Origin of the sequence: Bacillus sp. AFS029533, assembly GCF_002585125.1 — a bacterium.
Lineage (GTDB): Bacteria > Bacillota > Bacilli > Bacillales > Bacillaceae_G > Gottfriedia > Gottfriedia luciferensis_B.
In genome coordinates, this window is record NZ_NUQC01000003.1 from 1 (window position 1) to 57671 (window position 57671).

Genomic DNA, 57671 nt, shown 5'->3' on the forward strand with positions numbered 1-57671 from the left:
GTGCTCGACTCCTATGGGATAAGCGGGAAGGCTGAGACCCCGCAGGCTTGCCGAGGAGGCTAAAGAACCTCGCCCCATGGAAAGCGAGCATCCCGTAGTGGAAATCAATCGCATTAAACTCCTTTACGGATATTTGGTAATTTAATTGACAAGGTTGAATTTCAACAGCGCGAGAAACCTCAAGTTTAATTTAAACTGAGGTTTCTTTTTTAAATGAAAAGGTTTAAGAAGATAACTTTTTAATATACAGTTTATAAATTAAAATAATTACATAAATGTAAAGCGAAATTAATGTTATAAATGAACCTGCTGAAATCAATGTTTCGAAGTTTAACTGTTTCTCTGTAAAAATCTTTATAACAGGTAAAGTATTATTAATAGCATTAGAAGTTAACCGATTAACATATAGTGGCTTCCAAAAAATAATTGCTAAAATAGGTGCAATTCCAGATTGTAATAAACGACCGATTAAATAAGGCTTAATACTTAATTTCACTTCAGAAATAATACTTGCTACTTGGGCTTGTATTGAAAAACCGCCAAAACCTAAAATAAAGCTAGTTAATGCCACTTGCTGCAATAATGTACTATTGCCTAGCTCACTGACTAATTTAGATCCTAACGTAATTTCAAATAACCCAGATAAAAAAGGCGTAGATAAATTGCCATTAACCTTTAAATTTGAAAAGCAATATGCAATTATCTTACCAACATTCGATATAAATCCAATTTCAATTAAAAGCATATTAAGAACAGAAAAAACGATAATAAATCCACCAATCATTAATAATGTCTGTACGGAAGAAGCTATTGCATCCCCTAGTATTTTTCCAATCGGTCTTCTTTCACTTAATCTTTTTTCATGCATAACTTTAAAAGCGTATTTAAAGCGGTTAGAATGAATTCTTTCTTTACGAGAGTAGTTAGGTTGGTTTCTTCCATAAAACCTCATAATGAGGCCTACAATAGCGTTAGATAAATAATGACTGAGTGCAAGTACGAGCCCAACTTTTGGATTGTGAAAAAAACCAACAGATACTGCAACAAAAATAAACAAAGGATTAGATGAATTTGTAAATGAATTAAGTCGTTCGGCTTCTAATTTTGTTAATTCCCCATCTTTATATAATTTTGCAGAAAGTTTTGCACCTGAAGGAAATCCTGATGCCATCCCCATAGCCCAAACGAACGCCCCAACACCCGGAACTCTAAATAAAGGTCTCATAATTGGCTCTAAAAATACACCAATAAATTGAACAATTCCAAAGCATATTAGAAGTTCACTTAAAATGAAAAAAGGAAGGAGCGAAGGAAATACGATTCCCCACCACATATTTAACCCTCTAATTGATCCTTTAAATGCTACCTCTGGATGCAAAATAATTGTTGATGTCAGAAATATGAGTAATAAAAAAATTAGTAAGGTAATGAAATAATTTTTTTTCACATATAAACCTCCAAAGATAAACTTAAAAAACATATAGATATTTGTCTAATTGTAGTAAGACCAATGAGTAGGAAATAAGATAGTAATATATGTATAAAAAAAACTTGTACAATTAAATATACGTAGCTGGAATTCAATTTTAGACCAAAGAGTTTAATTGGAGGGGAAACAACTTGGAACCGAAAATTGGTTTAGCATTAGGTTCAGGAGGTGCACGAGGATTTGCACATGTTGGTGTAATTTCCGTTTTAAAAAAGCATAATATTCCTATAGATCTGATTGCAGGCAGTAGTATAGGTGCTTTAGTTGCTGTTTTATACGGTGCTGGTGCGGATGTAGATCGACTATATAAAATTGCAAAAGTATTTCAATCTAAATACTATATTGACTATGTCGTTCCAAAAATGGGTTTGATTTCTGGGAACAGAGTGAAAGAGTTGATAAAAGTACTATCATTTGGAAGAAAGCTTGAAGAATTAGATTTACCAGTGTCAGTAATCGCTACAGATTTGTTAACAGGAGAAAAAATTGTATTTCAAGAGGGAGATATTGCTACTGCAGTCCGAGCGAGTATTTCAATACCGGGAATTTTTGTACCAGAAACGTGGAATGGAAGACTGTTAGTTGATGGTGGAGTCATCGATCGTATCCCCGTTTCAGTTGTAAAAGAGATGGGAGCGGATTTTATTATTGGAGTAGATGCTTCACCGATTCAAGTTAGTGGAGAAGTTTCGACGATCTATGACGTGATTATGCAAAGTATTGAAATAATGCAGCATGAGCTCGTTAGAAATAGAGAAATTGCTTCTAATGTTATGATTAGACCTAAATTAGACCATGTTAATTCTAGAAACTTTACTAACCTTGAAAATGTTATCAAAATAGGTGAAGAAGCTACAGAAAAATTAATACCAGAGATTCTTGAAAAGATTGAGCAATGGAAGGAGAAAAATAGTGATAAAAAGGATCAGAATTCTTAATGTACTATTAGTACTTGGTATAACGCTAATTCTTTTATATTTCATTCCATTACCATACTATGTTACAAAACCAGGCTTAGCAGAGCCTTTAAGGCCATATGTAAAAGTTGATGGTGCAAAAAAAGATAAAGGTGAATTTATGCTAACAACCGTAGCAATGGGTAAGGCAAATGTCTATTCATATATCGGTACGAAAATTAATGACAGTTACCATTTATACAAGATAGATGAAATAAAAGTAAAAGGTGAAAGTGATGAAGATTATCAGTTCCGCCAATTAAGGTATATGGAAGAATCAAAGCAAGCTGCGATTTTAAATGCATATAAGCAGGCTAAAAAATCTTATAAAGTGACGGAAAACGGAATAGTAGTCGTATCTGTTTTAAAGGATATGCCAGCCCATAACGTATTAATGCTAGGTGACATTATCACAAAAATTGATGGGAAAGAAATTAGTACGATCAATGACTTTACCAATACTGTAAAAAGTAGAAAACCTGGTACAAATTTTAATTTAGAAGTAAGTAGAAAAGGAAAAATTAAATACTTTAATATTAAAACAAAAGCTTTTAAAGACGAACCGAATCGTGCTGGAATTGGTGTTTCTATAGCAGAAAATTTAAATTTAACTACAAATCCAAAAGTTAAAATAAATTCAGAAGAGATCGGTGGACCTTCAGCGGGACTAATGTTTGCTCTGGAAATTTATGATCAATTAAAAGACGAAAGTTTAGCAAAAGGTCATGAAATAGCTGGAACTGGAACAATTGATAAAAATGGAGTCGTTGGCCCGATTGGTGGTATATCTCAAAAAATAATCGCAGCATCTGATTCGGGGGCAGAGATTTTCTTTGCACCAAATGAGAACGGTAAAAAGAATTCTAATTATAATGAAGCTGTAAAAAGTGCGAAAAAACATGACTTGAAAATGAAAATAATACCAATTGATACATATGACCAAGCAATCAATTATCTTGAAAAGCTAAAGACAAAAAAATAATTTGAATTGAAATAAGTGCATAAAAAAATGGCAGGATTTAAGGGGGATATCCCTAAACCTGCCATTTTTGAGCTTATAATATGTAGTTGTAACTACTTAAGATCTACTAAATTGATTACTTTTTTCATCATAAATAATTGGATACAGTGAATATTCGGTTTTTATTAATTTTTGTTGATTGTCTAATGAAAGCATCGAAGCATAAGTATGGGTTGCTTTCAAATCCGTACTTAGTTCTTTTTGATTTTGCTGATTAATCGTCGTGTAAATAGGTAAGTCGATTAATTTTTTTTTGGTATTTAAATAAGTTTTTCCCATTGAACTCATACCAAGTAAACGAATATAAGGAACTCGATCTTTCTCTAATATTGATGCCATTTCCTTTTTTGATGTATTTGTTAAGATATGTGTTAACAACCTTTGAATTCGAGTCCAAGTATATCGCTTTGTTTTTATTGAGGTCATTAACTCTTCAAAATTAAGACAGTTTAATACAGAATGTAATACTCTTCTTTCTAAACCTTCGACAGCTTCGTAAATTTCTTCAAGTTCTTCTTTAGTTGAAGTCATTAATTTATATTTCAAAAATGGTAAATATTCATTCCAAGAATGAAGCGCACCATACTCATTTATATATTCTTCAATGGAATCTTTAGTAAAGCATGGAACAAAGTCAGAAATCGATTGATTGTCACCTTTTAGAATTTTTCTAATTGCAGTAGCGCTAGCGATGCTATGATGATTGGTTTCTTCATCATGATAATTTGCAGCTATTCGCTGAATCGTTCTACCTTCCATTCGACTATCAAAGTGTTCAATAGCTTCTAAATAATGAATTCCTAAAATATTATTTGGAAGTGAAACATCTAGCTTTGATGATTCAAGATTTTTTTGTAATGCTGTACTATATGCAGCAGGATAACTTAGTCCTTCATCAAGAAAAGTACGTATACTTGTATTGATTGAAGAAGTAAGCTGCTTCTTTTGTTTAATTAACTCATAAAATGTCTCAATTTTACCCTCTTCACTTCCAAAGCAAACATAATCACATTTTAAAGAATCAAGAATTGAAATAGCTCCTTTGGCAAAGATGCTAGCGTGTTGAGTCGAATAGCTATAAGGTAATTCAATAACAAGATCTGCACCTGCTTGTAAAGCCAACTTTGTTCGTACATGCTTTGGAACGACTGCTGGCTCGCCCCTTTGTAAAAATTGACCACTCATTACCGCAATAACAACATCAGCATTTGTACTTTTTTTAGAACTAGTTAAGTGAAAAACATGCCCATTATGTAATGGGTTATACTCTACTACTACACCAACCGAACGCAGAGAAATGCACCTCCAATATTTACTAATTTCACGAATTTATACATTAAGAATACCAGTTTTGAGAAATAATTCGCAACCTAGTGTGAATTGTATTGAATTTTATTGTGGAAAATAATATATTAGATAGGTTACATATAAGAAGCAAGGTCAAGGATTAAAGGGGAAAGCTAGTAACCAAGTCTAAAACTTTTAGTGAATTTTTCGTCTTAAGCTTGTCGGGAATTCAGTCAAGAAGTAGAAAAGATGTCTAGTTCCACAAGCTAGCTCATTGGAAATATTCCATTAATCTTTGAAGTGGAAAGAATGCCACTTCTTTTGGATGGAGATATTCAAAAAAGAAGTAAAAAAGATGTCTAGCTCCGGCTCCTAACTCCTCGAGTCATAAGCCAATTTTCATCTAAGATTAAAGAGCAAATCTTAGCTAAAAACCGTCTTATGCTTGTCGGGAATTCAGTCAAAGAAGTGAAAAGATGTCTAGCTCCGGCTCCTAGCTCCTCGAGGTCATAAGTCAATTTCCGTCTAAGATTAAAGTTCAAATCTTAGCCAAAAACCGTCTTATGCTTGTCGGAGCTGAACAGTCGCCTCCGCTTTTCTGAAGTGTAAAGAAAAAATATTGACAAGTGATTATAAAGAATATATAATTTTCATTGTTGCCTTGAGGTGGTTTATTTATGAAATGGTCAGTGCACCAGTTGCAGAAATTAAGACATAAAGGTTTAAATTTAGATGAGACAATTGATGTAAGTCAAATAAAGGAACGTAATACTGATATTCGAGAGGTTTCTCCAATTCGAGTTACTGGACGAGTTGATTTTGGAACGAACCGTTATACGTTTCATTTAACAATAACTGGATATTTAATTTTACCTTGTGTAAGAACATTAGTTGATGTAAAATATCCTTTGTCGATTACCACAACAGAAACATTTTTTACAACATCTGAATGGAAAAGTGAAGATGAGAATTTTCACATCCTAGAGGGTGACGTGTTAGACTTAACCCCAGTGATTGAGGAATGTATCTTAGCCGAGATTCCAATGCAGGTTTATGCAGAGGATGTTGAGGGGAAAGAAACAGCTCCAACGTCAGGAACAGATTGGGAAGTTAGGGAACATGTCGAAGTAGAGCAAAAAATTGACCCTCGACTTGCTGGTTTAGCAAAATTTTTTGACAAACAAGATAATTGAGAAGTACCGGATAACCGGCTTCATAACAAACACTGACTTTAAGGAGGTGGGATCAATGGCAGTACCTGCAAGAAGAACGTCCAAAACTGTAAAAAGAAAGCGTCGTACGCATTTTAAATTAGCGGTACCTGGAATGGTTGAATGCCCAAACTGTAGTGAATTAACATTAGCACACCGCGTATGTAAATCATGCGGACACTACAAAGGAAAACAAGTACTTAGCAAATAAGCTAGTCTTTGAATGAGCACATAGGAAACTATGTGCTTTTCCTTTTGCCTTTAAACGTAGGTTGTCCAAGGTTGATTCCTCTAAAATCATGCTTCCTCTTACCTCTGCCCATTTCAATTTCTGTATAGTATAATAAAAACTAATAGGAAACTAGGAAAAGAGAGAGGGATTCCAATGTCTGAAGTAATTACTTATCAAAGAGATGAAATAGATTATATATTTTTAAATAGGCCTAATTACGGGAATTGCATTGATGAAAATACTGCAGAAAAACTTTCTGAAATTATCCGAGAAATCCGAATGAAATCCCAAAGTAAACTAGTTGTATTAACTGGGGAAGGTATGAAATATTTTTGTACCGGTGGAGATTTAAACACAATTTTAAAGTTTAAAAATAATTTAAGTGGATTGGAATCTTTTAATCTAAAAATGTGTGATGTAATCTATCAAATAGCTATGTTACCTCAAATTACAATTTGTTTTATTAATGGTTATGCTTTAGGTGGCGGCTGCGAACTGGCAAGTGCATTCGATTTTAGATACGCGAGTCACAATGCGAAAATAGGGTTTATTCAAGGAAGAATGGGAATTCCAACCTCTTGGGGTGGAGGTACTGTACTTCAAGAAAAAATGAGTCATCAAGACTGGATTACATTACTATCATCCTCAAATATTTACACCGCATTTCAAGCTAAGAAAATCGGCTTTATACATGAACTATCAAAAGATTTAACAAGTTTACATAATGAAAGCTTTATTAGTTTAGCTAAAAGTATTCCTGCACAAATTCATCATCAAAATAAAAAAATACTTATTCGTAAATGGACCGAGCAAAATCTTAAGAGAAGAATGGAAGAAGAAGTTATTTCTGCTATGCCACTTTGGTTTTCAGATGAACATATAAAAAATATCGAACAATTTACAAAAAAATTGGAAAAGTAATCTTCTACCTTCATTTTTTTGTGCATATGAATTAGTAAAATCTGCTTATTGCATAAGAAATTGGAGGGGATTGCAAATGGTTGCAAATCGCCAGGATGCATGGACTAAAGATGAAGATAACTACTTAGCTGAAGTAGTTTTAAAAACGATAAATGAAGGGTCAACTCAATTAATGGCTTTTAAAGTTGTAGCAAAGAGCTTATCAAGGACAGCTGCTGCTTGCGGTTACCGATGGAATTCTTTTGTTAGAAAGTTCTACAAAGAAGAGATTGAAAAAGCAAAAAATAGTAGTAAAAAACAAGCTGTTCCCACAAATGAGGTAGAACCAACGCACGATTCGGAAATAATTACGAATGAGATTCACGAAGACGCTACAACAGAAAAAGGCCATCCAGAAATAACCTTTGAGTCAGTCTATAAATTCCTTGAATATTTGAGATTAAAAGTTGATGCCAGTGGACGAATTAAAGATATACAATCTTTAGAAAAAAAGCTATTAAAATATAAACAAGAAAATGAACAATTGAAAATTGAAAAGCAACAATTAGTTGAAAAACTAAATGAGCTTCAAAGTGAGTATGAACATTTATTTGATTTTTTAGATCAAAAACGAAAAATAGTAAATATTAGTTCTAAAAATGACACGAAGGTAAAATAAAATGAAAAAACTCAACATCTTCTAAAGAAGTGTTGAGTTTTTTTTGTCTTTATTTATTTTCAGGTTTCCAAATGACAAATTCAGAATCTGCCTCAATGAAACCTTGTTTTTTCCAAAATTCATTTGAATTTGCTCTTGGTATCGTTTTAATTGTTTTCTTAAAGGATTTAGCGAAATTTACTAATTCTTTTCCGTACCCATTCTTTTGATAATAAGGTAGAACTTCCATTTTATTAATTTCAATTAATTCTTCATTATTTTCACTATGGGTATATAAACTCATTCGGGCAATAAGTGCCTTGCCTAAGTAAATACCATAGAAAGGAGATTGAAATTCGTTATCAATTAAATTTGATTCAAGATCTTCAAGCATTGATAGCTCTTGTAAACCGTAACCGGAAAATTGCTGAAATTGTTCAAGTGTTTTAAAATTTATTTGTAAACGTTCTATCTTGATGTTCAAAAAAGCTCCCCCTTAAAAAGAATGTAAATTTTTAATATTTTAAATATAATTATATCGTACAATTAAATTTAAAAAAAGATAGATTCGGTGTAAATTTATTATCAAGAAGATAATAGTGGAAAAATAATTTTTCGAATGGAGAAATCAATGAAAATAGGCATAATTGGTGGTGGTGCAGTCGGTCTTCTTACAGCATCGTATTTGTATCAAAATAAACATAATGTTACATTGTTTACGAGAACAGAAGAGCAGGCAAATCTTATAAATAACTTAGGTGTTATACTTTCAGTAGATGAAAAAACGAAACAAATGTGTATAACAGCAGATAAATTATTACCTAAAATAAATACGTTCGATCTATTAATTGTTTGTGTAAAGCAATATCATTTAAATCAAATCGTTAGCACGTTAAGTCAATATGAGGGTGAGAATATATTATTTCTCCAGAATGGAATGTCTCATATTGAAATCGTTAAAAATTTACCTATCCCAAATTGCTTTATAGGTATAGTTGAACACGGTGCATTAAAAACTTCTCCGAATGAAATCACGCATACTGGTAAAGGTATAATTCGAATTGGACAAATAAAAGGGAAAATAGATGCTTTAAATCGATTATCAAGTTTACATACAGCTGAGTTTCCATTTAAAAGCCAAGATGATTGGGAATATATACTTAAACAAAAGTGTTTAATAAATTGTGTTATTAACCCTTTAACGTCTATATTGAACGTTCGAAATGGTGAATTAATCACTAATGAGTATTTTAAACCAATTTGTAATTTATTATTTAATGAGGTTGCAACGATCCTAGATTTAAATAACCAAAAAGAGTGGAATAAATTAGTAGAAATATGTGAGAAAACGAAAGAAAACTACTCATCAATGAATCGCGATTTATTTCACGGTAGACAAACAGAAATTGAAAGTATGCTAGGATTTGTTAAAAAATTGGCAATTAATAAAAAAATAAATGTACCAACAATTGAACTTGTGTACAATAGTATAAAAGGACTTGAGAAGAAAAAGGGGTAATTCTTTTTGGAAAAATTTTTCATTTTCTTTATTTCACTATTAATTGAATTTCCGATTTTTTCAACAATATTTATCTATATGTTTTTAAAATTATTTTTTAAAAATAACAAGCGTAAACTTTTGCTTTTTACGTTAGATTTATCTACAATTCTATATATTAGTTCATCTTATTTTGTTTTAAATATGATTTTTCCGACTGCAACAGGTTGGATATTAATTAATTTATTATTGGTTATCTTATTTATTAGTATTATTCTTCAATGGAAAGCAAAAAGAGATATTCGGTTTACTAAGCTACTAAAAGGTTTTTGGAGAATGTCATGTATTCTATTTATAATTCTTCACTGTATAACCGTGTTGACTGGTTTAGTTTTAAAAATAGCTGAGTATAATGCTTAATTGAAGATCGAGAGAGGAAGTTCGTAATGCAAATTAGTAAAGTCCATTTAGACGGGCAAAATAAATTGCTGAATGATTTTGTAAATGGAAATGAAGTAATTTCTTCTTTCTTTGGTGAAAATCCATTAGTAAAGGAAGAAATGGAATATAGAATTAAAAATGTAATGGAGCGTTCTTATAATCGCACAGGATTAGTTAATGCACTAGAGAAGTTTCATCATAAGCATCATGCAAGTAATGAATCATTAGAAAATGTGAAAAAATTATTGAATAATAATTCATTTGTTGTAATTGGTGGACAACAAGCTGGCTTATTAACTGGCCCTTTGTATTCTATACATAAAATTATTTCAATTATTCAATTGGCCAAGAAATATGAAAAAGAACATGGGCTAACAGTCGTCCCAGTATTTTGGATTGCTGGTGAAGACCATGATATAGATGAAATTAACCATATTCATACAATTGAGAACAATACAGTAAAAAAACAAACCTTTTATCAAAAAACGACTTATTCCCATGCTGCTTCTAGAACAGAATTAGATCAACAGGAAATGAAAAAGTGGATTGATAAAATCGTTAAAACTTTTGATGAAACAAATTATTCGAAAGCTTTACTTGAAGAACTATATTCGATGATTGAGCAATCTACTACTTACGTAGATTTTTTTGCGAAAATTATTTTTAAATTGTTCAAAAAAGAGGGACTTGTCTTAATTGATGCTGACGATCCTAATGTCCGTGAGTTGGAGTCATCTTTATTTAATGAAATGATTCAAAAGCAAGAGAACGTAAGAGGCGTTTTAAAGGATACGAAAAGCAGATTAATAAAATCTGGATACCACGAAACACTTCAAATTTCTGAACAGAGTATTCACCTCTTTTACCATAGTAATGAAGGTAGACAGTTGCTTGAAGTGTCTGAAGATGAAGATGTTTTTCAAACAAAAAATAAAAATTATCAATTCTCTAAACTTGAGTTGATCAAAATCGCAAATGAACAGCCAGCCTTATTAAGTAATAATGTGGTTACTAGACCAGTCATGCAGGAGTATTTATTTCCTACATTAGCATTTGTTGGTGGCCCTGGTGAAATTGCTTATTGGGCTGAGTTAAAGGACATTTTTGGTCTATTTAACCTTCAAATGCCACCTGTATTTTTAAGACATATGTTTACTATTTTTGAACGAAATATCGTATCAGCATTAGAAGATTTTTCATTAGATACTAATGAGGTGCTGAAAACATCATTAGAAGAGAAGAAAGCCGAATGGATTAAAGATCAAGTGAAACTAGACTATAAAGAAGTGTTTAGTCATGCTAAAAAATCTTTAGAAGAATTGCATAAACCTCTTCAAGATGTAACGAAAAAAGTAACACCTAACTTAAAGGATTTTTCTATAAAGAATTTTTTAAAGATTGAAGAACAAATTCTTCTTTTAGAACGAAAAATAGAAGAATCAATTTTAAAGCAAAATGAAGAGCAAATTGAAAAGTGGAATCGGATCATCTGTTCAATTTCTCCAAATGGGAGACCTCAAGAGAGAACACTAAATATTCTCTACTATATTAATAAATATGGTTTTGATTTTGTTCATGAACTTTGTGATTTAGAACTATCATGGGATTACGCTCATCAAATCGTAAAAATTTAAGCCTTTAATCAAAAATATCGCTTTTATTAATATGAATAGTTGTTTTTTATAGGAAACAAACATTGGAATAAGCTGAATTTTATAATAAAAATGAAATCCTGCTGCACTGCTAGCAGGATTTTTTCGTTTTTTAAAGAATTTTTTAGAAAAGGTGGTAAGAAGTGGGGGAATGTGGTAAGTTTGTGTTAGAAAGTGGGGGAATAGGATGTTTATCGGTGAATATCAACATAATATCGATGTAAAAGGACGTCTTATTATACCTTCTAAATTTCGAGACAAGCTTGGTGAAAACTTCATTGTTACAAGAGGTTTGGATCAATGCTTATTTGGTTATTCATTGGCCGAATGGAGTGTAATTGAAGATAAACTGCGCACACTACCACTAACTAAAAAAGATGCGAGAGCATTTACCCGTTTTTTCTTCTCAGGAGCAATGGAATGTGAGATGGATAAGATGGGGAGAATTAATATAACACCTAATTTACGCAGTTATGCAAAATTAGAAAAAGAATGTGTAGTAGTTGGTGTTACAAATCGTATTGAGATTTGGGATTTATCAACTTGGAATACATATATGAATGAATCAGAAGAGTCATTTGGTGAGTTAGCAGAAAACTTAATCGGTTTTGACTTGTAAAAAATTAACAAATTGAAAGTAGTGAAAGCATCATGTTTGAACATATTACGGTTTTATTAAAAGAAACTGTGGATTCTTTAGATATTAAGGAAGACGGCATTTATGTAGATTGTACTCTTGGCGGTGGAGGTCATAGTGAATACTTACTATCTCAGCTTTCATCAAAGGGTAGATTAATCGCTTTTGACCAAGATGAAACAGCAATTAGACATGCAAAAGAGCGATTGAATAAATATGAAAATCAATTAACAATTGTAAAAAGTAATTTTAAACATATAAAAGAAGAACTCCATAATTTAGGTATTTATGAAGTAGATGGAATCTTATTTGACTTAGGTGTTTCTTCGCCACAACTAGATGTTGCTGAACGTGGATTTAGTTTTCATCAAGACGCACCACTAGATATGCGTATGAATCAAGAACAAACATTATCAGCATATGAAGTTGTAAACGACTGGCCTTATGAGCAGCTTGTGAAAATATTTTTCCGATACGGAGAAGAGAAATTCTCTAAACAAGTTGCAAGAAGGATCGAAGAATTAAGAGCTAAGAAGCCGATTGAAACAACTTTTGAGTTAGTTGAAATCATTAAAGATGCAATACCTGCACCTGCAAGAAGAACAGGTGGACATCCTGCTAAAAGGATTTTTCAAGCAATTCGTATAGCAGTAAATGATGAATTAGGAGTATTTGAAGAAGCTTTAAAGGATGCAATTACCCTAATAAAACCAAAAGGCAGAATAAGTGTCATAACATTCCATTCATTAGAGGATCGTATTTGTAAAACGATTTTTAAAGAAGCTAGTTCACTTCCGCCGTTACCACCAGGTTTACCAATTATTCCAGATGAGTTTAAGCCGAAGTTAAAATTAGTGACAAGAAAGCCACTTTTACCAACAGATGAAGAAGTCGAATTTAATAAGCGAGCAAGATCTGCAAAGTTAAGGGTTGCAGAAAAATTATAAGGAGGGAAAATAATGAGTAATTTGGCTAGAAAGCTACAACAAAAACAAGTTACTGATTTACAACAAAGACCTTCTAACAAGAAAAAACAAAAGAAAGTATCAAAAATTACACCTTTTGAGAAAATACTTTATTTAGTATTTATTTTTGCGTGCTTCTTTATGGGTACAAAAATTATTAAAACTCAAGCGGCAATATATGATACAAATTTAAAAATTCAACATGTGAAAAATGAAATAGCGAATGGAAAACAGCATAACTCTGAGCTTAAAATGAAGATTGATGAATTAAGCACATATGAGCGCATATGGCAAAAAGCAAAAGAGTTAGGTTTAAATATTGATAGTAACAATGTAAAGTTTACCGACACTAGCAAGTAGGAGATTGAGATATGAGTAAGAAAAAGAATAAATACACAAATTATGGTATTCGTTGGTTTTTTATTGGTACTTTAATCCTTTTTTTCTCCCTTGTTGCTAGACTTTCTTATATTCAATTATCAAGCACAGTAGAAGGTAAAAATTTAAAAGTTTATGCGGATGAGAATTACAATACATCCCAAAAAATTCCTGCTAAAAGAGGAACAATATATGACTCAAATGGTGTTCCACTAGCGGAAGAAGTGACAGCTTACACTGTATCGGCCGTTCTAGATCCAAGTGCATCAAAAAACTCTAAAGTGAAAAGACATGTCGTGGACAAAGAAAAAACCGCAAGTGAATTAGCACCAATTTTAGGTATTGATGAATCGGATCTTTTAGCGAAATTAGGTAAACCAAAATATCAAGTTGAATTAGGACCAGGTGGAAGAAATATTTCTCAAAGCACAAAAGAACAAATTGAGAAATTAAAGCTACCTGGTATTGTTTTTACCCCATCTCAGCAGCGATATTATCCAAATGGTGTATTTGCTTCTCATACGTTAGGATATACGAATGTAAATGATAATGGAGACCTAATTGGAGAAATGGGATTAGAAAAATCATTGAATAATGAATTAACTGAAAAAGATGGAAAAAGAAGCTTTTTACGTGATCGAAAAGGAAATATTCTACCATATGAAAATGAGAAGGTTACGCCTCCACATAATGGTGATGATGTGTATTTAACAATAGATACAAAGATTCAGAGTTTACTAGAAGACGCAATGACTAGCGTTGAAAAAAAATATGAGCCAGAAAAGATTATGGCAATCGTTTCTGATCCAAAAACCGGTAAAATTGTTGCAATGAGTAACCGTCCTAGCTTCAATCCGAATCTTCATGACATTACAAACTATACTAATGACCCGATTTCATATGCAATTGAAGCAGGTTCTACAATGAAAATATTCACTTTAGGTGCTGCAATGAATGAAGGCGTTTATAATGGAAATGAATATTTCCAATCAGGTCGATATAAAGTACCAGGTGGAGGAACTGTCCATGACGTAAATCGAAATGGATGGGGTTCAATTACTTTTGACGAAGGGATTCAAAGGTCTTCAAACGTAGGTATTTCGATTCTTCTTAATGAAAAATTAGGTGCAGATCGCTTTTTACAATACTATAAAAACTTTGGATTTACACAAAAAACGAATATTAATCTTCCAGGGGAATCAAGTGGTAAATTAGTATTTAATTATCCACTTGAAAAAACAACAACTGCTTTTGGACAAGGATCTACAGTAACAGGAATTCAAATTATCCAAGCTGCAAGTGCTATTGCTAACAATGGAAAAATGATGAAGCCTTATATTGTCGATAAAATTGTCGATCATGATACGAATAAAGTTATTAAAGACTATAAATCTCAAGTTGTTGGTAATCCAATTTCAGAAGAAACAGCAAAAAGAGAGAGAGCGTTATTAGAAACGGTTATTACTGCGCCGCATGGTACTGGGCATAACTATGCGATTGAAGGTTATACTGTTGCTGGTAAAACTGGTACTGCCCAAGTTGTTGACGATCATGGGAAATATCTTAAAGGACGCGGTCAAAACCTGTTTTCATTTATCGGTATGGCACCTGCAGATAATCCAAAATTAGTCGTTTATGTAGCGATGCTTCGTCCAAAACTTGAAGCAACTGAAATCGGTTCAGATGGTGTTTCTGAAATATTTAGAACAGTTACAAAGGGCGCTTTAGAGTATATGAAGGTTGAGCCTGTTAAAAATGCCAAAGTAGACAAATTAATTGATAAAGAAAGTATAGAAATTCCGAATTTGAAAGGTTTAACTTTAGATGAAGCTAAATCTTTAGCTACATCTGAAGGATTGAAACCTGTATTATTAGGAAATGGTTTAGAAGTTACTGGTCAATCAATTAAGTCAAAAACTCAAGTTGTCAGAGGTACTACTATTTATCTTAAGACAAATGGAACAAATACAATGCCATCTATTATTGGATGGTCAAAATCGGATGTTAACCGTTTAGGTAAATTATTTAAGCTAAATATCTCATCAAAGGGATCTGGATTTGTTACAAGTCAGAGTATTAAAGAAGATTCAGAGCTACGGGATCACGACTATTTAACGATTGAATTAAATAAACCAAATGGAGCGACAGACGAAGAAAAAGATGTAAAAGTAGATGTACAAGAGTAATATGACAGGAAATATGTTTAATTAAATAAAAATGACAATAGACCATTCTAGGACAATAAAAAGCTAGAAGGTCTATTGTATTTGGTACAAGCATATATTGAAACGAACATAATGTAGAGGAGTGTTCGTTTCGATGCGAGTATCTAATGTAACAGTTCGAAAACGATTATTTTTTGTATTCATTGGTGGTTTATTGATTTTTTCTATTATTGCAACAAGGCTTGGTTATGTACAATTTGCTATGGGTGATCTTTTAACTGAACGAGCGAAAAATTCGTGGAGTCGAGATATTCCTTTTGAACCAAAGCGCGGTGAAATTTTAGATCGTAATGGTGTTGCTCTTGCTACTAATAAAAGTGCTCCATCTGTATTAGTCGTTCCTAGGCAAATAAAAGATCCTAAGGAGGCGACTGAAAAACTTGCCCCAATTTTAAAAATCTCCGAAGTAAAACTTTATAGAATATTAACGAAAAGATCTAGTATGGAGCACATTCGAACAGAAGGTATAAAAATTACAAATGAGAAAGCTAAACAAATCCGAGATCTGAACATAGCTGGAGTATACATTGCAGAGGATTCGAAAAGATATTATCCATTTGGTAACTATCTTTCTCATGTTTTAGGTTTTGCAGGAATCGATAATCAGGGCTTAAACGGATTAGAACTATATTACGATAAGCAATTAAGTGGTGAAAAAGGTAGTGTTCAATTTTATTCTGATGCTAAAGGTCAAAGAATGCCTAATATTGCAGACGACTATATTCCGCCAATTAATGGTTTAAATTTAAAATTAACTGTAGATTCGCGAATACAAACAATTCTTGAACGAGAAATGAATAATGCAACTGCTCAATATAATCCTGATTCAATGATTGGAATTGCGATGAATCCAAATACGGGAGAAATACTAGCAATGAGCAGTCGTCCAAGCTTTGATCCTACTAATTTTAAAAATGTTCCGCCTGAAGTATATAATCGAAATTTACCTGTTTGGTCAAATTATGAGCCAGGTTCAACGTTTAAGATTATTACACTAGCAGCCGCATTAAATGAAGGCTTAGTAGATTTGAATAAAGATCATTTTTATGATGATGGGGCTGCTGAAGTAGCTGGAGCTCGTTTGCGTTGTCATAAAAGAGGTGGACATGGCTCTCAGACTTTCTTAGAGGTAGTTCAAAATTCATGTAACCCAGGCTTTGTAGAATTAGGTAATCGCTTAGGAGAAGATCGTTTATTTAACTATATTCGTAATTTTGGTTTCGGCAAAAAAACAGGAATTGATTTACAAGGTGAAGCATCTGGGATTTTATTCAGCATGGATCGAGTCGGTCCAGTTGAAGCAGCAACAACTGCTTTTGGTCAAGGTGTATCAGTTACACCAATTCAGCAAGTTGCAGCAGTATCAGCTGCTATTAATGGAGGAATTCTTTACCAACCTTATATAGCTAAAGAGTTTGTAGATCCGGTTACAAACGAAGTAGTTAGTCGAAAAACGCCAATTTCAAAAAGACGAGTTATTTCTCCTGATACATCTAAAAAGGTACGATTAGCTCTAGAGAGTGTTGTTGCACAAGGTACTGGTAAAGGTGCTTTTGTGGAAGGGTATCGAGTTGGCGGTAAAACTGGAACAGCGCAAAAAGTAAAAGATGGACGATACGATGATAGTAGTTTTATCGTTTCATTCGTAGGCTTTGCACCGGCTGACGATCCACAAATAGTGGTTTATATTGCAGTTGATAATCCAAAAGGGACTGTTCAATTTGGGGGAGTTGTAGCTGCTCCGATCGTAGGGAATATTATTCGTGATAGTATGCAAGTTTTAGGCGTACCACCTAGAAAAAATCAAATCCCCAAAAAATTCGTATACGGTGATACACCAACATATGAAGTGCCAAATTTAATAGGTTTGGAGAAAAAAGATTTGCAACCTTTGCTAGATACTTTTACTATTGAATATAGTGGCAGTGGAAATATTGTCGTTGACCAAGCACCAAAAGCAGGTGTTAAACTAAAAGAAGGTTCTAAAATAAGAATTTATTTAGGAACGAAAGAAGAAACTAAATCTAAAACTAAAGATAAAAAATGATTTAGTGAATACGAAAGGAATTACTATGAAACTTCATACTTTACTATCAAGATTAAAGCCTTTAGTGAATCTTCCATCTGAAAATCCGGAAATCACTGGGGTTGAAATGGATTCAAGAAATGTTAAACCAGGTTATTTATTCATCTGTATAGAAGGGTATACAGTAGATGGCCACAAGTACGTAGATCAAGCGATTGAAAAAGGTGCAGTAGCGATACTTGCACAAAAACCAATTGAATCGAATGTACCAGTAGCTTATGTGAAAGACACTAATCGTTCGATGGCTGTTGTTGGTAATACCTTTTATGAAAACCCAACACAAAAACTAAATCTAGTTGGTATTACTGGTACGAATGGTAAGACCACTACTTCATATATTATTGAAGAGATTGTTAAACACAATAAGAAAAAAACAGGTGTCATCGGCACAATTGGTATGAAAATAGGAGAAGAGATTTTTGAAACAAAAAATACAACTCCTGATAGCTTAACATTACAATCAATGTTTGCAAAAATGGTTGACGCAAATGTGGATACTGCAGTGATGGAAGTTTCTTCACACGCATTACATTTAGGGCGTGTTCATGGCTGTGAATATGATATAGCTGTTTTTACAAATCTTTCCCAAGATCACTTAGACTATCATGGAACGATGGAAGAATATAAAAAAGCTAAAGGTTTATTATTCTCTCAATTAGGTAATAGCTTCTCTACTCAAAAACCTAAATTTGCAATCCTAAACATTGATGATTCTGCTTCTGAAGAATATATGAAGTTTACACAAGCAAATCTAATAACTTATGGTTTAAGTAAAGATGCTGACTTGTTTGCTGATGCAATTGAATTAACGAATGCTGGTACTAGATTCACATTACACTTTTTAAATAAACAATATGTTGTAGAAATGAATCTTATTGGAACATTTAATGTATATAATGTATTAGCGGCAATTGGAGCAGGAATCGCATTAAATATAGAAATGGAGACAATCCTAGACGCAGTCGCAACGATCGAAGGAGTACCGGGACGTTTCCAAGCCGTTAATGCTGGGCAAGATTTTACGGTTATTGTAGACTATGCACATACACCAGATAGTCTAGAAAATGTATTAAATACTGTTAAGCAATTTGCAAAAAATGATATTTTTACTGTTGTTGGCTGTGGTGGAGATCGTGACCGAACAAAACGACCACTAATGGGTAAGATTGCAGCGGATCTTTCAACAAATGCAATCTTTACATCTGATAACCCAAGAACAGAAGACCCAACTTTAATTTTAGAAGACATGAAACGCGGATTAGTGCATAATAATATTACGGTAATAGAAGATCGTAAAAAAGCTATAACATTTGCGATTCAAAATGCAAAAAAACATGATATTATTGTTATTGCAGGTAAAGGTCATGAGACATATCAGATTGTAGGAACAAATGTTTCACATTTTGATGATGTTGAAGAAGCTAAAGAAGCTATTTTGCAAAGAAGAGGATAGTATCCTCTTCTTTGTAATGTGAAAAATTGATTTCATAATTCTTTATAAAAGAATTAAACTATGAAGTAAACAACAACAAAGAAGAGAACTTAGAAAGGAGGGCGTATAATGCTAGAACCGTCAATTTTAGTTGCTATGATTTCAGCATTTATCATTGCAGTCATTTTATCGCCTATTTTTATACCGTACTTAAGAAAACTTAAATTTGGACAGAGTATTCGAGACGAAGGTCCACAATCTCATAAAAAGAAATCAGGAACCCCAACTATGGGTGGGATTATCATATTAATTGCTTTAAGTTTATCTGCACTTTTAATTTCTATGTATTTTGATGTTTTATCAACACGTACATATGTATTATTATTTGTCACAATTTGTTTTGGAGTAATTGGATTTTTAGATGACTATATTAAGGTTGTTAAAAAGAGAAACCTAGGACTAACATCTAAACAAAAATTCATTTGCCAAGTTATTGTGTCAATCATAGTCTTTTTCGCAATCCGTGCTATGGGTATCTCTACATCTATTTCGATACCAGGGACACATTATTCATTTGATTTAGGCTTTATCTATGTATTATTAATTATCTTTATGCTAGTTGGTACTTCAAACGCTGTAAATTTAACAGATGGATTAGATGGACTTGTGTCAGGTACAGCAGCAATCGCATTTGGTGCATATGCAGTACTTGCTTATAACCAACACCAACTTGATGTGGCAATATTTTCAATAGCAGTTGTAGGAGCTGTATTAGGTTTCTTAGTATTTAATGCACACCCTGCAAAGGTCTTTATGGGAGATACAGGCTCATTAGCATTAGGTGGGGCGCTGGCTGCAATTGCAATCGTTACACACTTAGAAATTTTACTTGTCATTATTGGTGGTATTTTTGTTATTGAAACTCTTTCAGTAATGATTCAAGTTGCATCTTTTAAAGCAACAGGTAAAAGGGTATTTAAAATGAGTCCTCTGCACCATCATTATGAATTATCTGGATGGTCAGAATGGCGTGTAGTAGTAACATTTTGGTTTGTAGGATTACTTTTTGCATTATTAGGAATCTATATTGAGGTGTGGATGTAATTGAATAACATATCGAACTTTCAAAATAAAAATGTATTAGTATTAGGAATGGCAAAGAGCGGTTATGCAGCTAGTAGATTATTAAAAAAATTAGGTGCGACTGTAACTGTTAATGACCGAACACCTTTTGAACAAAATGAAATCGCACAAAAGCTAAAAAGTGAAGGCTTTAACGTAATTTGTGGTGAGCATCCACTATCATTAATAGATGATCAACCATTTTGTATTGTCAAAAATCCTGGGATTCCCTATACGAATCCATTATTAATAGAAGCTGTAAAGCGTAATATTCCGATTTATACGGAAATAGAGCTTGCATATTTAATAAGTGAAGCACCATTTATCGGAATTACAGGCTCAAATGGGAAAACGACAACGACAACTTTAGCATTAAATATGTTACAAGAAGGCAATAAAAACCCACTTGTTGCAGGAAATATCGGTACTGTTGCATGTGAAGTTGCTGAAAATGCAAAAGAAGATAATATTATTGTAACTGAACTTTCTTCATTTCAATTGATGGGAATCGAAAGTTTCCGACCAAAAATTTCATTAATCACAAATATTTTCGAAGCTCATTTAGACTATCATGGTACTAAAGATGAGTATATTAAGGCAAAAGCCAATATATTTAAAAATCAAACAGAAAATGATTTTGCTGTCGTTAATTTTGATGATGAGAATGTAATGGCAATGGCTTCTCAAATTAGAGCGAAAATTATTCCATTCTCTACAACTAAAATTATGCAAGATGGTGCATATGTTCAAAATGGCTTTGTATTTTTTAAAGAGAAAAAAGTGATTGAAGTTGAAAAAATTGTCTTACCAGGTAAACATAATTTAGAAAATATATTAGCAGCAGTAGCAATTTCTAAACTTCTAGGTGTTGAAAATGACGCGATTGAAAAGGTATTAACAACTTTCACTGGTGTAGAGCACCGACTACAGTTTGTTACAGAAATAAATAAGAGAAAGTTTTATAATGATTCAAAAGCTACTAATATTTTAGCAACACAAAAAGCAATTTCTTCTTTTCAAAAACCAGTCATTTTAATAGCTGGTGGTTTAGATCGAGGAAATGGTTTTGACGATTTAATTCCTTATTTCAAAAATGTGAAAAAAATGGTCACTTATGGTCAAACAGCAGAAAAATTAATTGAATCAGCAGAAAAAGCAGGAATGAAAGCAGTAAAATCGGTAGATAATGTTGAAGATGCTGTAAATGAAGCATTCGCTCATTCAGAAGTTGGAGATATTATTTTATTGTCACCTGCTTGTGCAAGCTGGGATCAATTTAAGACTTTTGAAGAACGTGGTAATAAATTTATACAAGCAGTGCATAAGTTAATGTAAGGCTTGTTTAATTCAAAAGTTGAGGTGTATTTAAGTGCCAACAAAGAAAAATAGTCCTGACATGATTCTTGTTCTCGTTACGCTATCATTATTAACAGTAGGTATGATTATGGTTTACAGTGCTAGTGCAATATGGGCATCTTATAAGTTTCATGATTCGTTCTTTTTTGCTAAACGGCAATTATTATTTGCTGGGGTTGGAGTAGTTGGAATGTTTGTAGTTTCAAATATTGACTACTGGCTTTTCAAAACACATGCAAAAAAAATATTAATCGCTTGTTTTATCTTGTTGGTACTTGTACTTGTACCAGGAGTTGGTCTAGTACGAGGTGGTGCACGAAGTTGGATTGGTATCGGTGCATTCTCGATCCAGCCCTCTGAGTTTATGAAACTTGGAATGATGGTATTTCTATCAAAATACTTAGCAGATAATCAGAAAAATATTACGTCTTTTAAAAAGGGTCTTGTACCAACATTAGGTCTTGTGTTTTTGGCATTTGGATTAATTATGCTTCAACCAGATTTAGGAACAGGTACAGTAATGGTAGGTACTTGTGTAATCATCATATTCGTAGCTGGAGCAAGAATTTCTCATTTTATGGGATTGGGTATTGTTGGGGTTGCAGGATTTGTTGCCCTAATAGCATCTGCTCCATATCGAATAAAAAGGATTACATCATTTCTAGATCCATGGTCTGATCCATTAGGAACTGGATTCCAAATTATTCAATCACTATATGCAATTGGACCTGGTGGATTATTTGGTTTAGGATTGGGACAAAGTAGACAAAAGTTTATGTATTTGCCTGAACCACAAACTGATTTCATCTTTGCGATTCTCACAGAAGAATTAGGATTTATTGGCGGAACATTCGTCATCTTATTATTCTCTTTATTACTTTGGAGAGGAATCCGAATTGCTTTAAGTGCTCCTGATTTATTTGGTACTTTTTTAGCAGTAGGAATTGTCTCAATGATTGCAATACAAGTAATGATTAATATAGGCGTTGTAATAGGTTTAATGCCTGTTACAGGGATTACATTACCATTCTTAAGCTATGGTGGTTCATCTCTAACATTAATGCTTTTAGCCGTAGGTGTATTATTAAATATTAGTAGACATGCGCGTACATAAAAGGACCGACTCAGGATTGAAGCAAGTACATGTTGTACTTGAATCTTTCAAAAATGAGTCGGTCCTTTTTATGTAGTAACGCAATGGGTCCTTACCGATTTACTTTCCAATTGGTGCGTTTTCTTTATTTTTATAGAAAAAACAATTAGAATGATAGTGATAAAATTGGTATAATAACTACTTAAACTGTTTAAAGTTATTTATGTATTGTAATTTAGGAGGATCTTTATGAAAATTTTAGTTAGTGGTGGGGGTACTGGTGGTCATATTTATCCAGCACTTGCGCTAATTAAAGAGTTAAAAAAACAAGATTCCAATGTAGAATGTTTATATGTTGGTACAGAAAATGGATTAGAAAAAGGGATTGTATCTAAAGCAAACATACCTTTTAAATCTATTGTTATTACAGGGTTCAAGAGAAGTATATCATTAGAGAATTTTAAAACAGTCTATCGATTCTTAAAGGGTGTATCAGATAGTAAGAAAATAATTCGTGAATTTAAGCCAGATGTAGTCATTGGTACAGGTGGATATGTTTGTGGCCCTGTTGTTTACGCAGCGGCAAAACTAGGGATTCCGACAGTTATACATGAACAAAATAGTATACCTGGACTAACAAATAAGTTCTTAAATCGTTATGTCACAAAAGTTGCAATTTGTTTTGAAGAGGTTGCTGACTATTTTAATAAAGAGAAAGTAGTGTTTACTGGAAACCCAAGGGCTTCTGAAGTACTTGGCGAATCAAATCCATCAATATTAGAATCATTAGGATTAAAATCAGGTAAACGCACAGTACTAATTGTTGGTGGTTCGAGGGGAGCAAGACCAATTCATCAAGCATTTTTAAAAAGTGTTAATCAATTAGGTGAAAAAGATTACCAAATGATTTATGTAACTGGCGAAGTACATTACGATTCTGTCATTGAGGAAATAAATAAAGTAGGTAACCCAGAAAATGTAGTGGTTAAGCCATTTTTACATAATATGCCTGAAATCTTAAGAGAAGTGGATTTAGTCGTATCAAGAGCAGGGGCAACTACATTAGCAGAATTAACTGCATTAGGAAAACCTAGTATTCTTATACCAAGCCCATATGTAACAAATAATCACCAAGAAGTTAATGCTAGATCACTCGAGAAAAATGGTGCGGCAATTGTTATATTGGAAAAAAACTTCAATAGTGAATATTTAGTAACTGAAATTGAAAAAGTATTACTAAATCCTATTAAACTTGAAGAGATGAAAAATGCATCATTAAAAATGGGTGTACCAGATGCTGCAAAAAAACTAGTAAATGTATTAGAAAAAATACGTAAATGAACTTGCACGAACGAGTTTGAAATAAAATAAAGATATAATAGAGGATACTATAAGCTAAAGGGGGAAAATATCGAATGTTTGAATCAAAATTAAAGGAACTATTAAATGACTCGAGTCTTCTAATAAATGAGCCTTTAGCAAATCATACGACAATGAAAATTGGAGGACCAGCTGAGTATTTGGTCATTCCTAAAACTGTGAATGAAATTAAAGAGATTATTAACCTTGCAAATGAATATGGTGTAAATGTGACAGTAATTGGTAGAGGATCAAATTTACTTGTATCTGATCAAGGTATTGAAGGTGTCGTAATTAAAATTAGTGATTGCTTAGACCATATTGAAGTAGAAGGTACAAAAGTAGTTGTAGGTGCAGGCTATTCAGTTATTCGTTTAGCTACTCAACTAAGTAGAAAAGGATTATCTGGTCTAGAGTTTGCAAGTGGAATTCCTGGTAGTGTTGGCGGTGGTGTATATATGAATGCAGGGGCTCATCAATCCGATTTTTCAAATATTACTTCCAGAGCACATATTCTATTTCCTGATGGAACAATGGAATGGCTATCAAATGAAGAATTAGACTTTTCTTATCGAACTTCAGTTTTACAACATAAACGTAAAGGATTTGTACTAGAAGCAGAACTTCAGCTCCAAGAGGGATCAAAAGAAGCTTCAACTGCTTTAATGCAAAAAAACAAAGATTATCGAAGAGAAACACAACCATGGAACTATCCATGTGCTGGAAGTATTTTCCGTAATCCATTACCACAGTATGCTGGTAATTTAATTGAACGTGCTGATTTAAAAGGATATCAAATTGGTGGTGCGAAGGTTTCTGAAATGCATGGTAACTTTATTGTAAATGCTGGAAATGCCACTTCAAAAGATGTATTAGACTTAATAGCATTTATTAAGAAAACTATATTAGAAAAATTTAATGTACAACTTGAAACAGAAGTTGAAATTGTTGGGAAAAAAATGTAAGTTTCTTCTAAACTAACCATATTATATGCTATAATTTACATAGCATATGATGACCAAGATAGAATGGCATTCATTTGCTGTTCTATTTTTTATTATTCTTAAATTACTTCTTAAGCAAAAGTAAATTAAAAAGGTATTTTTAGTTGAACATTGATAATGGAGGCATATTTATGCAGGAAAATAAGATTATTAGTTTAGAAGACCGTGTACCTGTTTTACGTAATAAAAAACGTAAAAAAGCAAATATGCGATTACTGGTCACAATTCTTGTGTTTTTTTCTTTGCTTTTATGTGTATTGTATTTCCAAACATCAATTGGTTCAAAAATTCACTTAGTAATTAATGGAAACCAACTGTACTCTGATAAAGAAATTCAAAAATTAGCCGATGTTAGCGTTGATGATAGCTTTTTGACAATTAGGTCAAAAAGGGTAGTAGATCAACTTGAAAGTCAAAACACAATTCAATCTGCAATCGTACATAAAAGATTTCCTAATAAAGTAGAAATCGATGTTAAAGAATTTCAGCCTGTTGGACAAGGTTTATTCAGCGGGAAAAAGTATCTTTTGTTAGAAAGCGGAGTCCTTATTAAAGAGAAAAATTCACTAGGAAATACTACAGCACCTGATTTAGTTGGTTGGAAACAAGGAGACGAGTTGCAGGAAATGGCTGCGGAATTGGAAAAAATGCCACAAAGTATATTTCATTCAATTTCTGAAATTGATTATACTCCAAGTAAGGATGATCCTTTGTTAATTACAGTTTTTACGAATGAAGGGTATGAAGTAAGGACAACGATTCGAAAATTCTCGAATAAAATGTCAAATTACCCATTAATTTTAAAGTCAATACCTAAAGATCAAAAAGGGGTTATCCATTTAGAAGTTGGTGCGTATTTTTCTCCTTATAGTACTGATACTAAATAGTCGATTTAACATTAGTTAACGGTACTTTCAAGTCTTTTTTAACTTTACATGTTAGTGTAGACTAGTAGTTAAATAGAAATAATGAAAAAAAATAAAAAGATTATGAAAAATCAAACTTAAAAAAGAGGAAAAACCCCGTAAATGTTGAATAGATGTCATATATGATATTTAAGAATGAACTGATGCTCGATTATAATAGATAGAGAAAAAGGAGGTGCCATCATGAACAGCAATGAGATCTATGTGAGTCTTGACGTTGGAACTTCAACAATTAAAGTAATCATAGGAGAACTAGTTAACGACACACTTAACATTATCGGTGTTGGTAATGTTAAATCTTCAGGCTTAAAACGTGGGTCAATAGTTGATATAGATGAAACAGTCAAATCAATCAAAAAAGCAATTGATCAAGCAGAAAGAATGGTTGGCATTCATATTGACAAAGTAATTGTAGGGGTTAGTGCGAATCAAGTGCAATTGATTAGTACTAACGGCGTAGTAGCAGTTTCTAAAGAAAATAAAGAAATTGACAATGAAGATGTTTTAAGAGTAATGGATCAGGCTCAAGTAATTTCGATACCACCGGAAAGAGAAATTATCGATGTTGTTCCACATGAATACATTGTTGATGGCCTTTCTGAGGTAAAAGACCCAAGAGGAATGATTGGTGTACGCTTGGAAATGGAAGGTACATTAATCACTGGTTCAAGAACTCTAGTACATAATATACTTCGTTGTGTTGAGAGAGCGGGGTTAGAAGTAACGGATATATGTCTACAACCTATGGCTGCAAGTACGATAGGACTAAAGCAGGATGAGAAAAACTTAGGAGTAGCACTTGTTGATATCGGTGGAGGCTCTACTACAATTTCTCTTTTTAGAGAAGGTGTATTAATGGCAACTTCTGTCCTACCTGTTGGAGGAGACCATATTACAAAAGACATATCAATTGGACTGAAAACTTCAACAGAAGATGCAGAAAAAATTAAAGTGAAATTTGGACATGCTTTTTACGATACTGCATTATCTGAAGAAGTATTGAGTGTACCAATAATGGGTAGTGAACAACATCAACAATTCAGTCAGCAAGAAATTTCCGATATTATTGAAGCTAGATTAGAAGAAATCTTCATTATGGTTCAAAATGAGCTTGTTAGAATGAGGGGAAGCAATTTACCAGGTGGATTTGTTTTAACTGGTGGTACAGTAACAATGACTGGTGTAATCGATTTAGCTCAAAAGGTATTTAAAAATAACGTAAGGGTTGCAACACCAGATTATATAGGTGTAAGAGAACCTCAATACATTACTGGAGTAGGTCTAATCAAGTATGCTTTTTATAAATCAAAAATGCGTGGAAAAAAACTTAGCTCTAATATTGCATTCGAATCAAATGAACGAAAACCTGTAGCTGTTTCAAATTCAAATACAAAACCAAAACAGCAGGATGAAGAGCGCGTCATGAGTAAAGTTAAAAGCATTTTTAAATATTTATGGGATTAAATTTGTGATGAATTTGAAAAGTAGGGGGATCAATCATGTTAGATTTTGATACAAATGTAGATGCTTTAGCGAAGATAAAAGTAATTGGTGTAGGTGGCGGAGGAAATAACGCCGTTAACCGAATGATTGAACATGGAGTACAAGGGGTAGATTTTATAGCTGTGAATACTGATGCACAAGCTCTTAATCTATCAAAAGCTGAAGTGAAAATGCAAATTGGTGGCAAACTTACTCGCGGTTTAGGGGCAGGAGCTAATCCAGAGGTAGGTAAAAAAGCAGCAGAAGAAAGTAGAGAACAATTACAAGAAGCTCTTAAAGGCGCAGACATGGTATTCGTAACTGCTGGAATGGGTGGAGGTACAGGAACAGGTGCAGCTCCAGTAATTGCACAAGTAGCAAAAGAATTAGGTGCATTAACTGTAGGTGTAGTTACTCGTCCATTTACATTTGAAGGTAGAAAGCGTTCAACTCAAGCGGCAACTGGAATCGCTGCAATGAAGGAAAGCGTTGATACTTTAATTGTTATTCCTAATGACCGATTATTAGAAATCGTTGATCGTAATACCCCAATGCTAGAAGCATTCCGCGAAGCAGATAATGTACTTCGTCAAGGGGTTCAAGGTATTTCTGACTTAATCGCTGTTCCGGGATTAATTAACCTTGACTTTGCAGATGTTAAGACAATTATGTCTAATAAAGGTTCTGCATTAATGGGTATCGGTGTTGCTGGCGGAGAAAACCGTGCGGCAGAAGCAGCTAAAAAAGCTATTTCTAGTCCATTATTAGAAACTTCAATTAATGGTGCACAAGGTGTACTTATGAATATCACAGGTGGAACTAACTTAAGCTTATATGAAGTGCAAGAAGCAGCGGATATCGTATCGACTGCATGTGATGCTGAAGTAAATATGATTTTCGGTTCTGTAATCAATGAAAACTTAAAGGATGAAATTATTGTAACGGTTATTGCGACTGGATTTGAAGGTGTCATTACAGCACCGCCTACACCTAAACCAATGGCGAGACAAACAATTTCAACACCTACTCAAACTCCACAACCAACTATTAAACGCGAACCAATTCGCGAAGAAGCTCCGGTTGTAGAAACGACTAAAAATGTAACTAGTCTTGATGACTTAGATATTCCGGCATTTTTACGTAATCGTAAAAGACGCTAATAAATGTAAAAAAACCAAGATAAGATGAATCTCTTATCTTGGTTTTTTTCATTCGTTCGAGTAGTGATTTTGTAAATTTGTTAGATCACTAAAGACACTCTTGAACTTTTCGTTACAGCCTTTAGGGAATAAAACACCTAAACCATGTGAGTGTATAAATTCAAAAGATGGGAGTTGTTGTTTAATGCCTTCCCAAAATTTATAAACCCCAAAATCTTGTATTCGTACTTCTGTATCATGGATTAAAACAATTCCTTCTATAGATACTTTTGGTAGCCAAGTATTGTAATCATGTAGCACAGCTTCAAAAGTATGAAAACCGTCAATATGAAGGATGTCGATCGTATTATCCTCAAAATTCTGAATTGCTTCGTCAAAAGACTTACGTAACATTTTAGCCTCTTTCTGGTAATGTTTTTGAACAACTTCATGCACTGTATCAAACACTTCATTACTATACAATCCACTATGCGGATCACCTTGCCAAGTATCAACCGCAAAACATTCACATGACAGATTATGATCTTTCACACTTTGACAAAAACAGAAAAAAGAAAAGCCAAAGTGGGTACCTAATTCTACAATTTTTTTTGGTTTAACGAATTGAACTAAATCGTAAGCAAATTTAGCGTGACCTTTCCAGGCAGAGTGCTGTCTTATAGATGGTTTAGTTCCGTCAAACTCAAAAATGGGTGAATGAAATATCCAACTGTCCAAATCCTCACTCCTTATTGGGCAAATTTAATAGAAATAAAGTGAAAGATTTCTATAAAATATTGACCTGTCCATTCCATGTTTCGAAAATGTATTGTCGAAAAACTCTTCAATAAAGCTTCCTTTTTTTGACAGACTTCTTACCGTGCTCATCCTATACTTACATATAAATGAATATTCTATAGAGGATGGCGAACAAAATTGGTGATATATGGTGATCTTGTTTGGTTATTAAACTTATTAATGGACTTCTTGATCATTCAGTTGACGGGCTTAATTCTAAAAAGAAATGTATCTATTTTGCGGTCATTGTTAGGGGCATTGTTAGGTTCTATCGTTGTTTTAATGACGTTTACTCCTTATGCATATGTTGTTGGCTCACCCTTTATGAAAATATTATTATCGTTTTTCATCGTATTTTTTGCATTTGGACGTCAACGGATTATCACTTTTTTACAGCTATTAAGTATCTTCTATTTTTCCACATTCATTTTAGGTGGCGCATTATTAGGCTTACATTATTTATTTGCTACAAATGAATCAAATTTAACCAAATCATCCTTTTATGGGGATCCTGTAAGCTGGTATTTTGTAATTGGAATGCTACCAATCGTCATATTTTACGCTAGAAAATCGATCAATCAGATCTCGTTTACGAAATGGAAATTGAATGAAATGTATGAAATGGAAATTGTATGGCGGAACACTTCGATTAAAATTAGAGGGTTAATGGATAGTGGTAACTCTCTACATGAACCGCTTTCAAGGAAACCAGTTATTATTTTAGATTGTTCCACTAGTGATTATGGATTACCAATAGAACTAGTAAAGTTAGTTAGAGATTCTGAAAATACATTACATAATACAGAAGCACTCGATGTCTTAAGTTTTTTTCAAGGAACTTATATACCTTATAAAAGTATTGGTCAAAGTAATCAATTCCTCGTCGCAATAAAACCTACTGTTGTTAAATTGAAAATTAATGGGAAATGGTATTCATCGAGTTCGGTTTTAGTTGGATTGAGTCATGTTACTTTGTCTTCAGACAATTTATATGAATGTATCCTTCATCCAAAAATGATGCAGGGAACAATTAATGAAATTGCATAGGAGGTAGAAAATGAATCGATTGTTCTTAAAACTTAAGTTAGGTTTGTATAAGCTATTAGTTAAGCTTGGATTGAAAGCCGACGAAGTATACTACATTGGGGGAAGTGAAGCATTACCACCTCCTTTGACAAGGGAAGAAGAAGAAAAGCTTTTACAGAAACTACCGAATGGAGATTTAGGTGCTAGATCACTATTAATTGAGAGAAATCTACGATTAGTAGTTTATATTGCTAGAAAGTTTGAAAATACCGGCATTAATATTGAAGATCTTATTAGCATTGGTACAATCGGATTGATAAAAGCTGTTAATACCTTTAATCCTGAAAAGAAAATTAAATTGGCTACTTATGCATCGAGATGTATCGAAAATGAAATTCTGATGCATTTACGTAGAAATAATAAAAATCGTTCTGAAGTATCATTCGATGAACCATTAAATATTGATTGGGATGGCAATGAATTATTACTTTCCGATGTATTAGGTACAGAAGACGATATCATAACGAAGGATTTAGAAGCCAATGTCGATAAATCATTATTAACAAAGGCATTAGATCAACTGAATGATCGTGAAAAACAAATAATGGAACTACGATTTGGACTAGATGGAACCGAAGAAAAAACCCAAAAAGATGTAGCTGATATGCTTGGAATATCGCAATCATATATATCCCGATTAGAAAAACGTATTATTAAAAGACTTCGAAAAGAGTTTAATAAAATGGTTTAAACTATAAGAACCGATTAGATTTGAGTTTTTCAAATACTAATCGGTTTTTTCTATGTCTGAAGGGGATCCAAATGATTTTAAAAAATATTTTTATTGATCTTAGATCCTAAATTTTATTTATTTGGCCTAGAAAATCCTAGATTTCCTCCAATTTTCCAGGCTTTTTTACTACTGAATTTATTATTTTTGTATACTTTATTTTGTGCATAAATTTTCCACCGAAGGAGATACTTACCTATAGTACAGCAACTCCAAGTAGGAGGGAACATCATGACACGAAACAAAGTAGAAATATGCGGTGTAGATACATCAAAGCTTCCAGTTTTAAAGAATGATGAGATGCGTAAGTTATTTCATGCAATGCAAAGCGGTGATCGAAGCGCAAGAGAAACAATCGTAAACGGTAATTTACGACTTGTTCTAAGTGTTATTCAGCGTTTCAATAATCGCGGAGAATTTGTGGATGACTTATTTCAAGTCGGCTGCATAGGCCTTATGAAGTCTATTGATAATTTTGATTTAAGCCAAAATGTAAAATTTTCGACGTATGCTGTACCTATGATTATTGGTGAAATAAGAAGATATTTAAGGGATAATAACCCGATAAGAGTGTCTAGATCATTAAGAGACATCGCTTATAAAGCATTACAAGTTAGAGAGCGATTATTAGCAGAGAATTCAAAGGAACCAACTCCTGTTCAAATCGCAGAAGTACTAGGCGTAACACATGAAGAAATCGTTTTTGCATTAGATGCAATTCAAGACCCAGTTTCGTTATTTGAACCGATATATAACGATGGCGGAGATCCAATCTTTGTAATGGATCAGCTAAGCGATGATAAAAATAAGGACGAGCAATGGGTTGAAGAACTAGCACTACGCGAAGGAATGAAACGACTAAACGATCGAGAAAAAATGATCATTAGCAAAAGATTCTTCCAAGGAAAAACACAAATGGAAGTTGCCGAAGAAATCGGAATCTCCCAAGCGCAAGTATCCAGGCTAGAAAAATCAGCAATAAAACAAATGAATAAAAATATACAGGGCTAACGAAAAGCGGAGGCGACTGTCCAGCTCCGACAAGCATAAGACGATTTCTGGTAAAGGTTTGCTTTTTAACCTTTACCGGAAATTGGCTTATGACCTCGAGGAGCTAGAAATCGTATATAGAGCCTGACTTCAATACCTGTATAATGAATTACATATTATAATGAATGAAATTTAAAAGACAAACAACTATATAACTAAATAATCCAATAACTACTAAAAAGTTAGTTAAACTGGAAGAATGAAAATACGATATTAATGTGTTAGACAATGGATGAGCATCGAACAACCTTGTCTAACACATTTTTATTTGAATTTTATCATGATGTTTGGCCCTTACTTCATATATTTTATAAAAAGGATGGTGAAGTAAAATGGCCAGAATTTCAGATTTTCAAGTTAAAGATGTTGTAAATGTTGCCGATGGAAAGAAATTAGGCAATATTGTTGATTTAGATATTGATCAATCAAATGGTAAAATCACTTCGATTATTTTAACAAAGCCAGGGAAGGGATTAAATTTTTTTAGTAAAGAAGAGGAAATGACAATTTATTGGAATGATATTGTGAAAATAGGTGAAGATGTTATATTGGTAAAATATCGTTCATCTGTGGATTTAGATGAAAACCAAGCTAGTCCAGTTAAATACACATAAAAAACTTGTTGACTGATGAGTTTCTAGTAGATTGGGGCGTAGTTGCAATTTTACTTTATTCCTAAAATTGATACCACGTCGAATGCGATTCCTTGCAGCTAATTTTATTTTCGAAAGTGAAAAAAATAAGTGTGTTTTGTCAAAAATAATCAAAAATGTGAAATCTATGGTAAAATATAGGAAACCATAACTGGTTTACATATATTTACTAAATTAGTTTCTGTGAGGTCTTATAAATATGAAAGAGAGCTTCATTCAATCGACTGAAAGTACTTTTATGATTCAACCTTGGGAAGACTCATACAAACATTTAGTTGCAGGATTTACAACAAAAAATGATGGAGTTAGCCAAGGTTGTTTCACTTCTTTTAATCTTGGATTACATGTAAATGACTCGAAGGATATTGTAGTAGAAAATAGAGAACTCCTTGCGAGTAAATTAGAGTTTTCAAAGACGAAATGGGTTTGTTCAGAACAAGTTCATGGGAATAATGTGGTGAAAGTAACAAAAAAAGATTGTGGCAAAGGTGTTACTGATTACGAAACTAGCATCGAGACAACAGATGGTTTTTATACGAATGAGGAAAATATATTATTAACTTCTTGTTATGCAGATTGTGTTCCGTTGTATTTCCTTGAACCAACAAGTAAATTTATTGGTTTAGCTCATGCAGGTTGGAAAGGTACTGTTCAAAACATTGGCGGACGTTTAATCGAAAAATTGGTGAAAGAAAAAAACGTACAACTTAAAAATATCCAAGTTGCAATCGGGCCAGCAATTGGTGATTGTTGTTATGAAGTGGATGATTTTGTGATGAATAAGGTAGATGATGCTTTTGAACACAAGATTCCTAATAATATTTTAACCACTTTACAAAATGGGAAATTCAAATTGAATTTAAAAGAAGCAAACAAACAATTACTCATTAGATCGGGTATTAGTGAAGAAAATATAATAATGACAAATTATTGTACAAGTTGTAACCCGAGCATATTTTTTTCTCACCGTAGGGATGGTGGGAAAACAGGAAGAATGATGAGTTATATTGGTTGGAGGAATTAGCATCATGACTGTCAAACAAAATTATGAGCGTATTAGTGAACAAATTAATGGAGCCAAAGTAAGAGCAAATCGAGATGATGATGTCACTCTAATAGCTGTTACTAAACAAGTATCCACTGAAGTGGCTAAAGAAGTTTTAGCTGAAGGTATACTTCAATTAGGTGAAAACCGTTTTGAAGGACTAAAGGAAAAACAAGATCACATTAAAAGTGATGTTATCTGGCATTTTATTGGTTCACTTCAAACTAGAAAAGTAAAAGATGTCATACATAGAATAGATTACTTACATTCTTTAGATCGACTATCCTTAGCAGAAGAGATACAAAAACGAGCAGCAGAACCATTAAAATGTTTCCTACAGGTCAATGTATCTGGAGAAGACTCAAAGCATGGCATAGATCCAAATGATGTAATCGAATTTGCTAGACAACTTTCAGAATTTGATAAAGTACAAGTTGTTGGGTTAATGACTATGGCACCCTTCACGGAGGATGTAACGATCATTCGAAATAGCTTCAAAGGATTAAAGGAATTACAAGAAAAAGTAAAAGAGCTACAGATTGCAAATATTCCATGTTCTGAATTATCAATGGGTATGTCTAATGATTTTGAGATAGCAATAGAAGAAGGTGCTACATTCATAAGAATAGGTACTGATTTAGTAGGAAAGGGAAGGTAGAGAAGATGAGTATTATTGGGAAAGTTAGAAACTTTTTTGCAATGGAAGATGAGTATGAAGATGATTATGAATACGAAGAGCAACAACATCAGCAACAACATCAGCAACAACATCAGCAACAAAAACAATATCAACAACAGCATCAACAACAACAATTTTCTAAACATGTAAATGAAGAAATTAACCAAGAGAGAAATGCATCAAAGCAAAAATTAGTAAGTATACCAGGAGGAGCTTCTTTGTCGTCAAAAGTTGTATTAGCGCAGCCGCGTGAATATGCAGAAGCACAGGATGTTGCAGACCATTTAAAAGCAAAAAAAGCAGTTGTGATCAATTTACAACAAATGCAAATCGATCAAGCTAAGCGCTTTGTTGATTTCTTAAGTGGTACAGTTTATGCAATAAGTGGAGATATAAAAAAAATTGGTACAAATACGTTTATTTGTACACCTGATAATATTGATATTTCTGGAACGATTACAGATATGTTATTTGAGGAAGACAATTCCATTAAAAGGTGGTAATTAAATGGATTTACTTTTTTATATTTTATACAAATTAATCTCATACTATAGAATCGTCATCGTAATTCATATCATTTTATCTTGGTTCCCTCAAATAAGGCAATCAGGCTTCGGTCGCTTAATTGGTAGGATATCAGAACCATATTTAGAGCCGTTCCGTCGAATTGTTCCGTCAATTGGTATGTTTGATTTTTCACCTATTATTGCATTATTTGCATTAGAATTTGCTGGAATTGGTATTTTAAATATTTCTCGTTTCTTTTAAAGAGAGAATCTAACAGGTTCTCTTTTTTAATTAATATTGATAGATTAATGAAAAAGAGGATTGCATTAATGAGTATTTATGATCATTTTCGAAAAGAAGAGCATGTTTTCGTAGACAAGGTTCTCAGCTGGAAGGAACAAGCAATTGAACGCTATTCTATTAAGTTGACAGATTTTCTTGATTTAAGAGAACAAATGATTATGCAATCAATTATCGGTAATCAAGGGGAGTGTTTTGTCGCTTTTTTTGGTGGTCGCGGGGATTGTGAACGAAAGCGTGCAATTATTTATCCGAGTTTCTATACACCAGTTGAAGAGGATTATTCTTTGGTTGCATTTGATTTAGTTTATGCAACTAAATTTCACACCTTATCTCATCGACAAGTATTGGGAACATTAATGTCATTAGGAATCACAAGAGGAAAATTTGGTGATATTTTAATTAAAAATGATATGATCCAACTAATTGTTGCTGATGAAATAGCAAGTTTTGTAGAAAGTAACTTAAATTCTGTAGGAAAATCGCCAATTAAATTAAAGAGAATTTCATTTAAAGAATTGATTGAATCAGATGATGTTTGGCAAACTAATAATGGGACTGTATCATCACTAAGATTAGATGTCTTATTAAGTGAATTCTATAATATATCGAGACAAAAAGCCCAAAGCTTAATTAAAGCCGAACACGTTAAGATAAATCAGCGAGTTATTGATTCTACTTCATTTTTATGTGAAGAAGGAGATTTATTCTCTGTCAAAGGTTTTGGTAGAGGAATGTTAATGTCAATTGATGGCTTATCAAAAAAAGAAAAATGGCGGATAAACTACGGTGTTAAAAAATAGTCAGAAATTGTAGAAGGAAAAACGTAGAAACTGTCGAAAATTTATTATAACCTATAAATAAAGAACATACATACATGGAGGTGGCTTAATTGCCTTTAACACCACTTGATATTCATAATAAAGAATTTGGTAAAAGTTTTCGTGGCTATGACGAAGATGAAGTTAACGAGTTTTTAGATCAAGTCATTAAAGATTATGAATTAGTTATTCGTGAGAAGAAACAATTAGAAGAGCAAATTCTTGATATGAAAGAAAGATTAAAGCATTTTTCTACTATAGAAGAAACTTTAAATAAGTCAATTTTGATTGCGCAAGAAGCTGCTGAAGATGTAAAAGGTAGTGCCCAAAAAGAAGCTAAATTGATTATTAAAGAAGCGGAGAAAAATGCTGATCGCATTATCAATGAAGCTTTAATTAAATCTAGAAAAGTTACAATGGAATTTGAAGAGCTTAAGAAGCAATCGAAAGTTTTCCGAACACGTTTAAGAATGGCAATCGAAACTCAATTAGAAATGTTAGGGCATGAAGATTGGGATCATATTTTAGATGATAAAGAAACAGAAGAAATCGCAAACTAGTCCATAAGTCTTGACGATTTGTAAAGTTTTAAATATAATTTATTAGATATTAATAGTAAATCGGTGACAGGGAAGAGTACTTCTATAAAACTAGGTAGCGAGTCAAGGATAGTGTAAGCTTGATATAGAAAATAGAAGGAAAATCACCCTAGAGTGCTTTTCTGAAATGAGTAAGAAAAGACGTTTCATTCACGTTACGAATGCTAAGTGGACAGTGAATTAATGAAATTTATTGTCAATTAGGGTGGTACCACGGGAACCTTTCTCGTCCCTTTTTTGGGATGAGGAAGGTTTTTTGCGTCTTACACGATTTATTATACATAATAGACAACTCCACTAATAAAAGGCTTGTAAGATGGATACAATGCGTTAATGTGGAATTTAAAAAATGTAAGGTAAGCTGCCTAGAGTAGTTGGACTTGCCTAAAAGGCTAACTTTAGATCAATCAAGTTTAAAATGGAGGAAAGCAAATGGAGTACAAAGATACGTTACTTATGCCAAAAACTGAATTTCCTATGAGAGGAAATTTACCTCAACGTGAGCCACAAATTCAAGAAGAGTGGAACAAAAAAGATATTTATGCAACTGTTCAAAAACATAACGAAGGAAAACCGTCATTTATATTACATGATGGACCACCTTATGCAAATGGTGACCTTCATATGGGACATGCACTTAATAAAGTTTTAAAGGATTTCATTGTTCGTTTTTATAATATGAATGGATACCGTTCTCCTTACGTTCCAGGTTGGGATACTCACGGTTTACCGATTGAACAAGCATTAGCAAATAAAAAAGTAAATCGTAAAGAAATGTCAGTAGCAGAATTCCGTAAACTATGTGAAGAATATGCTTACGAGCAAGTAGAGCGTCAAAAAGAACAATTTAAACGTTTAGGAATTTTAGGTGATTGGGACCGACCATATATCACACTTGAAAAAGAATATGAAGCTGAACAAATTAAAGTATTCGGTAAAATGGCTACTAAGGGATTAATCTATAAAGGTCTTAAACCAGTCTATTGGTCTCCATCAAGTGAATCTGCGCTTGCTGAAGCGGAAATCGAGTACCAAGACAAGCGTTCAGCATCAATCTATGTTGCATTTGCAGTTGAAAATGGGAAAGACGTTCTAAACGGTGGAGAGAAATTCATTATTTGGACGACAACTCCATGGACGATCCCGGCTAACTTAGCTGTATGCTTACATCCTGACTTAAGTTATGATGTTGTATCTGTAAATGGTGACAAGTTCGTAGTTGCTAGTGAGCTAAGAGAATCTGTCGCAAATGAACTAGGTTGGGAAGATGCAGTAGTTGATAAGACTTTTAATGGTTCTGAACTTGAAGGAATCATTTGTAAGCATCCATTGTATGATCGCCAGTCAGTTGTTATTTTAGGTGATCATGTAACGACTGACGCTGGAACAGGTTGTGTTCATACTGCACCAGGTCATGGTGAAGATGACTTCCGTGTAGGTCAACAATATGGATTAGAAGTGCTTTGTCCAGTAGATGAAAAAGGTGTTCTAACAAAAGAAGCTCCTGGTTTTGAAGGTTTATTTTATGATGAAGCTAATAAAGAAATTACAAAAGCATTAGAAGAAAAAGGTGCTTTATTAAAATTACAATTTATTACACACTCTTATCCTCATGACTGGAGAACGAAAAAACCAATTATCTTCCGTGCAACTGCACAATGGTTTGCATCAATTGAAGCAATTCGTGAGCAATTAATGCAAGCTGTTCAAGATACTAAGTGGTTCCCAGCTTGGGGGGAAACTCGACTATTTAACATGGTTCGTGATCGTGGAGATTGGTGTATCTCACGTCAACGAGTTTGGGGAGTTCCAATTCCAGTATTTTATGCTGAAGACGGAGAAGCAATTATTACAGAAGAAACGATTGAACATGTTTCGAACTTATTTAAAGAGCATGGTTCAAATATTTGGTTTGAAAAAGAAGCAAAAGAATTATTACCTGAAGGATTTACACATCCTGGTTCACCAAATGGTAACTTCACTAAAGAGAAAGATATCATGGATGTTTGGTTTGATAGTGGTTCATCACACCAAGCAGTATTAAACACTCGTGAGGAATTATCTTTCCCTGCTGATATTTACTTAGAAGGTTCTGACCAATACCGTGGTTGGTTTAACTCTTCATTAAGTACAAGCGTTGCTGTAACTGGTCAAGCTCCTTATAAAGCTGTAGTAAGCCATGGCTTCGTTTTAGATGGTGAAGGTCGCAAGATGAGTAAATCAATCGGAAACATCGTTCTACCATCAAAAATTATGAATCAATATGGTTCGGATATTTTACGTCTATGGGTAGCTTCTGTAGATTATCAATCAGATGTTCGTATCTCTGACGCATTAATGAAACAAGTTGCTGAAGTATACCGTAAAATCCGTAATACGTTCCGTTTCTTACTAGGAAACCTAGACGGATTTAACACAGAACAAGATGCTTTAAAATATGAAGAGCTACGCGAATTAGATCAATACATGCTAGTTAAATTAAACAATGTGGTTAAAACAGTTCGTGAATCGTACGAGAAATATGAATTTGCAAATGTTTACCACACAATTCAAAACTTCTGTACAACTGAATTAAGTTCTTTCTATTTTGATTTATCAAAAGATGTTTTATATATCGAGCCAAAAACGAATAAAGATCGTTTAGCAATTCAAACAGTATTACATGAGTCATTACAAGCTCTAACTCGTTTAGTAGCTCCAATTTTACCTCATACAGCTGAAGAAGTATGGTCACATATGGCAGGAACTACTGTTGATAGTATTTTCTTAACTGAAATGCCAGATGTTAAAGATTTCGGCGATACTCAAAGCTTAGAGGCTAAGTGGGAAAAATTCATGAATTTACGTGATGACGTATTAAAAGCACTTGAAGTTGCACGTAATGAAAAAGTAATCGGTAAATCTCTAACTGCAGCAGTGAAAATCTATCCTAATGCAGAAGTAGCAGAACTACTAAATTCGATTAATGAAGACTTCAAACAATTATTAATTGTTTCTCAAGTAGAAATTGCTAGTAGCGATGAGCAAGCTCCTGAAACAGCGCAAAAATTTGATACATTAAGTATCGAAGTAACACCTGCAACAGGGGAAACTTGTGAACGATGCTGGGTTGTTACAGAAGAAGTTGGTAAAGATGAAGCACATCCAACACTTTGCTTACGTTGTGCAAGTGTTGTAAAAGATATTTAATGAATGTGAAGTACTAAATTAGAGGGCCGAAAGATTAAACTTTCGGCTCTTTTTAATACAAAATTGTAAATATGGTTGTATTGGTGTATGGTATGTATAAGCGGTACTAAAATAAAAAATAAGAGGGATTTTTACCATGAATTATGTGAATAATCCAAATTGGGCTAAGTTAACTGATTTAATGAAGAAGCGAGTGGAATTAAGAGAAAAGGGATACAGTTACCAAGAAATAGCTGACTTAGAGCAGAAAAGTCGCTCAAGTATACAACAAAGTATCAAGCGTTCATATTACCTTTTAGGAATAAAAGAACCAGATATTAAAGGAATCCTAAAAAAAGAAATTGAACAGTCTGTTAATATAGAAGGAATTAGGAATGAAATGCTTGAGGAAATGAGAAAACAAGGAATTAGGGAATTTGTAAAAGAGTTTATTAAAAGAGATGATGTAAGAGAGATTCTAAAAGAAGAATATAGAAAAGAATTAGAAGATGAAAAAGGATGAACGTAGTAAAATCTTCCTTTTTTTATTTTCCGGTTGTATGTATGTATGTGTTGATGTAAGATTGTTCTTGTAAGCGATAACATCAACTAAAAACAAACATTGGGGGAATACAATTTGAATAAAAACATCAAAAAAGTAACTCAAACAGTTTTAGGAATTGCGATCGCAACGCCAATGGTTTTAGGATTAGGATCATATGCAGGAGCAACTTCAGGTGCAGTAACCGCTACTAAAGTAGCTGTAAAAGACAAAGCCAGCTATCGTGCTAAAACTGTTGGATATCTAGCTAAAAATCAACAAATTAACTACTCGGGTTACAATAGTACATTTGTAAAAGTTAACTATAAAGGTAAAACAAGATTTATTCTAAAAAAATACGTAAAATATGTACCATCAACAAGTCCAGCAACACCAGCAACACCAGCAACACCAGCAACAACACCGTCTAATCCGACTACACCAGCAAGCTCAAATGATTCGATTCAACAACAAATTTTAGACTTAGTAAATATCGAGCGTGGTAAAGGCGGATTAAAGCCATTAACACTATCTAGCTATCTGGACGGAACGGCTCAAGCATGGTCACAAACAATGAGTAATGCGAACAACATGTATCATTCAACATTAAGCTTCAATGGTGGATACAAGGGTGAAAACATCGCTCATGGTCAAACAACTGCAAATGAAGTAATGACTGATTGGATGAATTCACCAGGTCATAGAGCAAACATCATGAGCCCAAACTTTAAACAACTTGGAGTAGGTAAAGTCGGAACTTATTGGACGCAACAATTTACAGACTAATAATACTCAATCATTAATAGAAATTTTTTGAAAGATATAAGGAAACCCGCAAAGGACATGGAGCCTGCGGGTTTTCTTTTTCAGTTTAAATAAAGATCACAATTATGAATGGAAATATCTTTAGCCATTTCCTTTAAAGGAAAAAGTTTCACCTATTATCGACTTCGGTTTGAGGGAAAAGTATTTTTACATAAAAAAATTGGGAGTGAAGAAGATGAGGAGCAATGAAATTTTCTATATCAAACAAGAGCTCGAACTTATTAAAAATGAATTGCTACATCGTTTATTTTCTGAACCAATAAGTTCTACTGATATTGAGCAACATCATTCAATTTATGAAGAGACAAATAAACACCATATCCTTGTTGAAGACATGCAAAATGATTTATATGATATTGAGATTGCCTTGCAAAAAATTGATCATGGATTATTTGGTTATTGTGAGGTAACTGGGCAAGCTATTCCAATCGAAAAATTAAAAGTGCTTCCAACAGGTCGAACGTTAGAGGATTTTAGTTTTGTAAGAAATCATTACTAATACTATTCATTGTATAAACGTTTCCCCTATGCTAAAATTTGATGAGATATCTAATAAGGTAGGGGATAAATTTGGCATATATTATTGCGGTAATTGTCATTTTAATTGATCAGCTGACAAAACTTGCGGTATTAAAGAAGATGTATTTAGGAGAAAATATTGAGATTATTAAAAATATTTTTTACATAACATCACATCGCAATCAAGGGGCGGCTTGGGGAATGCTCCAAGGGAAAATGGGTTTCTTTTATTTAATTACTTTAGTCTTTGTGGTAGCAGTGATTTACTTTATCCAAAAGCACGCAAAAGGAGATCGATTCCTTGGTCTATCTTTAGGATTAGTATTAGGTGGTGCGATAGGTAATTTTATTGATCGATTCTTCCGTAAAGAAGTAGTTGATTTTATTCATGTTTATATTTTCAATTATGATTTCCCTGTTTTTAATATTGCAGATTCTGCACTTTGTGTGGGCGTTATTTTATTATTTATTATTACTTTATTGGAAGATAAAAGAGGAGTTAAGAAATGACAGTTTTTGCTTTTACAGTTCAAGAGGATCAACATTTAGAAAGAATCGATACGTTTATTGCAACTCAAAATGATGAGTGGTCAAGATCTCAAGTACAAACATGGTTAAAAGAAGATTTTGTATTAGTGAACGGTGAAAAAATTAAACGTAATTATAAAGTAAAACAGGGCGATGAAATATCAGTTTCAGTACCTGATCCAAAGCCATTAGAAGTAATAGCTGAAAATATTCCACTAGATGTTTATTATGAGGATGCGGATGTTATTGTCGTAAATAAACCTCGTGGAATGGTAGTTCATCCTGCATTAGGTCATGAAACGGGTACTTTAGTGAACGCATTAATGTATCATTGTAAAGATTTATCTGGCATTAATGGTGTATTAAGACCTGGAATAGTACATCGAATTGATAAGGATACATCAGGTTTATTAATGGTTGCAAAAAATGATGTAGCTCATGAGAAGCTTGCAGACCAATTACGTCAAAAAACCTCTGTACGTAAGTATATTGCGATTGTACATGGGGTAATTCCGCATGAAGAAGGCACAATCGATGCGCCAATTGGACGAGATAAAAGTGATCGTCAAAGTATGACGGTTACTGAAGATAATAGTAAAGAAGCTGTGACTCATTTTAGAGTATTAGAGCGATTTGAAGAGTTTACTTTAGTTGAATGTCAGCTTGAAACAGGTCGAACACACCAAATTCGTGTTCATATGAAATACATAGGATACCCGTTAGCTGGTGATCCTAAATATGGACCACGTAAAACTTTAGATATAGATGGTCAAGCGCTACATGCAGCTGTTTTAGGTTTTAACCATCCAAGAACAAATGAGTACTTAGAGTTTTCATCACCTATACCAGAAGTACTAGAAAATATTATTGAACAATTACGCAGATAACTGTTGACAATGATTGTAACATAGGTCATAATGAGGACAGTTGAATGAACCTTTAACACAACCCCGTGAGGTTGAGAAGGAAGCGGAAAAATGAAAAGGGATAATTGTATCCTTTTGCGCTACCCTCTTGTCCATCGGGCAAGAGGGTTTTTTGCTTCTACACTATAAAAGTAGGAGGTAAGGTAAATGACTGAAAAAGCAATCATCTTAGACGAACTAGCGATCAGACGTGGTTTAACAAGAATTGCACATGAAATGCTAGAAAATAACAAAGGTATTGAAAATGTTGTTTTGGTTGGTATTAAAACCAGAGGTGTTTATCTGGCAAAACGTATTGCAGAAAGAATTAAACAGATTGAAGGTAAAGAGGTAATCATGGGCGATTTAGATATTACTCTTTATCGAGATGATTTATCGACAAAGACAGAAAACAAAGAACCATTAGTAAAGGGTTCAAATGTTCCTGTAGACCTAACAAACAAAAAAGTAATTTTAGTTGATGATGTGCTTTACACAGGTAGAACAGTTCGTGCCGCAATGGACGCTGTGATGGACCTAGGTAGACCGGCACAAATACAATTAGCAGTTTTAGTAGATCGAGGACATCGTGAGCTTCCAGTAAGAGCAGACTATGTTGGTAAAAATATTCCAACTTCGAGTAATGAAAAAGTAGTCGTAGCATTAAAGGAAACAGATGACCACGATAAAGTAAGTATATTTGAAAAATAGAAGTCCCTTTTAAATTTGGTCCAGAGAGGCTAACAAAGGGTCTAGTTAGTTGCTGCCTTATTTGAAGCAACGCACTTGGACTCTTTGTGTACAACCACAAAGAGTTTTTTTATTGGGAAAATTGGAGGAAACAACATGATAAAACAAAAACCTGTCCTAGAGATAAATGAAAAACCGAATATAGGTCAATGGATTTTCCTAAGTTTACAACACTTATTCGCAATGTTTGGATCGACGGTATTAGCTCCAATCTTAATCGGAATAAATCCTTCAATCGCACTAATATCCAGTGGGATTGGAACAATCGTGTTCGTACTAATTACAAGAGGTAAAGTACCATCTTACCTTGGATCATCATTCGCCTTCATCGCTCCGATGATCTACGCGAAAACAAATTTAGAACCTGGTGCAGCGTTCGTAGGAGTTTTCATCACAGGGATCATCTATGCAGTAATCGCACTAATCATTAACAAAGTAGGCGTGAAATGGTTATTCAGAGTATTACCGCCAATCGTAGTTGGGCCGGTAATTATCGTAATCGGATTAAGCTTATCAACAGTAGCGGTTGGAATGGCAATGAATGGAGCAGACGGCAAATACAGTTCAACATCAATCGCAATCGCATTAATAACACTAGCTATCACAATCATAACAGCATTATTCACAAGAGGTTTCTTATCAGTTATACCAATCCTAGTAGGAATTATCGGTGGATACATTACTTCAATCTTCTTTGGGGTTGTAGACTTCACAAAAATAGAAGAAGCAAAATTGATTGCAGTACCTGATTTCTCAGTACCATTTGTTAACTACACACCACATGTCACTTTCCAGCTACTAATCATCTTTGTACCAGTAGCAATCGTGACAATCTCAGAACATATAGGACACCAAGTAGTACTAGGAAGTGTCGTAAATAAAGATTTAATTAAAGATCCTGGATTGGATAAGTCATTATTCGGAGATGCAGTTTCAACAATGATCGCAGGCTTAATAGGTGGTCCTACAACAACGACATACGGTGAAAACATTGGAGTTCTAGCAATCACACGAGCATACAGCGTATACGTATTCATAGGTGCTGCAGTGTTGGCCATAACATTTGGATTCGTCGGAAAAATCTCAGCGATCATCAGCTCAATCCCGACACCTGTAATGGGTGGTATCTCAATCCTACTATTCGGAATCATCGCATCAAGCGGATTACGAGTACTAGTAGAAAACAAGATTGATTTTGCTAAACAACGTAACTTAGTTATCGCTTCAGTCATCCTAGTACTAGGAATTGGTGGAGCAGCAATACACATTGGTAATCAATTCGCATTAGAAGGAATGGCTTTATCAGCTTTAATCGGAGTTGTGCTAAATTTAGTCCTTCCAGAACAAATTGGTGGCGACGATCGCAATATCGAAAAAAAGGATGAGAGCCTCGCTTCATAATTAATAAATGAATAGGGAATTCTTACAGTGATAAGACTTCAAAAATAAAAGAGATGAAATTCATTTAGGGGGATGACGGATGAATCATTTATTAACCATGTCTGATTTAACAATTGAAGAAATTCAAGATTTGCTAAACGAAGCACAAAGCTTTGCAAATGGAGAAATAAGTAGCCTAAAACGTCAGACATTTGTTGCAAATTTGTTTTTTGAGAATAGTACGAGAACTCGCTTCAGCTTTGAGGTAGCTCAAAAGAAACTTGGACTTGAAGTTATTAACCTAGCTGTTGAAAGCTCAAGCATTCAAAAAGGTGAAACTTTATATGATACAGTTAAAACCCTTCAAGCAATTGGTGTTGAAGCAGTCGTAATTCGTCATACACAAGACGAGTATTTTCAAGAAATAAAAGATGCAGGAATGCCAATCCTGAATGCCGGCGATGGATGTGGAAATCACCCAACACAATGCCTACTTGACTTACTTACAATCAAACAAGAATTTGGAAGCTTTGAAGGATTAAAAGTAGCAATTGTTGGAGATTTAAGACACTCAAGAGTTGCTCGCTCTAATGCTGAAGCACTAACTAGATTAGGTGCAGAAGTATTCTTCGCAAGTCCTGATGAATGGAAAGACGATAAAAATACTTATGGAACTTATAAAAAATTAGATGAATTAGTCGAAGAAGTTGATGTCATGATGCTACTTAGAGTACAACATGAAAGACATGACGCTGAGACAAATCACATAATGGAAAATTACTTACAAAAGCATGGCCTAACGGTTGAAAGAGCAGCAAAAATGAAACCTACAAGCATTATCATGCATCCTGCACCATTTAATCGAGATGTTGAAATTGCAAGTGAATTAGTTGAATGCAAGCAATCAAGAATCTTCAAGCAAATGGAAAACGGAGTATTTGTACGAATGGCTGTGTTAAAAAGAGCCTTACCAACAGTATGGGGAGAGATGAAAAATGAAGTACTTGTTTAAAAACGGTGTCATCTTACAAGAAAATGGTGAACTTCTAAATCGAGACGTATTAGTAGTTAATGGAAAGATCTCAGTAATCGCTGAAACAATCGTTGATGAAGATGCTAAGCAAATTGAATTAGACGGCAAGTTGCTTTCACCAGGTTTAATAGATGTTCATGTGCATCTTCGCGAGCCGGGTGGTGAACATAAAGAGACAATCGAAACAGGTACGAAGGCAGCGGCAAGAGGAGGATTTACAACAATTGCTGCAATGCCAAATACTCGACCAGTACCAGATACAATCGAGCACATAAGCGCATTAAACAAAAAAATAGAAGAAACAGCAGTCGTAAACGTATTACCATATGCATCAATTACAATCCGACAAGCTGGTGAAGAGCAAACAGACTTTGAAGGCTTAAAAGAAAATGGAGCTTTTGCATTCACAGATGATGGTGTAGGAGTTCAATCTGCTGAAATGATGTACAAAGCAATGCAAAAAGCGGCTGAACTAAATGTATCAATCGTTGCACATTGTGAAGAAAACACACTGATTCAAAAAGGTTGTGTCCACGAAGGTAAGTTTTCAAAAGAAAATGGTTTAAATGGGATTCCTTCTATTTGTGAGAGTGTTCAAATTGCTCGAGATGTACTATTAGCTGAGGCTACAGGTTGTCACTATCATGTTTGCCATATCAGTACAAAAGAATCAGTTAGAGTGGTACGTGATGCAAAACGTGCTGGAATTAATGTAACGGCTGAGGTTTCTCCACACCATTTAATTCTTTGTGAAGATGATATCCCTGGCTTAGATACAAATTTCAAAATGAATCCTCCATTAAGAAGTGCAGTCGATCGAGAAGCATTAATCGAAGGATTACTTGATGGAACAATCGACATGATTGCAACAGATCATGCACCTCATACAGAAGAGGAAAAAGCTCAGGGAATGCAATTAGCACCGTTTGGAATTGTAGGGTTAGAAACTGCTTTCCCATTATTAAACACTCATTTTGTGGAAACAGGTAAAATGACTTTACAACAAGTAATAAACTTTTTAACAACTAAACCTGCTGAAGTTTTTAACTTAAATAGAGGGAAAATTGAAGTTGGAGCGGTAGCAGACCTAACTGTAATCGACTTAGATTTAGAAGAGGAAATCGATTCAACAACATTCCTTTCAAAAGGTAAAAACACACCATTTAATGGTTGGAACTGTAAAGGTTGGCCAGTAATGACAATGGTAAATGGCAAATTAGTATACGAAAGAGAGGAACTAACAGTATGATGCGTCAATTAATATTAGAAGACGGAACAGTTTTTGTAGGAGAAGGATTTGGAAGCGAAGTTGAAACAACAGGAGAAATCGTATTTACAACAGGTATGACAGGATATCAAGAGGTATTAACTGACCCATCTTACTGTGGACAAATCGTAACATTCACATTCCCTTTAGTAGGGAACTACGGTATCAACTTAGAGGATTTTGAAAGTATCGTACCAGCAGTACATGGCTTAATTGTAAAAGAATATGCTGAGCATCCATCAAATTTCCGAAACAAAATGAGCTTGGATCAATATTGCAAAGATAAAGGAATTCCAGGTTTAGCAGGAATCGATACACGTATGTTAACGAAAAAACTTCGTGAAGTTGGAACGATGAAAGGTAAATTCTGCAGCATGGAAGCAAATGTTGATGATGTAGTTGCAGAACTAACAAATACACCACTATTCACAAACCATGTTGAACGAGTTTCAACACAAAAACCTTATAGAAGTCCAGGTAGAGGACACCGAGTAGTATTAGTAGATTTCGGTATGAAGCACGGTATTTTAAGAGAATTAACAAACCGTAAATGTGACGTTACAGTTGTGCCTTATAACGTCTCAGCAAAAGAAATATTCTTACTAGCTCCAGATGGAATTATGTTAAGTAATGGACCTGGAGATCCAAAAGATGTTCAAGTAGCAATCGAAATGATTAAAGAAGTAGTAGGTAAAGTACCATTATTCGGAATTTGCTTAGGTCACCAATTATTTGCTCTAGCAAATGGAGGAAATACTTCAAAGCTTAAATTCGGTCACCGTGGTGCGAACCATCCGGTTAAGCATTTAGAAACAGGAAAAGTAGCAATCACTTCACAAAACCATGGTTATGCTGTAGAAACAGAATCAATTGAAGGAACTGACTTAGAAGTAACACATGTTGCACTAAATGATGGAACTGTAGAAGGACTTAAACATAAAACATATCCAGCATTCACAGTACAATACCACCCAGAGGCTTCACCTGGACCAGAAGATGCAAACTACTTATTTGACGAATTTATTAGCATGATGGAAGCACAGAAACGAGAGGGGAACTTACAATGCCAAAACGCGTAGACATAAAAACAATCTTAGTAATCGGATCAGGACCAATCGTAATCGGTCAAGCAGCAGAATTTGACTATGCTGGAACACAGGCTTGTCAGGCATTGAAAGAAGAAGGATACAAAGTAATTCTTGTAAACTCAAACCCTGCAACAATTATGACAGATGTACAAACAGCAGATAAAGTATACATCGAACCACTAACAGTAGATTTCGTTAGTCGAATCATTCGTAAAGAACGCCCAGATGCACTTCTACCAACATTAGGAGGTCAAACAGGACTTAACTTAGCGGTAGAATTAGATAAATCTGGCGTATTAAAAGAGTGTGGAGTAAAAATTTTAGGAACAACTCTAGAAGCGATTAACCGCGCAGAAGATCGCGACCTATTCAGAACATTAATGAACGACTTAAGCGAGCCAGTACCAGAAAGTACAATCATTCATACTTTAGAAGAAGCTTACGACTTCGTAGAAGAAATTGGCTACCCAGTTATCGTAAGACCTGCATTCACTCTTGGAGGAACAGGCGGAGGAATTTGTAATGATGAAGAAGAATTAAAAGAAATCGTAGCAAGCGGATTAAAAAATAGCCCAGTAACACAATGTCTATTAGAGAAAAGTATTGCTGGTTTTAAAGAAATCGAGTATGAAGTAATGCGTGATGCAAATGACCATGCGATTGTAGTTTGTAACATGGAAAACATCGACCCAGTTGGTGTTCACACAGGAGATTCAATCGTTATCGCTCCTTCTCAAACATTAAGTGACCGCGAATACCAAATGTTACGAAATGTATCATTAAAAATCATTCGTGCTTTAGGAATTGAAGGTGGATGTAACGTACAGCTTGCACTAGATCCAGATAGCTTCCAATACTATGTAATCGAAGTAAATCCACGTGTATCACGTTCAAGTGCGCTTGCTTCAAAAGCAACAGGTTATCCGATTGCAAAATTAGCAGCAAAAATCGCAGTAGGCTTAACATTAGATGAAATGATTAACCCAGTTACAAAGAAAACATATGCTTGCTTCGAGCCAGCATTAGACTATATCGTATCAAAAATTCCACGCTGGCCATTTGATAAGTTTGAAACAGCAAACCGTCAGTTAGGAACTCAAATGAAAGCAACTGGAGAAGTAATGGCAATCGGTAGAACTCTTGAAGAGTCACTATTAAAAGCAGTACGCTCTCTAGAATTAGGAATAAATCACATCGAGCTTAATGCAGTAAAAGAACTGACTAAAGACGAAATGATTACTCGCATGGCAAAAGCTGACGATGAAAGACTTTACATTGTTGCTGAAGCAATGAGAACAGGTATGACGTTAGAAGAAATTCACAACATTACAAAAATTGATTTCTTCTTCCTACACAAAATTGAAAACATCATAAAAATGGAAAAACAAATTAAAGATAACCATTTTGAACTAGATGTACTTTTAAAAGCTAAGAAAATGGGCTTCAGTGATGATTACATCGCATCACAATGGAATGCTACAAATAAAGAAATATACGAATTTAGAAAACAAAACCAAATCATTCCAGTATATAAAATGGTTGATACATGTTCGGCTGAGTTTGAATCTACAACACCATACTTCTACGGAACATACGAAATCGAAAATGAATCAATTGTAACGGATAAGAAGAGTGTAGTAGTTCTTGGCTCTGGTCCAATACGAATCGGTCAAGGGATTGAGTTTGACTATGCAACAGTACACTGTGTAAGAGCGATTAAAGAGGCTGGATACGAAGCAATCATTATAAACAACAACCCAGAAACAGTTTCAACTGATTTCAGTATCTCAGACAAACTATATTTTGAACCATTAACAATTGAAGACGTAATGCACATTATCGATTTAGAAAAACCGATGGGAGTAGTTGTTCAATTCGGTGGTCAAACAGCAATTAACCTAGCAGGTAAATTAGTAGAACGTGGTGTAAAAATCCTAGGAACTTCACTTGAGGATTTAGATCGTGCTGAAGACAGAGATAAGTTTGAAGAAGCACTTCAACAATTAGGAGTACCACAACCCTTAGGAAAAACAGCAATGACACCTGAAGAAGCAGCAGATATCGCTGATGAAATTGGTTATCCAGTATTAGTAAGACCATCATATGTACTAGGTGGACGCGCGATGGAGATTGTCTACCACCGTGAAGAAATTCTTCACTACATGCAAAATGCAGTTAAAATCAATCCAGAACATCCAGTATTAGTAGACCGTTACTTAACTGGTAAAGAAATTGAAGTAGATGCAATCTCTGACGGAATCGATGTATACATTCCAGGTATTATGGAGCATATCGAACGAGCTGGAGTTCACTCAGGAGATTCAATCGCAGTATACCCTACACAAAATGTATCAGAAGCTGCGAAGGAAAAATTAATCGACTATACAATTAAACTTGCAAAAGGCTTAAATATCAAAGGGTTACTTAACATCCAGTTTGTTGTAACAGATAAAGATGAAGTATTCGTACTAGAAGTAAACCCAAGATCAAGCCGTACAGTACCATTCTTAAGTAAAATTACAAATGTACCAATGGCGAATATCGCAACAAAAGTTATCTTAGGTCAAACATTAGCTTCATTCGGATATGCAACAGGCTACCACCCAGAAGGAAATGAAGTATATGTAAAAGCACCAGTGTTCTCATTCGCTAAGCTACGCTCAGTAGATATAACATTAGGCCCTGAAATGAAATCAACTGGAGAAGTAATGGGTAAAGATGTAAGTCTTCAAAAAGCATTATACAAAGCACTAATCGCAGCTGGAATGCAAATCCCAACTCACGGTTCAGTGATCATTACAGTAGCTGATAAAGATAAAGAAGAAGTAGTAAATATCGCAAAACGCTTCCATGAAATTGGATTTACAGTATTCGGTACAGAAGGAACTAAAAATCATTTAGAAAACCACGGTGTACCAGTAAAAGCGGTAAACAAAATTAACGAGCATGAAGATAATATGCTAGATATGATCAAGCGTGGAGATGCACAGTTTGTTATCAATACGTTAACAAAAGGTAAAAAACCAGCTCGTGATGGATTCAGAATTCGTCGTGAATCAGTTGAAAACGGAGTAGTTTGCTTAACTTCACTAGATACAGCAACTGCAATATTATCAGTAATTGAAAGCTTAACATTCTCAACTTCTGCACTACCAAACAAAGAAATGAAGGCTGGCGTATTAGTATGATAAAAAAAGAACTCATGACAATTGTCTCAAACAGAGAAATTGCCCATCAAATTGTCGAAATGACATTAAAAGGTGAACTTGTTCAGGAGATGCACTCTCCTGGGCAGTTTGTCCATATAAAAGTGACTGGTGGACTAACGCCACTATTAAGAAGACCAATCAGTATATGTTCGATCGACAAAGAGAAAAGTGAGTTCACGATGATATTCCGCGCTGAAGGTGAAGGAACGAAGCTTTTAAAAGAAGCAAGCGTTGGACAACAAGTTGATGTGTTAGGTCCTCTAGGTCAAGGTTATGATGTTGAAACTCTTTCAGAAGGAGATACAGCACTACTAGTTGGTGGTGGAATTGGCGTACCTCCGATGTATGAACTTTCGAAGCAATTTAAAGCTCGTGGTGTAAATGTAATTCATGTGTTAGGTTTTGCATCAAGTAATGTAGCTTTTTATGAAAAAGAATTTTCTGAACTAGGACCAACCTATATGGCAACGGTAGATGGAACTCTAGGAACGAAAGGATTCGTAACAGATGTAATTTGTGAAAAAGAGCTTCAATTTGATCAATACTTTGCATGTGGTCCAACGGTAATGTTAAAAGCTTTACAACAGCAATATAAAGGTATGAAGGATGGCTATATTTCACTTGAAGAACGAATGGGCTGTGGAATCGGAGCTTGTTTCGCATGTGTATGCCATACTGAAGACGGGTCATATCGTAAAATTTGTAGCGATGGACCAGTATTCCAAGCTGAGGAGGTAGTACTATGATTTCATTACAGACAAAACTTCCTGGCTTAGATTTAAAAAATCCTATTATGCCAGCTTCTGGTTGCTTCGGATTTGGTAGAGAGTTTGCAAATCTTTACGATTTAAGTATTCTTGGGGCTATTATGATAAAAGCAACAACAGTTGAAACACGATACGGAAATGAAACACCTCGTGTAGCTGAAACTCAAGCGGGGATGTTAAATGCGATTGGACTTCAAAATCCTGGTTTAGAAAAAGTAATTGATGGTGAATTAAAATGGTTATCAAATTATGATGTACCAATCATTGCAAATATTGCTGGATCAACTATTGAAGACTATGTAACAGTCGCAAAAGAAATTTCAAAAGTAAGCAATGTAAAAGCACTAGAATTAAACATTTCATGTCCAAACGTAAAATGTGGTGGGATTGCATTTGGAACGGATGCTGCAACAGCGGCTGAAGTAACTAAGAAAGTTAAAGAAGTAAGTGAAGTTCCCCTATACGTAAAATTATCACCGAATGTAACGAATATTGTTGAAATCGCAAAAGCAATTGAAAATGCAGGTGCAGATGGTTTAACAATGATCAATACATTACTAGGGATGAGACTAGATTTAAGAACTGGTAAACCAATTCTAGCTAATAAAACTGGTGGATTATCAGGTCCTGCAATAAAACCAGTAGCAATTCGTATGATTCATGATGTGAGCCAAGTAGTAAACATCCCAATCATCGGAATGGGCGGGGTTATGAATGCAGAAGATGCACTAGAGTTTTTCCTAGCAGGAGCAAGTGCAATCGGTGTAGGTACGGCAAACTTCGTTGATCCATTTGTTTGTCCAACAATCATAGATGAACTACCAGAAGTGCTACAAAAATATGGATATCAGTCCATTGAAGAATGTATTGGAAGGAGCTGGAAACAACATGTCATCACAAGTGGTCATCGCGCTTGATTTTTCATCAAAAGATGAAGTAATGAATTTTGTAAAAAAATTTCAAAAGTCTCTATATGTAAAGGTAGGGATGGAGCTATTTTACAAAGAGGGTCCAGCAATCATAAAGGAATTAAAAGAATTAGGACATCAAATCTTCCTAGATTTGAAACTTCATGATATTCCAAATACAGTAAAACATGCAATGAAAAATATCGCATCTCTAGAAGTAGACATGGTTAATGTTCATGCAGCTGGTGGAACGAAAATGATGAAGGCAGCATTAGAAGGTCTAGAAGAAGGCACTCCAGCTGGTAAAAAACGACCATTACTAATTGCAGTAACTCAACTGACAAGCACATCAGAAGAACAAGTGATTCATGAACAAGGAATTTCTTCTTTACAGGATTCGATTAAGCTATATGCTTCTATAACAGAAGAAAGCGGTCTTGACGGTGTAGTATGCTCTCCACTTGATGTAGAGTTAGTTCAAGCAGCAGTGGAAGGTGAGAACTTCCTTACTGTAACACCTGGTATTCGCTTAGCAGATAATAGTGTAGATGATCAAGTACGTGTAACAACTCCAGCGAAAGCTAGACAATTTGGAAGTAGCTATATTGTAGTAGGACGCAGTATTACAAAAAGTGAAAATCCAGTAGAAGCATATGAAGAAGTAATTGCACAATGGGAGGGCGTAACAATATGAAAAAGAATATCGCAGCAAACTTATTAAGCATTGGGGCTGTAAGCCTTCAACCTGAAACTCCATTTACTTGGGCATCAGGAATCAAATCTCCAATCTATTGTGATAATCGCCTAACTCTTGGCTATCCTGAAATTCGTAAAAACATTGCAAAAGGCTTAGTAGAACTAATCCAAACTAAATTTGGTAACGTAGATGTAATCGCTGGAACTGCAACTGCTGGAATTCCACACGCAGCATGGACAAGTGATTTAATGGAATTACCAATGGTTTATGTACGTAGCTCTGCAAAAGGCCACGGCAAAGGAAACCAAATCGAAGGCCCAATTAAAACTGGACAAAAAGTAGTAGTAGTAGAAGATTTAATCTCAACTGGTGGCAGCGTAATTACATGCGTTGAAGCTTTACGCGAAGCAGGCTGCGAAGTACTAGGAGTAGTCTCAATCTTCACATACAATCTACCAGCAGCAGTAGAAAAATTTGATGCAAACGACGTAACATACTATTCTCTAACTGACTATGACACACTAGTTGAAGTAGCAAAAGAACAAGGTTCAATCGAAGAAGAACATGTAGCAAAGCTAACTGCATGGAGAAAAAATCCACAAGATGCTAGTTGGATGACTGTTGAAGTTTAATACTTAGAATAGGAAAGATGACTTTTTGGAGTCATCTTTTTTTTGGGGGTGAAGATGAATCTTGTGCTGCGGAAAACTTGGACCTGTAAAAAAATCAACCGAAAGTGCAAATAAAAAAGAGCCATCGCAAATAAAAACTGGGAATAGCAAATAAAGAAGAGTCATCGCAAATAAAAACTGGGAATCGCAAATAAAAAAGAGCCATCGCAAATAAAAACTGGGAATCGCAAATAAAAAAGAGCCATCGCAATTAAAAATAGAGAACAGCAATTAAAAAACGAAAATGGCAATTAAAAATAAGTAATCACAATTAAAAATAGTAAAATCGCAAATAAACCATAAAAGTCACACTCAACCTGACTACTCCACAATAAAAAATTCATATAAAACAATCATCCAAACGTAAAATCACCTAAAATGATTAGGATTCACATGGAAAATCATACAAAATGAAAAACTTTCACTCAATAGTCTAACTAAAATAGTCTACTTTCACAACATAGTCCCAAAACAAATTATTTGATAAATAATTAATAAGTTTTTAAACTATTCATACAATTGATTGAAAGAATCTTTAAAATTGGAGGGTCAAGTATGTCAATCGCAAAACAATTTCTATCGAATTGTTTAAAGGAATTCAAAGGGATAAAAAAGCTAGGTGATCGTTCGATGGATCAGCTAAATTATAAGGAGTTACACTTCCAACCATCTAGTGAATCAAATAGTATTTCCATCATTGTAAAGCATTTAAGTGGTAATATGATTTCTAGATGGACAGATTTTCTCACGACAGATGGTGAAAAACCATGGCGAGATCGTGACGTTGAATTTGAGGGGATTTACCAATCAAAAGATGAGTTATTAGCTGATTGGAATAAAGGATGGAATGTTGTTTTTAACACGCTTGAGAGTTTACATGAAGAAGATGTGTTAAAAACGATTAAAATTCGTGGTGAAGATCATACTGTTTTACAAGCAATACATAGACAAATTAGTCATTACGGAAATCATATTGGTCAAATTGTTTATATAGCTAAATTAATAAAAAATGATGAATTTAAGAGTTTGAGTATTCCTAAAGGAAAATCGCAAGAATTCTTAGAGTACAAATTAAATGAAACAAATAAAAAATCTTAAAATCTACGACTTAGGTTGTAGATTTTTTTTTATCCCTAAAGACTAATAGTGTACAAATGTTCAATCAATTTAATGAAGTAATAGATTAATTGAAAGATTAAAATGTATTTGAGGCCAGATAAAAGGAATAACAAAGAACGTATTACTTTAATCCTGATAAAAATTTTAATAGTGAAAATAGTTCGAAAATATTGTAAAATGTTACAGGTTAGGGGGATGGCAATAGATGAAAATTTTAATCGAAACAGTTAATCATTTTAAACCGTATTGGAAAGTATTTCTAATTGCTTTTGCATGTTCATTAATTGCTGGCGCATTTGCGATTATTCCGCCGATTTTGACTGGTAAATTGGTCGATGAGATTGTTGGTGGTCCTGATTCAAAAATTATCTTTTATTTAATTTTAGGGATTATGCTTTCATTCTTATTTAAAGTCGGTTTTGAATCATTACAAGAATTTATTCAAGTGAAAATTGGTCTAGATGTGATTACAGATATGCAATTACGTGCATTTACAAAGCTTCAAAAAGCACCGATGACGTTTTTTTCGACAACACCTCGGGGGGATATGTTATATCGGTTAACGCATGATGTAGAATCTGTTCAAAACTTGAATAATACAGTTGTACCACGTTTTATTCAACAAGTTATTGCAGCTATTGCAGCATTTATAGCGGTGTTTCCGTTGTATTGGCCTGCTGCAGTCGTCATGCTAGTTGTATTTGCAATTTATTTAGTTCCTTCTTATATGATTGGTAAAAAAGTAAGAAAAATGGGAGCTATAGCTCGTGATATGAGTGCTGATTTGTATAATCATACTCAAGAAAGTATTGAGTCAGTTCGATTAGTGCGAACTTTTCAAACGCAGGATATAGAAAATAAAAAATTAGAAGATAAATTGTCTGTTTGGAAAAGATTTGCTATTCGCTTGGCTTTAATTGGGAAGGTTAATTGGCGTTTAGGAAATGTGATTAATAATGGTGCGCCAGGGGTCATTATGTTGATTGGTGGATATGCGATTTGGCAGCATGAAATTACAATTGGTACATTAATCGCCGTTTTAGGCTTTATCCCAACAATGTTTATGCCAGTCCGCTCTTTAGCTGAAAATGCGTTAACAATTCAACAAGCAATTCCAGCCCTTCAAAGAATATATGAGTACTTTGACTTGCCTTCAGAACAACCTGATGATTTACCGAAATTTGGAGAAGTGAAAGGTGATATAGAAGTTAAAAATATTCGATTTACTTATCCAAATTCAACTGAAGAAGTCCTAAAAGATGTTTCATTCTCAATTAGTGCAGGTCAACATATTGGGATTGTTGGTTCAAGCGGTGGAGGAAAAAGTACTTTAATTCAGTTATTACTCGGATTATACGAGCCTTCTTCAGGATCGATTTCAGTTGATCGTAAAGATTTATCCTCACATGATTATCAATCATTACGCCAAAATATTGGAGTCGTTTCTCAGGAGACTTTCCTTTTAAATAGTACTTTAAA

Annotated in this window: 55 protein-coding genes and 1 other annotated feature (1 of these 56 running past the window's edge); of the genes, 51 read left to right on the top strand and 4 right to left on the bottom strand. The window is 34.0% G+C overall.

Translation table 11 applies throughout. The features are described 5' to 3' along the window. Positions 1-223 precede the first annotated feature (223 nt). Complete coding sequence (ylbJ, locus tag COE53_RS00995) at positions 224-1480, bottom strand: sporulation integral membrane protein YlbJ (protein ID WP_069035584.1); 1257 nt, start codon at positions 1478-1480, stop codon at positions 224-226. 140 nt (positions 1481-1620) lie between these two features. Here ylbJ and COE53_RS01000 point away from each other — a divergent pair, with 140 nt between their 5' ends. Beyond that, a complete protein-coding gene (locus COE53_RS01000) occupies positions 1621-2427 on the top strand; it encodes a patatin-like phospholipase family protein (protein WP_069035585.1) in 807 nt (268 codons plus the stop codon). Beyond that, entirely contained in the window at positions 2402-3427 is a 1026-nt protein-coding gene (locus COE53_RS01005; RefSeq protein ID WP_098947306.1) for a SepM family pheromone-processing serine protease, read from the top strand. Before COE53_RS01000 ends, COE53_RS01005 begins: the two co-directional genes overlap by 26 nt. A gap of 96 nt (positions 3428-3523) precedes the next feature. On the opposite strand, the gene COE53_RS01010 is transcribed toward COE53_RS01005, so the two are convergent. Next, a complete protein-coding gene (locus tag COE53_RS01010; protein ID WP_098947308.1) occupies positions 3524-4795 on the bottom strand; it encodes a nucleotidyltransferase in 1272 nt (423 codons plus the stop codon). Between the two features lie 635 nt (positions 4796-5430). Between COE53_RS01010 and COE53_RS01015 the strand changes: the two genes are divergently transcribed. The 4 genes from COE53_RS01015 to COE53_RS01030 all read left to right on the top strand — a co-directional run bounded on the left by COE53_RS01015 (position 5431) and on the right by COE53_RS01030 (position 7775). Continuing rightward, a complete protein-coding gene (locus COE53_RS01015) occupies positions 5431-5946 on the top strand; it encodes a YceD family protein (RefSeq protein WP_025672196.1) in 516 nt (171 codons plus the stop codon). Positions 5947-6001: 55 nt separating this feature from the next. Then, positions 6002-6175, top strand: a complete 174-nt coding sequence (gene rpmF / locus COE53_RS01020; RefSeq protein WP_025672195.1) for a 50S ribosomal protein L32 — start codon at positions 6002-6004, stop codon at positions 6173-6175. Positions 6176-6349: 174 nt separating this feature from the next. Further along, complete coding sequence (locus COE53_RS01025; RefSeq protein ID WP_069035588.1) at positions 6350-7117, top strand: enoyl-CoA hydratase/isomerase family protein; 768 nt, start codon at positions 6350-6352, stop codon at positions 7115-7117. A 76-nt stretch (positions 7118-7193) separates the two neighbouring features. Continuing rightward, complete coding sequence (locus tag COE53_RS01030; protein ID WP_069035589.1) at positions 7194-7775, top strand: hypothetical protein; 582 nt, start codon at positions 7194-7196, stop codon at positions 7773-7775. 49 nt (positions 7776-7824) lie between these two features. On the opposite strand, the gene COE53_RS01035 is transcribed toward COE53_RS01030, so the two are convergent. Next, positions 7825-8238 carry a GNAT family N-acetyltransferase gene (locus COE53_RS01035; RefSeq protein WP_254664648.1) on the bottom strand — a complete coding sequence of 138 codons (414 nt, stop codon included), beginning with the start codon at positions 8236-8238 and terminating at the stop codon, positions 7825-7827. 147 nt (positions 8239-8385) lie between these two features. On the opposite strand from COE53_RS01035, the gene COE53_RS01040 reads away from it, so the two are divergent. The 17 genes from COE53_RS01040 to ftsZ all read left to right on the top strand — a co-directional run bounded on the left by COE53_RS01040 (position 8386) and on the right by ftsZ (position 28570). Then, a complete protein-coding gene (locus COE53_RS01040) occupies positions 8386-9273 on the top strand; it encodes a 2-dehydropantoate 2-reductase (protein ID WP_069035590.1) in 888 nt (295 codons plus the stop codon). Positions 9274-9279: 6 nt separating this feature from the next. After that, on the top strand, positions 9280-9672 hold the full coding sequence (locus COE53_RS01045) for a DUF3397 family protein (protein WP_069035591.1): 393 nt from the start codon (positions 9280-9282) through the stop codon (positions 9670-9672). Between the two features lie 26 nt (positions 9673-9698). Then, a complete protein-coding gene (gene bshC / locus COE53_RS01050) occupies positions 9699-11327 on the top strand; it encodes a bacillithiol biosynthesis cysteine-adding enzyme BshC (RefSeq protein ID WP_069035592.1) in 1629 nt (542 codons plus the stop codon). A gap of 205 nt (positions 11328-11532) precedes the next feature. Further along, on the top strand, positions 11533-11964 hold the full coding sequence (gene mraZ / locus COE53_RS01055) for a division/cell wall cluster transcriptional repressor MraZ (protein ID WP_025672272.1): 432 nt from the start codon (positions 11533-11535) through the stop codon (positions 11962-11964). A 32-nt stretch (positions 11965-11996) separates the two neighbouring features. Next, entirely contained in the window at positions 11997-12929 is a 933-nt protein-coding gene (gene rsmH, locus COE53_RS01060; RefSeq protein WP_056471111.1) for a 16S rRNA (cytosine(1402)-N(4))-methyltransferase RsmH, read from the top strand. Positions 12930-12941: 12 nt separating this feature from the next. Further along, entirely contained in the window at positions 12942-13307 is a 366-nt protein-coding gene (ftsL, locus tag COE53_RS01065) for a cell division protein FtsL (protein WP_069035593.1), read from the top strand. An 11-nt stretch (positions 13308-13318) separates the two neighbouring features. Further along, entirely contained in the window at positions 13319-15511 is a 2193-nt protein-coding gene (locus COE53_RS01070; RefSeq protein WP_098947310.1) for a penicillin-binding protein, read from the top strand. Positions 15512-15644: 133 nt separating this feature from the next. Then, positions 15645-17597 carry a stage V sporulation protein D gene (locus COE53_RS01075; RefSeq protein ID WP_069035595.1) on the top strand — a complete coding sequence of 651 codons (1953 nt, stop codon included), beginning with the start codon at positions 15645-15647 and terminating at the stop codon, positions 17595-17597. A 25-nt stretch (positions 17598-17622) separates the two neighbouring features. Beyond that, complete coding sequence (locus COE53_RS01080; protein WP_025569059.1) at positions 17623-19089, top strand: UDP-N-acetylmuramoyl-L-alanyl-D-glutamate--2,6-diaminopimelate ligase; 1467 nt, start codon at positions 17623-17625, stop codon at positions 19087-19089. Between the two features lie 108 nt (positions 19090-19197). Further along, positions 19198-20172 (top strand): phospho-N-acetylmuramoyl-pentapeptide-transferase, encoded by a 975-nt coding sequence (gene mraY / locus COE53_RS01085; protein WP_025569060.1) that lies wholly within the window; start codon positions 19198-19200, stop codon positions 20170-20172. Then, positions 20173-21525, top strand: coding sequence for a UDP-N-acetylmuramoyl-L-alanine--D-glutamate ligase (gene murD, locus COE53_RS01090; protein ID WP_084007046.1), 1353 nt, complete (start codon positions 20173-20175; stop codon positions 21523-21525). It abuts the gene before it with no gap. A gap of 34 nt (positions 21526-21559) precedes the next feature. After that, positions 21560-22660, top strand: coding sequence for a stage V sporulation protein E (spoVE, locus tag COE53_RS01095; RefSeq protein ID WP_025569062.1), 1101 nt, complete (start codon positions 21560-21562; stop codon positions 22658-22660). A 228-nt stretch (positions 22661-22888) separates the two neighbouring features. Continuing rightward, complete coding sequence (murG, locus tag COE53_RS01100; protein WP_069035596.1) at positions 22889-23980, top strand: undecaprenyldiphospho-muramoylpentapeptide beta-N-acetylglucosaminyltransferase; 1092 nt, start codon at positions 22889-22891, stop codon at positions 23978-23980. A 74-nt stretch (positions 23981-24054) separates the two neighbouring features. Further along, on the top strand, positions 24055-24963 hold the full coding sequence (gene murB, locus COE53_RS01105) for a UDP-N-acetylmuramate dehydrogenase (RefSeq protein ID WP_069035597.1): 909 nt from the start codon (positions 24055-24057) through the stop codon (positions 24961-24963). A 170-nt stretch (positions 24964-25133) separates the two neighbouring features. Continuing rightward, positions 25134-25889, top strand: a complete 756-nt coding sequence (locus COE53_RS01110; RefSeq protein ID WP_091022107.1) for a cell division protein FtsQ/DivIB — start codon at positions 25134-25136, stop codon at positions 25887-25889. Between the two features lie 222 nt (positions 25890-26111). Beyond that, entirely contained in the window at positions 26112-27392 is a 1281-nt protein-coding gene (gene ftsA, locus COE53_RS01115; RefSeq protein WP_025569267.1) for a cell division protein FtsA, read from the top strand. A gap of 35 nt (positions 27393-27427) precedes the next feature. Further along, positions 27428-28570, top strand: a complete 1143-nt coding sequence (gene ftsZ / locus COE53_RS01120; protein ID WP_069035599.1) for a cell division protein FtsZ — start codon at positions 27428-27430, stop codon at positions 28568-28570. Between the two features lie 48 nt (positions 28571-28618). Here ftsZ and COE53_RS01125 read toward each other — a convergent pair whose 3' ends face one another. Continuing rightward, a complete protein-coding gene (locus tag COE53_RS01125; protein WP_069035600.1) occupies positions 28619-29287 on the bottom strand; it encodes a class I SAM-dependent methyltransferase in 669 nt (222 codons plus the stop codon). A gap of 201 nt (positions 29288-29488) precedes the next feature. Here COE53_RS01125 and spoIIGA point away from each other — a divergent pair, with 201 nt between their 5' ends. From spoIIGA to COE53_RS01265, 28 genes are all read left to right on the top strand, one after another. After that, positions 29489-30394, top strand: a complete 906-nt coding sequence (gene spoIIGA, locus COE53_RS01130; protein ID WP_254664651.1) for a sigma-E processing peptidase SpoIIGA — start codon at positions 29489-29491, stop codon at positions 30392-30394. 10 nt (positions 30395-30404) lie between these two features. Beyond that, positions 30405-31124, top strand: a complete 720-nt coding sequence (gene sigE / locus COE53_RS01135; protein WP_069035602.1) for an RNA polymerase sporulation sigma factor SigE — start codon at positions 30405-30407, stop codon at positions 31122-31124. A 270-nt stretch (positions 31125-31394) separates the two neighbouring features. Then, on the top strand, positions 31395-32174 hold the full coding sequence (sigG, locus tag COE53_RS01140) for an RNA polymerase sporulation sigma factor SigG (protein WP_056471070.1): 780 nt from the start codon (positions 31395-31397) through the stop codon (positions 32172-32174). A gap of 371 nt (positions 32175-32545) precedes the next feature. After that, entirely contained in the window at positions 32546-32827 is a 282-nt protein-coding gene (locus COE53_RS01145; protein WP_069035603.1) for a YlmC/YmxH family sporulation protein, read from the top strand. 238 nt (positions 32828-33065) lie between these two features. Further along, the gene (pgeF, locus tag COE53_RS01150) at positions 33066-33890 is read left to right on the top strand and encodes a peptidoglycan editing factor PgeF (RefSeq protein ID WP_098947312.1); all 825 of its coding nucleotides are present in this window, start codon (positions 33066-33068) and stop codon (positions 33888-33890) included. A 4-nt stretch (positions 33891-33894) separates the two neighbouring features. After that, positions 33895-34569 (top strand): YggS family pyridoxal phosphate-dependent enzyme, encoded by a 675-nt coding sequence (locus COE53_RS01155; protein ID WP_069035605.1) that lies wholly within the window; start codon positions 33895-33897, stop codon positions 34567-34569. A 5-nt stretch (positions 34570-34574) separates the two neighbouring features. After that, positions 34575-35093 (top strand): cell division protein SepF, encoded by a 519-nt coding sequence (locus COE53_RS01160; RefSeq protein ID WP_098947314.1) that lies wholly within the window; start codon positions 34575-34577, stop codon positions 35091-35093. Between the two features lie 4 nt (positions 35094-35097). Continuing rightward, positions 35098-35358 (top strand): YggT family protein, encoded by a 261-nt coding sequence (locus COE53_RS01165; RefSeq protein WP_069035607.1) that lies wholly within the window; start codon positions 35098-35100, stop codon positions 35356-35358. Positions 35359-35426: 68 nt separating this feature from the next. Then, on the top strand, positions 35427-36200 hold the full coding sequence (locus COE53_RS01170; RefSeq protein WP_098947316.1) for a YlmH family RNA-binding protein: 774 nt from the start codon (positions 35427-35429) through the stop codon (positions 36198-36200). Positions 36201-36289: 89 nt separating this feature from the next. Beyond that, on the top strand, positions 36290-36778 hold the full coding sequence (locus COE53_RS01175; RefSeq protein ID WP_098808965.1) for a DivIVA domain-containing protein: 489 nt from the start codon (positions 36290-36292) through the stop codon (positions 36776-36778). A gap of 54 nt (positions 36779-36832) precedes the next feature. After that, positions 36833-37054: a binding site (T-box leader), on the top strand. A 195-nt stretch (positions 37055-37249) separates the two neighbouring features. Further along, a complete protein-coding gene (gene ileS, locus COE53_RS01180) occupies positions 37250-40006 on the top strand; it encodes an isoleucine--tRNA ligase (RefSeq protein WP_098947318.1) in 2757 nt (918 codons plus the stop codon). 136 nt (positions 40007-40142) lie between these two features. After that, positions 40143-40508, top strand: coding sequence for a hypothetical protein (locus tag COE53_RS01185; RefSeq protein WP_098947320.1), 366 nt, complete (start codon positions 40143-40145; stop codon positions 40506-40508). Between the two features lie 114 nt (positions 40509-40622). Further along, a complete protein-coding gene (locus COE53_RS01190; protein WP_098947322.1) occupies positions 40623-41312 on the top strand; it encodes a CAP domain-containing protein in 690 nt (229 codons plus the stop codon). A 214-nt stretch (positions 41313-41526) separates the two neighbouring features. Then, complete coding sequence (locus COE53_RS01195; RefSeq protein WP_069035613.1) at positions 41527-41850, top strand: TraR/DksA family transcriptional regulator; 324 nt, start codon at positions 41527-41529, stop codon at positions 41848-41850. Positions 41851-41921: 71 nt separating this feature from the next. Further along, positions 41922-42380 carry a signal peptidase II gene (gene lspA / locus COE53_RS01200; protein WP_069035614.1) on the top strand — a complete coding sequence of 153 codons (459 nt, stop codon included), beginning with the start codon at positions 41922-41924 and terminating at the stop codon, positions 42378-42380. Continuing rightward, complete coding sequence (locus COE53_RS01205) at positions 42377-43285, top strand: RluA family pseudouridine synthase (protein ID WP_098947324.1); 909 nt, start codon at positions 42377-42379, stop codon at positions 43283-43285. The genes lspA and COE53_RS01205 overlap by 4 nt, the downstream gene beginning before the upstream one ends. Positions 43286-43471: 186 nt before the next feature. Next, entirely contained in the window at positions 43472-44014 is a 543-nt protein-coding gene (gene pyrR, locus COE53_RS01210; RefSeq protein ID WP_069035616.1) for a bifunctional pyr operon transcriptional regulator/uracil phosphoribosyltransferase PyrR, read from the top strand. A gap of 138 nt (positions 44015-44152) precedes the next feature. Then, positions 44153-45454 carry a solute carrier family 23 protein gene (locus COE53_RS01215; protein WP_069035647.1) on the top strand — a complete coding sequence of 434 codons (1302 nt, stop codon included), beginning with the start codon at positions 44153-44155 and terminating at the stop codon, positions 45452-45454. A 79-nt stretch (positions 45455-45533) separates the two neighbouring features. After that, a complete protein-coding gene (locus COE53_RS01220) occupies positions 45534-46445 on the top strand; it encodes an aspartate carbamoyltransferase catalytic subunit (RefSeq protein ID WP_098947326.1) in 912 nt (303 codons plus the stop codon). Next, a complete protein-coding gene (locus COE53_RS01225; protein WP_069035618.1) occupies positions 46429-47715 on the top strand; it encodes a dihydroorotase in 1287 nt (428 codons plus the stop codon). The genes COE53_RS01220 and COE53_RS01225 overlap by 17 nt, the downstream gene beginning before the upstream one ends. Next, positions 47712-48812, top strand: coding sequence for a carbamoyl phosphate synthase small subunit (locus COE53_RS01230; RefSeq protein WP_069035619.1), 1101 nt, complete (start codon positions 47712-47714; stop codon positions 48810-48812). Before COE53_RS01225 ends, COE53_RS01230 begins: the two co-directional genes overlap by 4 nt. Further along, positions 48797-52009 carry a carbamoyl-phosphate synthase large subunit gene (gene carB, locus COE53_RS01235; RefSeq protein WP_069035620.1) on the top strand — a complete coding sequence of 1071 codons (3213 nt, stop codon included), beginning with the start codon at positions 48797-48799 and terminating at the stop codon, positions 52007-52009. Before COE53_RS01230 ends, carB begins: the two co-directional genes overlap by 16 nt. Continuing rightward, entirely contained in the window at positions 52006-52776 is a 771-nt protein-coding gene (locus COE53_RS01240) for a dihydroorotate dehydrogenase electron transfer subunit (protein WP_091022117.1), read from the top strand. The genes carB and COE53_RS01240 overlap by 4 nt, the downstream gene beginning before the upstream one ends. Next, positions 52773-53714, top strand: coding sequence for a dihydroorotate dehydrogenase (locus COE53_RS01245; protein ID WP_069035622.1), 942 nt, complete (start codon positions 52773-52775; stop codon positions 53712-53714). The genes COE53_RS01240 and COE53_RS01245 overlap by 4 nt, the downstream gene beginning before the upstream one ends. After that, the gene (gene pyrF, locus COE53_RS01250; RefSeq protein WP_091022119.1) at positions 53686-54399 is read left to right on the top strand and encodes an orotidine-5'-phosphate decarboxylase; all 714 of its coding nucleotides are present in this window, start codon (positions 53686-53688) and stop codon (positions 54397-54399) included. Before COE53_RS01245 ends, pyrF begins: the two co-directional genes overlap by 29 nt. Beyond that, the gene (gene pyrE, locus COE53_RS01255) at positions 54396-55034 is read left to right on the top strand and encodes an orotate phosphoribosyltransferase (RefSeq protein ID WP_091022121.1); all 639 of its coding nucleotides are present in this window, start codon (positions 54396-54398) and stop codon (positions 55032-55034) included. Before pyrF ends, pyrE begins: the two co-directional genes overlap by 4 nt. Positions 55035-55628: 594 nt before the next feature. After that, positions 55629-56171: a DUF1572 family protein gene (locus COE53_RS01260; RefSeq protein WP_069035625.1), complete on the top strand. Its 543-nt coding sequence runs from the start codon at positions 55629-55631 to the stop codon at positions 56169-56171. A 226-nt stretch (positions 56172-56397) separates the two neighbouring features. Further along, on the top strand, positions 56398-57671 hold the 5' portion of the coding sequence (locus tag COE53_RS01265; RefSeq protein WP_069035626.1) for an ABC transporter ATP-binding protein. It continues 466 nt past the right edge of the window; only the first 1274 of its 1740 coding nucleotides appear in the window; its start codon is at positions 56398-56400; its stop codon lies beyond the right edge, outside the window.

What these genes read in the sequence shown, in the direction of transcription:
- ylbJ (WP_069035584.1), bottom strand. Translation starts at nt 1,480, where the DNA reads ATGTTTTTTAAGTTTATCTTTGGAGGTTTATATGTGAAAAAAAATTAT.
- COE53_RS01015 (WP_025672196.1), top strand. Translation starts at nt 5,431, where the DNA reads ATGAAATGGTCAGTGCACCAGTTGCAGAAATTAAGACATAAAGGTTTA.
- rpmF (WP_025672195.1), top strand. Translation starts at nt 6,002, where the DNA reads ATGGCAGTACCTGCAAGAAGAACGTCCAAAACTGTAAAAAGAAAGCGT.
- COE53_RS01025 (WP_069035588.1), top strand. Translation starts at nt 6,350, where the DNA reads ATGTCTGAAGTAATTACTTATCAAAGAGATGAAATAGATTATATATTT.
- COE53_RS01030 (WP_069035589.1), top strand. Translation starts at nt 7,194, where the DNA reads ATGGTTGCAAATCGCCAGGATGCATGGACTAAAGATGAAGATAACTAC.
- COE53_RS01040 (WP_069035590.1), top strand. Translation starts at nt 8,386, where the DNA reads ATGAAAATAGGCATAATTGGTGGTGGTGCAGTCGGTCTTCTTACAGCA.
- bshC (WP_069035592.1), top strand. Translation starts at nt 9,699, where the DNA reads ATGCAAATTAGTAAAGTCCATTTAGACGGGCAAAATAAATTGCTGAAT.
- mraZ (WP_025672272.1), top strand. Translation starts at nt 11,533, where the DNA reads ATGTTTATCGGTGAATATCAACATAATATCGATGTAAAAGGACGTCTT.
- rsmH (WP_056471111.1), top strand. Translation starts at nt 11,997, where the DNA reads ATGTTTGAACATATTACGGTTTTATTAAAAGAAACTGTGGATTCTTTA.
- ftsL (WP_069035593.1), top strand. Translation starts at nt 12,942, where the DNA reads ATGAGTAATTTGGCTAGAAAGCTACAACAAAAACAAGTTACTGATTTA.
- COE53_RS01070 (WP_098947310.1), top strand. Translation starts at nt 13,319, where the DNA reads ATGAGTAAGAAAAAGAATAAATACACAAATTATGGTATTCGTTGGTTT.
- COE53_RS01075 (WP_069035595.1), top strand. Translation starts at nt 15,645, where the DNA reads ATGCGAGTATCTAATGTAACAGTTCGAAAACGATTATTTTTTGTATTC.
- COE53_RS01080 (WP_025569059.1), top strand. Translation starts at nt 17,623, where the DNA reads ATGAAACTTCATACTTTACTATCAAGATTAAAGCCTTTAGTGAATCTT.
- mraY (WP_025569060.1), top strand. Translation starts at nt 19,198, where the DNA reads ATGCTAGAACCGTCAATTTTAGTTGCTATGATTTCAGCATTTATCATT.
- murG (WP_069035596.1), top strand. Translation starts at nt 22,889, where the DNA reads ATGAAAATTTTAGTTAGTGGTGGGGGTACTGGTGGTCATATTTATCCA.
- murB (WP_069035597.1), top strand. Translation starts at nt 24,055, where the DNA reads ATGTTTGAATCAAAATTAAAGGAACTATTAAATGACTCGAGTCTTCTA.
- COE53_RS01110 (WP_091022107.1), top strand. Translation starts at nt 25,134, where the DNA reads ATGCAGGAAAATAAGATTATTAGTTTAGAAGACCGTGTACCTGTTTTA.
- ftsA (WP_025569267.1), top strand. Translation starts at nt 26,112, where the DNA reads ATGAACAGCAATGAGATCTATGTGAGTCTTGACGTTGGAACTTCAACA.
- ftsZ (WP_069035599.1), top strand. Translation starts at nt 27,428, where the DNA reads ATGTTAGATTTTGATACAAATGTAGATGCTTTAGCGAAGATAAAAGTA.
- sigE (WP_069035602.1), top strand. Translation starts at nt 30,405, where the DNA reads ATGAATCGATTGTTCTTAAAACTTAAGTTAGGTTTGTATAAGCTATTA.
- sigG (WP_056471070.1), top strand. Translation starts at nt 31,395, where the DNA reads ATGACACGAAACAAAGTAGAAATATGCGGTGTAGATACATCAAAGCTT.
- COE53_RS01145 (WP_069035603.1), top strand. Translation starts at nt 32,546, where the DNA reads ATGGCCAGAATTTCAGATTTTCAAGTTAAAGATGTTGTAAATGTTGCC.
- pgeF (WP_098947312.1), top strand. Translation starts at nt 33,066, where the DNA reads ATGAAAGAGAGCTTCATTCAATCGACTGAAAGTACTTTTATGATTCAA.
- COE53_RS01155 (WP_069035605.1), top strand. Translation starts at nt 33,895, where the DNA reads ATGACTGTCAAACAAAATTATGAGCGTATTAGTGAACAAATTAATGGA.
- COE53_RS01160 (WP_098947314.1), top strand. Translation starts at nt 34,575, where the DNA reads ATGAGTATTATTGGGAAAGTTAGAAACTTTTTTGCAATGGAAGATGAG.
- COE53_RS01165 (WP_069035607.1), top strand. Translation starts at nt 35,098, where the DNA reads ATGGATTTACTTTTTTATATTTTATACAAATTAATCTCATACTATAGA.
- COE53_RS01170 (WP_098947316.1), top strand. Translation starts at nt 35,427, where the DNA reads ATGAGTATTTATGATCATTTTCGAAAAGAAGAGCATGTTTTCGTAGAC.
- ileS (WP_098947318.1), top strand. Translation starts at nt 37,250, where the DNA reads ATGGAGTACAAAGATACGTTACTTATGCCAAAAACTGAATTTCCTATG.
- COE53_RS01185 (WP_098947320.1), top strand. Translation starts at nt 40,143, where the DNA reads ATGAATTATGTGAATAATCCAAATTGGGCTAAGTTAACTGATTTAATG.
- COE53_RS01195 (WP_069035613.1), top strand. Translation starts at nt 41,527, where the DNA reads ATGAGGAGCAATGAAATTTTCTATATCAAACAAGAGCTCGAACTTATT.
- COE53_RS01205 (WP_098947324.1), top strand. Translation starts at nt 42,377, where the DNA reads ATGACAGTTTTTGCTTTTACAGTTCAAGAGGATCAACATTTAGAAAGA.
- pyrR (WP_069035616.1), top strand. Translation starts at nt 43,472, where the DNA reads ATGACTGAAAAAGCAATCATCTTAGACGAACTAGCGATCAGACGTGGT.
- COE53_RS01220 (WP_098947326.1), top strand. Translation starts at nt 45,534, where the DNA reads ATGAATCATTTATTAACCATGTCTGATTTAACAATTGAAGAAATTCAA.
- COE53_RS01225 (WP_069035618.1), top strand. Translation starts at nt 46,429, where the DNA reads ATGAAGTACTTGTTTAAAAACGGTGTCATCTTACAAGAAAATGGTGAA.
- COE53_RS01230 (WP_069035619.1), top strand. Translation starts at nt 47,712, where the DNA reads ATGATGCGTCAATTAATATTAGAAGACGGAACAGTTTTTGTAGGAGAA.
- carB (WP_069035620.1), top strand. Translation starts at nt 48,797, where the DNA reads ATGCCAAAACGCGTAGACATAAAAACAATCTTAGTAATCGGATCAGGA.
- COE53_RS01240 (WP_091022117.1), top strand. Translation starts at nt 52,006, where the DNA reads ATGATAAAAAAAGAACTCATGACAATTGTCTCAAACAGAGAAATTGCC.
- COE53_RS01245 (WP_069035622.1), top strand. Translation starts at nt 52,773, where the DNA reads ATGATTTCATTACAGACAAAACTTCCTGGCTTAGATTTAAAAAATCCT.
- pyrF (WP_091022119.1), top strand. Translation starts at nt 53,686, where the DNA reads ATGTCATCACAAGTGGTCATCGCGCTTGATTTTTCATCAAAAGATGAA.
- pyrE (WP_091022121.1), top strand. Translation starts at nt 54,396, where the DNA reads ATGAAAAAGAATATCGCAGCAAACTTATTAAGCATTGGGGCTGTAAGC.
- COE53_RS01260 (WP_069035625.1), top strand. Translation starts at nt 55,629, where the DNA reads ATGTCAATCGCAAAACAATTTCTATCGAATTGTTTAAAGGAATTCAAA.